The sequence below is a fragment of the Pseudomonas solani genome (genome assembly GCF_026072635.1).
Classification (GTDB): Bacteria; Pseudomonadota; Gammaproteobacteria; order Pseudomonadales; family Pseudomonadaceae; genus Metapseudomonas; species Metapseudomonas solani.
This window is the reverse complement of record NZ_AP023081.1, coordinates 3538178-3592980: the sequence shown is the minus strand read 5'-3', so window position 1 is coordinate 3592980 and position 54803 is coordinate 3538178. Positions and strand designations below refer to the sequence as shown.

Annotated in this window: 56 protein-coding genes, 1 other RNA gene and 1 pseudogene (2 of these 58 running past the window's edge); 15 read left to right on the top strand and 43 right to left on the bottom strand. The window is 64.0% G+C overall.

Annotation, left to right across the window (positions count from 1 at the left end; translation table 11 throughout):
- The 18 genes from lpxC to rsmI form a co-directional block, all read right to left on the bottom strand.
- Positions 1–492, bottom strand: partial view of a UDP-3-O-acyl-N-acetylglucosamine deacetylase gene (gene lpxC / locus PSm6_RS16355; RefSeq protein WP_021218767.1) — the 5' portion only. It extends 420 nt beyond the left edge of the window; only the first 492 of its 912 coding nucleotides appear in the window; its start codon is at positions 490–492; its stop codon lies off the left edge, out of view.
- A 112-nt stretch (positions 493–604) separates the two neighbouring features.
- Complete coding sequence (gene ftsZ / locus PSm6_RS16350) at positions 605–1792, bottom strand: cell division protein FtsZ (protein ID WP_021218768.1); 1188 nt, start codon at positions 1790–1792, stop codon at positions 605–607.
- Positions 1793–1839: 47 nt separating this feature from the next.
- Positions 1840–3090 carry a cell division protein FtsA gene (gene ftsA, locus PSm6_RS16345; protein ID WP_021218769.1) on the bottom strand — a complete coding sequence of 417 codons (1251 nt, stop codon included), beginning with the start codon at positions 3088–3090 and terminating at the stop codon, positions 1840–1842.
- 16 nt (positions 3091–3106) lie between these two features.
- Positions 3107–3970 (bottom strand): cell division protein FtsQ/DivIB, encoded by an 864-nt coding sequence (locus PSm6_RS16340; protein WP_021218770.1) that lies wholly within the window; start codon positions 3968–3970, stop codon positions 3107–3109.
- Positions 3971–3974: 4 nt separating this feature from the next.
- Positions 3975–4922, bottom strand: coding sequence for a D-alanine--D-alanine ligase (locus PSm6_RS16335; RefSeq protein WP_265167769.1), 948 nt, complete (start codon positions 4920–4922; stop codon positions 3975–3977).
- Positions 4919–6376, bottom strand: a complete 1458-nt coding sequence (gene murC / locus PSm6_RS16330) for a UDP-N-acetylmuramate--L-alanine ligase (RefSeq protein WP_265167768.1) — start codon at positions 6374–6376, stop codon at positions 4919–4921. The genes PSm6_RS16335 and murC overlap by 4 nt, the downstream gene beginning before the upstream one ends.
- Entirely contained in the window at positions 6369–7439 is a 1071-nt protein-coding gene (gene murG / locus PSm6_RS16325) for an undecaprenyldiphospho-muramoylpentapeptide beta-N-acetylglucosaminyltransferase (protein ID WP_043241417.1), read from the bottom strand. The genes murC and murG overlap by 8 nt, the downstream gene beginning before the upstream one ends.
- Positions 7436–8644: a putative lipid II flippase FtsW gene (ftsW, locus tag PSm6_RS16320; protein WP_021218774.1), complete on the bottom strand. Its 1209-nt coding sequence runs from the start codon at positions 8642–8644 to the stop codon at positions 7436–7438. Before ftsW ends, murG begins: the two co-directional genes overlap by 4 nt.
- A complete protein-coding gene (murD, locus tag PSm6_RS16315) occupies positions 8644–9990 on the bottom strand; it encodes a UDP-N-acetylmuramoyl-L-alanine--D-glutamate ligase (protein WP_265167767.1) in 1347 nt (448 codons plus the stop codon). Before murD ends, ftsW begins: the two co-directional genes overlap by 1 nt.
- Before the next feature lie 7 nt (positions 9991–9997).
- Positions 9998–11080, bottom strand: coding sequence for a phospho-N-acetylmuramoyl-pentapeptide-transferase (mraY, locus tag PSm6_RS16310; RefSeq protein WP_021218776.1), 1083 nt, complete (start codon positions 11078–11080; stop codon positions 9998–10000).
- 2 nt (positions 11081–11082) lie between these two features.
- Positions 11083–12447, bottom strand: coding sequence for a UDP-N-acetylmuramoyl-tripeptide--D-alanyl-D-alanine ligase (locus PSm6_RS16305; protein WP_265167766.1), 1365 nt, complete (start codon positions 12445–12447; stop codon positions 11083–11085).
- Positions 12440–13903 (bottom strand): UDP-N-acetylmuramoyl-L-alanyl-D-glutamate--2,6-diaminopimelate ligase, encoded by a 1464-nt coding sequence (locus tag PSm6_RS16300; RefSeq protein ID WP_265167765.1) that lies wholly within the window; start codon positions 13901–13903, stop codon positions 12440–12442. Before PSm6_RS16300 ends, PSm6_RS16305 begins: the two co-directional genes overlap by 8 nt.
- The gene (locus tag PSm6_RS16295) at positions 13903–15636 is read right to left on the bottom strand and encodes a peptidoglycan D,D-transpeptidase FtsI family protein (RefSeq protein ID WP_021218779.1); all 1734 of its coding nucleotides are present in this window, start codon (positions 15634–15636) and stop codon (positions 13903–13905) included. Before PSm6_RS16295 ends, PSm6_RS16300 begins: the two co-directional genes overlap by 1 nt.
- A complete protein-coding gene (gene ftsL, locus PSm6_RS16290) occupies positions 15633–15926 on the bottom strand; it encodes a cell division protein FtsL (protein WP_021218780.1) in 294 nt (97 codons plus the stop codon). The genes PSm6_RS16295 and ftsL overlap by 4 nt, the downstream gene beginning before the upstream one ends.
- The gene (rsmH, locus tag PSm6_RS16285) at positions 15923–16870 is read right to left on the bottom strand and encodes a 16S rRNA (cytosine(1402)-N(4))-methyltransferase RsmH (protein ID WP_021218781.1); all 948 of its coding nucleotides are present in this window, start codon (positions 16868–16870) and stop codon (positions 15923–15925) included. Before rsmH ends, ftsL begins: the two co-directional genes overlap by 4 nt.
- The gene (gene mraZ / locus PSm6_RS16280) at positions 16867–17322 is read right to left on the bottom strand and encodes a division/cell wall cluster transcriptional repressor MraZ (RefSeq protein ID WP_031287485.1); all 456 of its coding nucleotides are present in this window, start codon (positions 17320–17322) and stop codon (positions 16867–16869) included. Before mraZ ends, rsmH begins: the two co-directional genes overlap by 4 nt.
- A 338-nt stretch (positions 17323–17660) precedes the next feature.
- Positions 17661–18018, bottom strand: an RNA gene (rnpB, locus tag PSm6_RS16275) — RNase P RNA component class A.
- A 40-nt stretch (positions 18019–18058) separates the two neighbouring features.
- Positions 18059–18964, bottom strand: coding sequence for a 16S rRNA (cytidine(1402)-2'-O)-methyltransferase (gene rsmI, locus PSm6_RS16270; protein WP_265167764.1), 906 nt, complete (start codon positions 18962–18964; stop codon positions 18059–18061).
- A gap of 89 nt (positions 18965–19053) precedes the next feature.
- On the opposite strand from rsmI, the gene PSm6_RS16265 reads away from it, so the two are divergent.
- The 4 genes from PSm6_RS16265 to PSm6_RS16250 are packed head-to-tail and all read left to right on the top strand — an operon-like array spanning position 19054 to position 22379.
- The gene (locus PSm6_RS16265; protein WP_265167763.1) at positions 19054–20865 is read left to right on the top strand and encodes a penicillin-binding protein activator; all 1812 of its coding nucleotides are present in this window, start codon (positions 19054–19056) and stop codon (positions 20863–20865) included.
- Positions 20862–21230 (top strand): YraN family protein, encoded by a 369-nt coding sequence (locus PSm6_RS16260; protein WP_184488703.1) that lies wholly within the window; start codon positions 20862–20864, stop codon positions 21228–21230. The genes PSm6_RS16265 and PSm6_RS16260 overlap by 4 nt, the downstream gene beginning before the upstream one ends.
- A gap of 28 nt (positions 21231–21258) precedes the next feature.
- Entirely contained in the window at positions 21259–21852 is a 594-nt protein-coding gene (locus PSm6_RS16255) for a phosphoheptose isomerase (protein WP_021217872.1), read from the top strand.
- Positions 21849–22379, top strand: coding sequence for a BON domain-containing protein (locus PSm6_RS16250; protein WP_021217871.1), 531 nt, complete (start codon positions 21849–21851; stop codon positions 22377–22379). Before PSm6_RS16255 ends, PSm6_RS16250 begins: the two co-directional genes overlap by 4 nt.
- Before the next feature lie 48 nt (positions 22380–22427).
- On the opposite strand, the gene PSm6_RS16245 is transcribed toward PSm6_RS16250, so the two are convergent.
- The 7 genes from PSm6_RS16245 to rplM all read right to left on the bottom strand — a co-directional run bounded on the left by PSm6_RS16245 (position 22428) and on the right by rplM (position 27243).
- Entirely contained in the window at positions 22428–22850 is a 423-nt protein-coding gene (locus PSm6_RS16245) for a ClpXP protease specificity-enhancing factor (protein ID WP_265167762.1), read from the bottom strand.
- 13 nt (positions 22851–22863) lie between these two features.
- Positions 22864–23481 (bottom strand): glutathione S-transferase N-terminal domain-containing protein, encoded by a 618-nt coding sequence (locus PSm6_RS16240; protein ID WP_263400526.1) that lies wholly within the window; start codon positions 23479–23481, stop codon positions 22864–22866.
- An 88-nt stretch (positions 23482–23569) separates the two neighbouring features.
- Positions 23570–24352: a cytochrome c1 gene (locus PSm6_RS16235; RefSeq protein WP_021217868.1), complete on the bottom strand. Its 783-nt coding sequence runs from the start codon at positions 24350–24352 to the stop codon at positions 23570–23572.
- On the bottom strand, positions 24352–25563 hold the full coding sequence (locus tag PSm6_RS16230; RefSeq protein ID WP_021217867.1) for a cytochrome b: 1212 nt from the start codon (positions 25561–25563) through the stop codon (positions 24352–24354). Before PSm6_RS16230 ends, PSm6_RS16235 begins: the two co-directional genes overlap by 1 nt.
- Entirely contained in the window at positions 25563–26156 is a 594-nt protein-coding gene (gene petA, locus PSm6_RS16225) for a ubiquinol-cytochrome c reductase iron-sulfur subunit (RefSeq protein ID WP_031287170.1), read from the bottom strand. The genes PSm6_RS16230 and petA overlap by 1 nt, the downstream gene beginning before the upstream one ends.
- A 251-nt stretch (positions 26157–26407) precedes the next feature.
- Positions 26408–26800, bottom strand: coding sequence for a 30S ribosomal protein S9 (rpsI, locus tag PSm6_RS16220; protein ID WP_021217865.1), 393 nt, complete (start codon positions 26798–26800; stop codon positions 26408–26410).
- A 14-nt stretch (positions 26801–26814) separates the two neighbouring features.
- Complete coding sequence (rplM, locus tag PSm6_RS16215; RefSeq protein ID WP_021217864.1) at positions 26815–27243, bottom strand: 50S ribosomal protein L13; 429 nt, start codon at positions 27241–27243, stop codon at positions 26815–26817.
- 272 nt (positions 27244–27515) lie between these two features.
- On the opposite strand from rplM, the gene PSm6_RS16210 reads away from it, so the two are divergent.
- On the top strand, positions 27516–28553 hold the full coding sequence (locus PSm6_RS16210; protein WP_043241445.1) for an NADP(H)-dependent aldo-keto reductase: 1038 nt from the start codon (positions 27516–27518) through the stop codon (positions 28551–28553).
- 45 nt (positions 28554–28598) lie between these two features.
- Here PSm6_RS16210 and PSm6_RS16205 read toward each other — a convergent pair whose 3' ends face one another.
- Positions 28599–29735: an acyl-CoA dehydrogenase family protein gene (locus PSm6_RS16205; protein ID WP_043241448.1), complete on the bottom strand. Its 1137-nt coding sequence runs from the start codon at positions 29733–29735 to the stop codon at positions 28599–28601.
- Between the two features lie 247 nt (positions 29736–29982).
- Here PSm6_RS16205 and PSm6_RS16200 point away from each other — a divergent pair, with 247 nt between their 5' ends.
- The gene (locus tag PSm6_RS16200; protein WP_169708358.1) at positions 29983–30882 is read left to right on the top strand and encodes a GlxA family transcriptional regulator; all 900 of its coding nucleotides are present in this window, start codon (positions 29983–29985) and stop codon (positions 30880–30882) included.
- Between the two features lie 133 nt (positions 30883–31015).
- Complete coding sequence (locus PSm6_RS16195; protein WP_021217860.1) at positions 31016–31978, top strand: hypothetical protein; 963 nt, start codon at positions 31016–31018, stop codon at positions 31976–31978.
- A gap of 90 nt (positions 31979–32068) precedes the next feature.
- Here the strand turns inward: PSm6_RS16195 and zapE are convergent, their stop codons facing one another.
- The 3 genes from zapE to PSm6_RS16180 all read right to left on the bottom strand — a co-directional run bounded on the left by zapE (position 32069) and on the right by PSm6_RS16180 (position 35265).
- Positions 32069–33163, bottom strand: a complete 1095-nt coding sequence (zapE, locus tag PSm6_RS16190) for a cell division protein ZapE (protein ID WP_021217859.1) — start codon at positions 33161–33163, stop codon at positions 32069–32071.
- 95 nt (positions 33164–33258) lie between these two features.
- Positions 33259–34605 carry a tryptophan--tRNA ligase gene (locus PSm6_RS16185; RefSeq protein ID WP_021217858.1) on the bottom strand — a complete coding sequence of 449 codons (1347 nt, stop codon included), beginning with the start codon at positions 34603–34605 and terminating at the stop codon, positions 33259–33261.
- Between the two features lie 30 nt (positions 34606–34635).
- Positions 34636–35265, bottom strand: coding sequence for an alpha/beta hydrolase (locus tag PSm6_RS16180; protein ID WP_021217857.1), 630 nt, complete (start codon positions 35263–35265; stop codon positions 34636–34638).
- A 126-nt stretch (positions 35266–35391) separates the two neighbouring features.
- On the opposite strand from PSm6_RS16180, the gene PSm6_RS16175 reads away from it, so the two are divergent.
- Positions 35392–35832, top strand: a complete 441-nt coding sequence (locus tag PSm6_RS16175) for a Z-ring associated ZapG family protein (protein ID WP_021217856.1) — start codon at positions 35392–35394, stop codon at positions 35830–35832.
- Between the two features lie 135 nt (positions 35833–35967).
- On the opposite strand, the gene cysN is transcribed toward PSm6_RS16175, so the two are convergent.
- The 4 genes from cysN to PSm6_RS16155 all read right to left on the bottom strand — a co-directional run bounded on the left by cysN (position 35968) and on the right by PSm6_RS16155 (position 40149).
- Positions 35968–37866: a sulfate adenylyltransferase subunit CysN gene (gene cysN, locus PSm6_RS16170; RefSeq protein ID WP_021217855.1), complete on the bottom strand. Its 1899-nt coding sequence runs from the start codon at positions 37864–37866 to the stop codon at positions 35968–35970.
- 59 nt (positions 37867–37925) lie between these two features.
- Complete coding sequence (locus tag PSm6_RS16165) at positions 37926–38270, bottom strand: four helix bundle protein (protein WP_043241457.1); 345 nt, start codon at positions 38268–38270, stop codon at positions 37926–37928.
- A 50-nt stretch (positions 38271–38320) separates the two neighbouring features.
- Positions 38321–39238, bottom strand: a complete 918-nt coding sequence (gene cysD, locus PSm6_RS16160) for a sulfate adenylyltransferase subunit CysD (RefSeq protein WP_021217853.1) — start codon at positions 39236–39238, stop codon at positions 38321–38323.
- 152 nt (positions 39239–39390) lie between these two features.
- Positions 39391–40149, bottom strand: a complete 759-nt coding sequence (locus tag PSm6_RS16155) for a Nif3-like dinuclear metal center hexameric protein (protein ID WP_265167758.1) — start codon at positions 40147–40149, stop codon at positions 39391–39393.
- Positions 40150–40261: 112 nt separating this feature from the next.
- Here PSm6_RS16155 and algW point away from each other — a divergent pair.
- The 3 genes and pseudogenes from algW (at position 40262) to PSm6_RS16140 (ending at position 44374) form a co-directional block, all read left to right on the top strand.
- Positions 40262–41418 (top strand): annotated as a pseudogene (algW, locus tag PSm6_RS16150) (Do family serine endopeptidase AlgW).
- Between the two features lie 127 nt (positions 41419–41545).
- Positions 41546–43633 carry a TonB-dependent siderophore receptor gene (locus PSm6_RS16145; RefSeq protein WP_265167757.1) on the top strand — a complete coding sequence of 696 codons (2088 nt, stop codon included), beginning with the start codon at positions 41546–41548 and terminating at the stop codon, positions 43631–43633.
- Between the two features lie 12 nt (positions 43634–43645).
- Entirely contained in the window at positions 43646–44374 is a 729-nt protein-coding gene (locus PSm6_RS16140; RefSeq protein ID WP_265167756.1) for a DUF4198 domain-containing protein, read from the top strand.
- A 71-nt stretch (positions 44375–44445) separates the two neighbouring features.
- On the opposite strand, the gene hisC is transcribed toward PSm6_RS16140, so the two are convergent.
- From hisC to PSm6_RS16090, 10 genes are all read right to left on the bottom strand, one after another.
- On the bottom strand, positions 44446–45498 hold the full coding sequence (gene hisC / locus PSm6_RS16135; RefSeq protein WP_265167755.1) for a histidinol-phosphate transaminase: 1053 nt from the start codon (positions 45496–45498) through the stop codon (positions 44446–44448).
- A 2-nt stretch (positions 45499–45500) separates the two neighbouring features.
- Positions 45501–46814: a histidinol dehydrogenase gene (gene hisD, locus PSm6_RS16130; protein ID WP_265167754.1), complete on the bottom strand. Its 1314-nt coding sequence runs from the start codon at positions 46812–46814 to the stop codon at positions 45501–45503.
- A 119-nt stretch (positions 46815–46933) separates the two neighbouring features.
- Positions 46934–47569, bottom strand: a complete 636-nt coding sequence (gene hisG / locus PSm6_RS16125) for an ATP phosphoribosyltransferase (protein ID WP_021217846.1) — start codon at positions 47567–47569, stop codon at positions 46934–46936.
- 85 nt (positions 47570–47654) lie between these two features.
- Entirely contained in the window at positions 47655–48920 is a 1266-nt protein-coding gene (gene murA, locus PSm6_RS16120) for a UDP-N-acetylglucosamine 1-carboxyvinyltransferase (protein WP_043241471.1), read from the bottom strand.
- Between the two features lie 23 nt (positions 48921–48943).
- Positions 48944–49183, bottom strand: a complete 240-nt coding sequence (locus PSm6_RS16115; protein WP_021217844.1) for a BolA family protein — start codon at positions 49181–49183, stop codon at positions 48944–48946.
- Positions 49184–49292: 109 nt separating this feature from the next.
- Complete coding sequence (locus PSm6_RS16110) at positions 49293–49601, bottom strand: STAS domain-containing protein (protein ID WP_021217843.1); 309 nt, start codon at positions 49599–49601, stop codon at positions 49293–49295.
- On the bottom strand, positions 49594–50241 hold the full coding sequence (locus PSm6_RS16105; RefSeq protein WP_265167753.1) for an MlaC/ttg2D family ABC transporter substrate-binding protein: 648 nt from the start codon (positions 50239–50241) through the stop codon (positions 49594–49596). Before PSm6_RS16105 ends, PSm6_RS16110 begins: the two co-directional genes overlap by 8 nt.
- An 11-nt stretch (positions 50242–50252) precedes the next feature.
- Entirely contained in the window at positions 50253–50720 is a 468-nt protein-coding gene (gene mlaD, locus PSm6_RS16100; RefSeq protein ID WP_021217841.1) for an outer membrane lipid asymmetry maintenance protein MlaD, read from the bottom strand.
- Positions 50720–51517 (bottom strand): lipid asymmetry maintenance ABC transporter permease subunit MlaE, encoded by a 798-nt coding sequence (mlaE, locus tag PSm6_RS16095; RefSeq protein WP_021217840.1) that lies wholly within the window; start codon positions 51515–51517, stop codon positions 50720–50722. The genes mlaD and mlaE overlap by 1 nt, the downstream gene beginning before the upstream one ends.
- Positions 51517–52326 carry an ATP-binding cassette domain-containing protein gene (locus PSm6_RS16090; RefSeq protein WP_021217839.1) on the bottom strand — a complete coding sequence of 270 codons (810 nt, stop codon included), beginning with the start codon at positions 52324–52326 and terminating at the stop codon, positions 51517–51519. Before PSm6_RS16090 ends, mlaE begins: the two co-directional genes overlap by 1 nt.
- Positions 52327–52570: 244 nt before the next feature.
- Here PSm6_RS16090 and PSm6_RS16085 point away from each other — a divergent pair, with 244 nt between their 5' ends.
- The 4 genes in view from PSm6_RS16085 to lptA are tightly spaced (at most 8 nt apart) and all read left to right on the top strand, a layout consistent with a single transcriptional unit that may run on beyond the window.
- Positions 52571–53545 (top strand): KpsF/GutQ family sugar-phosphate isomerase, encoded by a 975-nt coding sequence (locus tag PSm6_RS16085; protein WP_265167752.1) that lies wholly within the window; start codon positions 52571–52573, stop codon positions 53543–53545.
- Positions 53546–54070: a KdsC family phosphatase gene (locus tag PSm6_RS16080; protein ID WP_043241476.1), complete on the top strand. Its 525-nt coding sequence runs from the start codon at positions 53546–53548 to the stop codon at positions 54068–54070.
- Between the two features lie 8 nt (positions 54071–54078).
- On the top strand, positions 54079–54651 hold the full coding sequence (gene lptC, locus PSm6_RS16075; protein WP_043241479.1) for an LPS export ABC transporter periplasmic protein LptC: 573 nt from the start codon (positions 54079–54081) through the stop codon (positions 54649–54651).
- Positions 54638–54803 carry the beginning of a lipopolysaccharide transport periplasmic protein LptA gene (gene lptA / locus PSm6_RS16070; RefSeq protein ID WP_021217835.1) on the top strand. It continues 380 nt past the right edge of the window, so the window shows 166 of its 546 coding nt (coding positions 1–166); the start codon lies at positions 54638–54640; the stop codon falls past the right edge of the window. Before lptC ends, lptA begins: the two co-directional genes overlap by 14 nt.

Sequence of the window (54803 nt, the reverse complement as noted above, 5' to 3'; positions counted from 1 at the left end):
CACCGGGTGGTCGAAGTCGATCTCGAAAGTGACCTTGAAACCATCGAACGGTACGAAGGTAGCGCGCTTGTCGCCATCCTGCACGCTCACTTCACGTTTGATGCGAATGAAGCGCTTGGCTGCGTCCTGTTCCTCGAGGCCAGCGGACTGGATGAGGAATACGAACGGACCGGCGCTGCCATCCATGATCGGTACTTCGGCTGCGGACAGCTCGACATAGGCGTTGTCGATGCCCAGGCCAGCCATGGCCGAGAGCAGGTGCTCGACCGTGCCGACCTTGACGTCGCCATTGAAAAGGTTGGTGGACATGGTGGTCTCACCGACGTTTTCGGCATAGGCGGCGATCTGGACGACGGGGTCCAGGTCGGTACGGCAGAACACGATGCCGGTATCCACAGGGGCGGGCTTGAGGGTCAGGTAGACCTTTTCCCCGGAATGCAGCCCTACGCCTGTGGCTCGGATGACGTTCTTTAAAGTGCGTTGTTTGATCATGGCAGTGGCCGCTTTCGCGCTAGTTGCGAACAGTTTTCAACAATGGCCGGGGATGATAGCAGAACCGGCCTTTGCTGAACACCAATCACAGACATAGCGTCGATAAACTTCATCAATCGGCCTGACGACGCAGGAAGGCCGGAATGTCCAGGTAATCCAGGTCATCCTGGGGGTTCATCTTGGCGGCGGTTGCGGCGCTGCCATGAGCCTGGTTGCGCATGACGGTCGGACGGTCCAGGTCACGGTAGTTGACCGACGGCTGTTCAGCGCGCTGCTGTGCCGGGGCGGCCACGGCGGCGGTGGACTGAACGGTGTTGTCGACGACCTTGACCGGTTTTTCCAGGCGCGCGCCCAGACCGGTGGCGACCACGGTGACGTGCAGCTCGTCGCGCATGTCCGGATCGATCACGGTGCCCACCTTGACGGTGGCGTGCTCGGAAGCGAACTGCTCGATGATGTTGCCGACATCGGAGTACTCACCCAGGGACAGGTCAGGACCGGCGGTGATGTTGACCAGGATGCCGCGGGCGCCCTGCAGGTTGACGTCATCCAGCAACGGGTTGCGGATGGCTTCCTCGGTGGCTTCACGGGCGCGATTCGGACCGCTGGCGCAGCCGGTACCCATCATCGCCATGCCCATTTCGCTCATCACGGTCTTCACGTCGGCGAAGTCGACGTTGATCATGCCGGGACGCTTGATGATGTCGGAGATACCGCGAACGGCACCGGCCAGCACGTCATCCGCCTTGGAGAACGCGGACAGCAGGCTCGCGTCCTTGCCGAGGATGGTCAGCAGCTTCTCGTTGGGGATGGTGATCAGCGAGTCGACGCTTTCCGACAGCGCGCGGATGCCCTCATCGGCGATCTGCATGCGCTTGCGGCCTTCGAACGGGAACGGACGGGTCACCACCGCAACGGTGAGGATGCCCATGTCCTTGGCCACTTCAGCGATGATCGGCGCCGCACCGGTACCGGTACCGCCACCCATGCCGGTGGTGATGAAGACCATGTCGGTGCCTTGCAGCACTTCGGCGATGCGCTCGCGGTCTTCCAGGGCGGCCTGGCGGCCGATTTCCGGATTGGCACCTGCGCCCAGACCCTTGGTAACGCCTGGGCCGAGTTGCAGGACGGTGCGCGCACCGACGTTCTTCAGAGCCTGGGCATCGGTGTTGGCGCAGATGAACTCGACGCCTTCGATGTTGCTCTTGGCCATGTGATTGACCGCGTTACCGCCGCCACCACCTACGCCGATTACCTTGATCACCGCGGTTTGCGGGACGTTATCTACGAGTTCGAACATTTCCCCTCTCCTTCCTTTTCTAGTTGTATCGCCTACTGCAAAACTCTTTAGAAGTTGCCCTGGACCCAGCGCTTGAGCCGTTCCAGAACAGGTGTCTTGGGTTCGTCACTGAAGCTGCCCAGGCCGCCGGACATCGAAATGCCGTCGGACTGCTTCTGCAGGCCGTACATGAGCAGGCCAACGCCGGTCGAGTAGATCGGGTTGCGCACCACGTCGCTCAGCCCCTTGACGCTATGCGGCACGCCCAGGCGCACCGGCATGTGGAAAATCTCTTCGGCGAGCTCGACCGCGCCCTCCATCTTCGCGGTGCCGCCGGTCAGGACGATGCCCGCCGGGATCAGGTCCTCGTAGCCGCTGCGACGCAGCTCGGCCTGGATCAGGGTGAAGAGCTCGTCGTAACGTGGCTCGACCACTTCGGCCAGTGCCTGGCGCGAGAGTTCCCGCGGCGGGCGGTCACCGACGCTCGGCACCTTGATGGTTTCGCCGGCACCGGCCAGTTTGGCCAGGGCACAGGCGTAGCGGATCTTGATCTCTTCGGCGTACTGGGTGGGCGTACGCAGGGCCATGGCGATGTCGTTGGTCACCTGGTCGCCGGCGATCGGGATCACCGCGGTATGACGGATCGCCCCCTCGGTGAAGATGGCGATGTCGGTGGTGCCGCCGCCGATGTCGACCAGGCACACGCCCAGCTCCTTCTCGTCGTCGGTGAGCACCGAGTAGGCCGAGGCCAGCTGCTCGAGGATGATGTCGTCCACCTCCAGGCCGCAGCGGCGCACGCACTTCTCGATGTTCTGCGCCGCGTTCACCGCGCAGGTCACCACATGGACCTTGGCCTCCAGGCGCACGCCGGACATGCCCAGGGGCTCGCGCACCCCTTCCTGGTTATCGATCACGTAGTCCTGGGCCAGGGTGTGCAGCACCCGCTGGTCAGCCGGGATGGCGACGGCCTGAGCGGCGTCGAGCACGCGCTCGATGTCCGCCGGGCTCACCTCGCGATCACGGATCGCCACGATGCCGTGGGAATTCAGGCTGCGGATGTGATTACCGGCTACGCCGACGAAGGCCGAGTGGATGCGGCAGCCCGCCATCATCTGCGCCTCTTCCACCGCGCGCTGGATGGACTGCACGGTGGACTCGATGTTCACCACCACGCCCTTCTTCAGGCCGCGGGAAGGATGGGTGCCGATCCCGACGATCTCCAACTGGCCGTCGGCCGCGATCTCGCCCACCAGCGCCACCACCTTGGAGGTGCCGATATCCAGGCCGACGATCATCTTGCCGCTCTGCACGCTTGCCATGGTTCTAACCTTCTCCTCAATTCGCACGGCTGGCTACGGCCGCCGCGGGTGCCTCTACCGGGGTTCGCCACGCTACCGCCAAGCCGTTGGGGTAACGCAGGTCGACGCGCTCGATGTTGGCGATCTGTTCTTTGAGCGTCTTCTCGTAGATCGAGATGAAGCGACGCATCTTTTCCACCAGATGATCCCTACCCAGGAGGATCTCCACGCCCTGTCCGGTGGACAGGAACCAGCTGCCGCGCTCGCGCAGCTCCAGTCGGGTGATGGAGAACCCGAGCGGGCGCAACATCTGGCTGAGCATCTGGTACTGCTGCATCACCTGTTCCTGAGCGCGCTGGGGCCCCCACAGCTGCGGCAGTTGTTCGTAATGGGCCAGTTCACGCGGGGTGAAGGCCTGGCCCTGGTTGTTCAGCAGTGCCTCGTCGCCCCAGCGGGCGATCGGCAGTTGTTCTTCAAGGCGGATCATCACCTGGTCCGGCCATACCCGGCGCACCTCGGCGTGGGCGATCCAGGGCATCTGCTCCAGCTCGCTGCGCATGCCGGCCAGGTCGATGCTGAAGAAGCTCGCCGCGATGTACGGGGCGATGCGCTGCTGCACCGCCTGCTGGCTGATGTAGCTCAGGTCGCCCTGCACGTTGATCTTGGCGATGGGGCGATCCGCATAGGGCAGCAACCGCTGCGCCGCTTCATAGGCACCGAACCCCAGCACCACCAGCACCACCGGCCAGACCAGGCGTTTGAACACGCTGAAATTCGGCTTGGGCAGGCGGGTGCTGAGCGGCTCCTTGGCCACCATCCGGCTGGCACCACGCGGCACCGGCTTGCGCTGGGGAGCGCGGCCGATGGCGGGTTGCGGATGACGGATCGCGGCGCCACGCATGTGCTTAACCTCGTGCCTCGACGCTGTCGGCCAGGATCGCCAGCACCAGCTGCTGGTAATCCAGGCCCGCAGCGCGAGCGGCCATCGGGACCAGGCTGTGGTCGGTCATGCCTGGAACGGTATTCACTTCCAACAGCCAGAAGCGGCCGTCGGCGTCCTGCATCACGTCGGCACGCGCCCAGCCCTGGGTGCCCACCGCCTCGCAAGCGCGCGCGGTCAGGTCCTTGAGCTCCTGTTCCTTGGCCGCATCCAGCCCACAGGGAATCTGGTACTGGGTATCGCTGGCCAGGTACTTGGCGTCGTAGTCGTAGAAGGTGTGCGGCGTACCCAGGCGAATGGGCGGCAGCACCTGCCCGCGCAGCATCGCGATGGTGTACTCCGGCCCGTGGATCCACTGTTCCACCAGCACCTGGGAGTCGTAACGGCTGGCGCCTTTCCAGGCCTCCACCAGCGCGTCGACATCCGCCACCTTGGCCATGCCGATGCTCGACCCTTCGTGGGCCGGCTTGACGATCAGCGGGAAGCCCAGTGATTCGGCTGCCGCGCGGCAATCCACCTCGCTGGCCAGCACCGCGTGACGCGGCGTGGACAGGCCGAGGCTCTGCCACACCTGCTTGGTACGCAGCTTGTCCATCGCCAGGGCGGACGCCAGTACACCGCTGCCGGTGTAGGGGATGCCCAGGCACTCCAGCAGGCCCTGCATGCTGCCGTCTTCGCCGCCACGGCCGTGGAGGACGATGAAGGCGCGGTCGATCTTCTCGGCGGCCAGGCGCTGCAGCAGGTCATCGCCAACGTCGATGCCGAAGGCGTCGACGCCTGCGCCCTGGAGCGCTTCCAGAACCATGCTGCCGGACTTCAGCGACACTTCACGCTCGGCACTGCGACCGCCGTAGAGCACGGCGACACGACCGAACGCCTTGGGATCGAGCGTGGACTTCAGGTTCGCACTCATGACTCTTTCCTCGCGGCGGCATCAGCGGCGCCACCGAACATCGGGTTCTGGATCAGTTGCGGGGCCAGGCCACCGATATCGCCGGCGCCCTGGCAAAGCAGGATGTCGCCAGCGCGCAGCAGCGGCTTGACCAGCGGCGCCAGGTCGACGCCGCGCTCGATGTAGATCGGGTCCAGCTGGCCGCGCTGGCGGATGCTGTGGCACAGCTGGCGGCTGTCCGCACCGGGGATGGGCTCTTCGCCCGCCGGGTAGACCTCCATCAGCAGCAGCACGTTGGACTCGCCCAGCACCTGCACGAAGTCGTCGTACAGATCACGGGTGCGGCTGTAGCGGTGCGGCTGGTAGACCATCACCAGGCGACGCTCCGGCCAGCCACCCCGTACGGCCTTGATCACCGCCGCGACTTCGCGCGGGTGGTGGCCGTAGTCGTCGACCAGCATCACGCTGCCGCCTTCGACCTGCAGCTCGCCGTAGACCTGGAAGCGGCGGCCCACGCCCTGGAAGCCCGACAGGCCACGGACGATGGCCTCGTCGTCGATGCCTTCATCGGTGGCGATGGCGATGGTCGCCAGCGCGTTCAATACGTTGTGGTTGCCCGGCATGTTCACCGAGACGTCCAGCGGCGCACGGTCCTTGCGCAGCACGGTGAAGAAGGTCTGCATGCCCTGCTGGCGCACGTTGATCGCGCGCAGGTCGGCGTCCTCGGCGAAGCCGTAGGTCACGGTCGGGCGCGCCACTTGCGGGAGGATCTCACGCACCACCGGGTCGTCCACGCAGAGCACTGCCAGGCCATAGAACGGCAGGTTGTGGAGGAACTCGACGAAGGTCTTCTTCAGCTTGTTGAAGTCGCCGCCATAGGTGCTCATGTGGTCGGCGTCGATGTTGGTGACCACGGCGACCATCGGCTGCAGGTGCAGGAAGCTGGCATCGCTTTCATCGGCTTCGGCCACCAGGTAGCGGCTGGTGCCCAGTTGCGCGTTGGTGCCGGCGGCGTTCAGGCGGCCGCCGATGACGAAGGTCGGGTCCAGGCCACCGGCGGCGAATACCGAGGCGATCAGGCTGGTGGTGGTGGTCTTGCCATGGGTACCGGCAACGGCGATGCCGTGGCGGTAGCGCATCAGTTCGGCCAGCATCTCGGCGCGCGGCACCACGGGGATGCGACGCTCCAGGGCGACGGCGACTTCCGGGTTGGCCTTGTTCACTGCACTGGAAACCACCAGCACATCGGCGTTCTCGGCGTTCTCGGCGCGGTGGCCGATGAAGATCTGCGCGCCGAAGCTCTCCAGCCGCGCGGTCACGGCCGACGCCTTGAGGTCGGAGCCGGAGACGTTGTAACCGAGGTTCAGCAACACCTCGGCGATCCCGCACATGCCCACGCCGCCGATGCCGACGAAGTGGATGCGGCGGATACGGCGCATTTCCGGTTGCGGCATGGCTTTTTGGTTCTCAACCATGGGCCACCTCCAGGCAGATATCGACCACGCTGCGGGTGGCATCGGGCTTGGCCAGACTGCGGGCGATAGCGCCCATGGCCTTGAGTCGTTCGGGTTGCATCAGTACCTCGGTCAACCGCGCGGCGAGTGTGGCCGCGTCGGTGGCATGTTGCGGGAGAAGGAAGGCCGCGCCCTCCTTCGCCAGGTAATCGGCATTGCGCGACTGGTGATCGTCGATCGCATGGGGCAGCGGCACCAGGAAGGACGGCAACCCGGCGGCGGCGAGCTCGCTGACGGTCAGCGCGCCGGAGCGGCAGATGACCAGATCGGCCCAGGCATAGGCCCGCGCCATATCCTTGATGAAGGGTGCGACCTCCGCTTCGACACCGGCTTCGCGATAACGCTCCGCGGTGACCCCATCGTGATTCTTGCCGGCCTGGTGGAACACCTGCGGGCGCAGCTCGGCGGGCAGCAAGGCGACGGCTGCCGGCAGCAATTTGTTCAACGGCTCGGCACCCAGGCTGCCGCCCAGCACCAGCAGGCGCGGCGTGCGGCCGGCCAGGGCGTCGCGCGGGGTTTCCAGGAACAGCTCTTCGCGCACCGGGTTGCCGGTGGTACGGCGCTTGTCGCTGGTCCCGAAGGTATCTGGGAAGGCTTCGCACACGCGACTGGCGAAGGGCGCCAGGCTGCGGTTGGCGGTGCCGGCGACGGCGTTCTGCTCGTGGATCACCAGCGGTACGCCGGCCAGGCGCGCGGCCAGGCCGCCGGGGCCGGTCACGTAGCCGCCCATGCCCAGTACGCAAACGGGCTTCAGCTCGCTTACCACACGGCGCGCCTGGAACAGCGAGCGCACCAGGGCGAAGGGCGCCTTGAGCAGGGATTTCACCCCCTTGCCACGCAGGCCGGTGACCTGGATCAGGTGCAGCGGCAGGCCGGCCTGGGGCACCAGGTCATTCTCGATGCCGCGCGGGGTACCCAGCCAGTGCACGCTGTAGCCGCGGGACTGGAACTCACGGGCGCAGGCCAGGGCGGGGAACACATGCCCACCGGTGCCGCCTGCCATGATCAATACGTTGCCACTCATGGGCGCACCTCTTCTTCGAGGAAGTCGCTCTCGACGAACTCGATGTCTTCATTGCCCAGATGGGTCCGGCTCTCCCATTCGATCCGCAGCAGCAGCGCGAGGCAGACGCAGCAGATCACCAGGGAGCTGCCGCCGTAGCTGAGGAACGGCAGGGTCAGGCCCTTGGTCGGCAGCAGGCCGACGTTCACGCCGATGTTGATCAGCACCTGGCCGATCCACTGGAAGGCCAGGCCATAGGCCACATAGGCCGAGAAATACTGGCGCGCGCGCTCGGCGCACAGGCCGATGTGCAGCGCGCGCACGCTGACGAACACGAACAGGCCGACCGTCGCCAGTGCGCCGACCATGCCCAGCTCCTCCGCCAACACGGCAAAGACGAAGTCGGTGTGCGCCTCGGGCAGGTAGAACTGCTTCTGGATGCTGTTGCCCAGGCCGACGCCGAACCATTCGCCACGGCCGAAGGCGATCAGCGCCTGGCTCAACTGGTAGCCGGCGCCGTACTGGTCGGCCCAGGGGTCGATGAAGTTGGTCAGACGCTGCATCCGGTAACTCTGGCTGGTCATCACCAGTATCCCGGCCCCCAGTACCGCACCGACCAGCGGTACGAAGCGCACCAGGTTGATGCCGCCGAGGAACAGCATGGCGATGCACGAGCCCACCAGCACGACGGTGGCCCCGAAGTCCGGCTCCGCCAGCAGCAGCACGGCGATGGGGCCGAGCACCAGCATGGGCTTGATGAAACCGGTGAGCTTCTCGCGCACTTCATCCTGGCGACGCACCAGGTAGCCTGCGATGAACATCACGGTGAACAGCTTGGCCAGTTCGGACGGCTGCAGGTTGAACAGGCCGAAGCCGATCCAGCGCTTGGCACCGTTGACCTCGCGACCGATGCCCGGCAGCAGCACCAGGATCAGCAGCACGAAGGCGAGCAGCATCAGGCGCGCGCCATGGCGCTGCCAGAAGCTCATGGGCACCTGCAGGGTAATGATGCAGGCGACCCCGCCGATGGCCAGGTAGATCAGATGGCGGATGGAGTGATAAAGCGGATTGCCGGACAGCGCTGCCGCCACCTCGGACGACGCCGAGGTGATCATCACCAGGCCCAGGCCGAGCAGCGCCAGGCAACCCGCGAGCAGCGGGAAGTCCAGGTCGATGCCACGGCGACTGCGCAGTGGCGACTGCAGGGCGAACAGGCGGGCCAGCATCAGGCAAGACCCTCCGCAGCCTGGGCGAACAGGCGCCCGCGTTCTTCGAAGTTCTTGAACATGTCGAGACTGGCACAGGCGGGCGACAGCAGCACGGCGTCCCCTTCCTGGGCGAGTTCGGCGCAACGGCTCACGGCCTCATCCAGGGTGCGCACCCGCACCAGCGGCAATGCATCGCCCAGGACAGAGGCGATCTGTTCGGCATCGCGCCCCAGCAGGACCACGGCGCGGCAGAAACGCGCAACGGGCTCGCGCATGCTGGAGAAGTCGGCCCCCTTGCCATCACCACCGGCGATCAGCACCAGCTTGCCGTCGATATCGGCACCCAGGCCCTCGATCGCCGCCAGGGCGGCGCCGACATTGGTGGCCTTGGAGTCGTCGTAATAGGCAACGCCGTTGCGCTCGCGCACCCACTGGCAGCGATGGGCCAGGCCGGTGAAGGTCTTCAGGGTTTCCAGCATCGGCGCCATGGGCAGCCCCACGGCATGGCCGAGGGCCAGGGCCGCCAGGGCATTGGCCTGGTTATGGGCACCCCGGATTTTCAGTTCACGCACAGGCAGCAGCTTGTCGAACTGGAAGGCCAGGTACTTCTCGCCATCCTCCTCGACCAGGCCGAAGCCCTTGAAATCGGGTTTGCTCAGGCCGAAGGTCCAGCACGGCAACTGATCGGCCACCAGCGGACGGGACAACGCATCGCCACGATTGACCACCACCTGCCGGGCGCCGCGGAAGATGCGGTGCTTGGCCAGGTGATAGGCCTGCATGTCGGCGTAGCGATCCATATGGTCTTCGCTGACGTTGAGCACCGTGGCCACCTCGGCATTGAGCCGATCGGTGGTTTCCAGCTGGAAGCTGGACAGCTCCATGACATACAGGTCGATGTCGTCGGCCAGCAGATCCAGCGCCGGAGTGCCCAGGTTGCCGCCAACGGCGACCTTGCGCCCGGCCGCCAGCGCCATCTCGCCCACCAGGGTGGTGACGGTGCTCTTGGCATTGGAACCGCTGATGGCGACGATCGGCGCCTTGGCGTAGCGGGCGAACAGTTCGATATCACCAGACAGCTTGACGCCGCGCTTGGCCGCTTCCTGCAGCGCCGGGGTGGCCAGGGCCAGGCCCGGGCTCACGTAGAGCTCGCTGGCACGGCTGAGGAAGTCCACGTCCAGTTCGCCGCAACGCACTTCCACGCCCGGGTACTGGGCACGCAGGGTGGCCAGCTCGGGCGGATTCTCGCGCGTGTCGGCCACGGCGAAACGCACGCCCTGGCGCGCCAGGAAGCGCACCAGGGACATGCCGCTCTTGCCGAGGCCGACAACGATGCGGAACTGGTCGGAAGCGATCAGGCTCATGGTCTCCTCAACGCAGCTTCAGGGTGGCGAGGCCGATCAGCACGAGGATCACGGTAATGATCCAGAAGCGCACGATCACGCGGGGCTCGGGCCAGCCTTTCAGTTCGAAGTGGTGGTGGATAGGGGCCATGCGGAATACACGACGGCCGGTCAGCTTGAACGAGGCGACCTGGATCATCACGGACAGGGTCTCCATGACGAACACGCCGCCCATGATGAACAGCACCACTTCCTGGCGCACGATCACGGCGATGGTGCCCAGGGCGGCGCCCAGCGCCAGGGCGCCGACGTCACCCATGAAGACCTGGGCCGGATAGGTGTTGAACCAGAGGAAGCCGAGGCCGGCACCGACCAGGGCGGCGCAGAACACGATCAGCTCGCCCGCACCCGGCACGTAGGGGATGAACAGGTATTCGGCGAACTTGATGTTGCCCGACAGGTAGCAGAAGATCCCCAGCGCGCCGCCGACCATCACGGTCGGCATGATCGCCAGGCCGTCCAGGCCGTCGGTCAGGTTCACCGCGTTGCTCGAGCCGACGATCACGAAGTAGGTCAGCACGATGAAGCCCGCGCCCAGCGGGATGCCCACATCCTTGATCAGCGGCAGGATCAGGGTGGTCTCCACCGGGCTGGTGGCGGTCATATAAAGGAAGACCGCCGCACCGATGCCGAACACCGATTGCCAGAAGTACTTCCAGCGGCTCGGCAGGCCACGGGAGTTCTTCTCGATCACCTTGCGGTAGTCATCCACCCAGCCGATGGCGCCGAACAGCAGGGTCACACCGAGGACCACCCAGACGTAGCGGTTGGACAAGTCGGCCCAGAGCAGCGTGCTGATGCCGATGGCGGTGAGGATCAACGCACCGCCCATGGTTGGGGTGCCGGACTTGGAGAGGTGCGATTGCGGCCCGTCGTTGCGCACGGACTGGCCGATCTGGCGCACCTGCAGGGTGCGGATCATCCAGGGTCCGAGGCACAGCGACAGCGACAGCGCCGTGAGGACTCCGAGAATCCCGCGCAGGGTCAGGTACTGGAACACCCCGAACCCCTTGTAGAACTGTTGCAGGTACTCAGCGAGCAGCAGCAGCATGATTAGTGAGCCTCCCCCGTTCCGCAGATGGCCGCGACGATCTTCTCCATCGCCGCGCTGCGAGAACCTTTGATCAGAATTGTTGTGTTGGCGTCCTGCTCGTCGACCAGGGCCTGGATAAGGCTGGACTGATCAGCGAAATGGCGCCCATCGTCGCCGAACGCGGCGACGGCGTGCGCCATCTGAGGACCGACTGCATAGAGCGCGCTGACCTTGCCCCGCGCGTGGAGACCCACGTCGCGATGACCCTGTTCGGCCCATTCCCCCAGCTCGCCCATGTCCCCGAGCACCAGAACGGTACGCCCAGGAAAACCGGCGAGTATATCAACGGCCGCGATCATCGAAGCCGGGTTGGCGTTGTAGCTGTCATCGATCACGCGCATACCGCTGGGCGCCAACTGCGCTACGGTGCGGCCCTTGACCGGTTGCAGGTTCTGCAGCCCCTCGCGGATACCGACCAGCGGTACGCCCAGGGCATGGGCAGCGGCAGCAGCGGCCAGGGCATTGGCGACGTTGTGCAGGCCCAGCAGGTTGAGCTGGATGCTCGCTTCGCCAGCCACGCCCTTGAGCGTGAAGGCCATGCAGCCACGGGCATCGCGGACGATGGATTCGGCACGCAGGTCGGCATCCTCGGCCTTGAGGCCAAAGTTCAGCACCTGGCGAGCGCCATTGCGCTGGCGCCAGGTTTCGAAGGCCTTGTCATCGCGGTTGAGCACGGCAACGCCATCGGCAGCCAGGCCCTCGAGGATCTCGCCCTTGGCCAGGACGATTTTCTCAGGGCCGCCGAACTCGCCGACATGGGCGGTACCGGCGTTGTTGATGATGGCCACCTGGGGCCGGGTCAGGCCGACGGTGTAGGCGATTTCGCCGACTCGCGAGGCACCCAGTTCGATCACGGCGCTACGATGTTCCGGCGCCAGTTCGAGCAGGGTGAGCGGAGCGCCCAGGTCGTTGTTCAGGTTGCCACGGGTCGCCAGAACCGGACCCTGGGTACGCAGGATGCTGGCGAGCATCTCCTTGACCGTGGTCTTGCCACTGGAACCGGTCACCGCCGCCACCTTGCCGGTGAACGCGTCACGGTTGAGCGCACCGAGCTGGCCGAGCGCCACTCGGGTATCGCCGACCAGCAGTTGCGGCAGGGGCGCACCCGGAATCTCTCGCTGAACGAGCGCCGCGACAGCGCCCTTTCTGGTCACGTCCGCCAGGTAGTCGTGCCCATCGAAATTCGGACCGACCAGCGCAATGAACAACTGGCCGGGCTCGACGCGCCGGCTGTCGGTGGTCACTGCCGAGAATGCAGCATCAGCACCGATCAGCCGGGCGTGCAAAGGCGTCTGCAGAGCGGAGAGGTGCATGGGCTCAAGCATGGCTCGCCCCCCAGGCGCCCAGGGCGGCCTCGGCTTCCTGCAGATCGGAGAACGGCAGGCGTTCGCCGTTGATTTCCTGGTAGTCCTCATGGCCTTTGCCCGCCAGCAGCACGACGTCGTCGCGCCCCGCATTGGCGATCAAACGGGCAATGGCGGCACCGCGTCCGTGCACGAACTCGGCCTTGGCGGCGTCAGCAAAACCAGGGCGGATGTCGTCGAAGATCTGCGCGGGGTCTTCGCTGCGCGGGTTGTCGTCGGTGACCAGCACATGGTCAGCCAGGCGTTCGGCCAGGCCCGCCATCAGCGGGCGCTTGCCGCGATCGCGATCACCACCGCAGCCGAACAGGCACAGCAGGCGGCCACGGGCATGGGGGCGCAAGGCTTCGAGGACTTTTTCCAGCGCATCGGGCGTGTGTGCGTAATCCACCACCACCAGCGGCTTGTCGCCGCCACCCAGGCGCTGCATGCGGCCGACGGGCCCTTGCAGGCCAGGCAGCGCACGGAGGATTTCATCCAGCGGGTAGCCCATGCCCAACAGGGCACCGACAACCGCCAGCAGGTTGCTCAGGTTGAAGCGGCCCAGCAACGGACTGCGCAGCAAGCCTTCGCCCTGGGGCGTCACAAGGCTGGCACGCACACCGTCATCATCGAAGTGGGCTTCACGGCAATAGATGAAGGCCGACGCATCTTCCTGGCTGTAGCCGATGAGACGCGACTCATGCTCGTGCGACGCCAGTTCGCGGCCGAACGCATCGTCGAGGTTGATCACCCGGCAGCGCAGTTGCGGCCAGTCGAACAGCCGGGCCTTGGCGGCGCCATAGGCCTCCATCGAGCCGTGGTAGTCGAGATGGTCACGGGACAGGTTGGTGAACACGGCGATATCGAAGGCGAGCGCGGCGACACGACCCTGCTCCAGTCCATGGGACGATACTTCCATTGCCACCGCGCGGGCACCGGCCTGCTTGAGGTTGGCCAGGGTCGCCTGCACCGCCAGGGGATCGGGTGTGGTGTGGCGGCCGCTTTCCAGTTCGCCATGGAAGCCGGTACCCAGGGTGCCGACGATGCCGCAGCGCTCGCCGAGCAGGTCGAGGGCCTGGGCGATCAGCTGGCTGACGCTGGTCTTGCCGTTGGTACCGGTAACGCCGACCAGGTTCAGACCACGGCTGGGCTCACCATAGAAGCGCCCGGCAATGGCCGAGAGCTGGCCGGCCAGGCCTTTGATGGCAACCAGCTCGGCGCCGCTGGCGTCGATGGCTGCTGCCCCTTCTGATTCATAGGCGACGGCAGTGGCGCCACGTGCGACGGCGTCGGCAATGTGGGCACGACCGTCCTGCTGGATGCCCGGTACCGCCAGGAACAGATCGCCCGGACGCACCTTGCGGCTGTCCAGGGTCAGTTCACGGATGAGGGTGGCGCTTTCGGCCTGGGGCAACAATTGATTCAGTGGCATGGGCATCAGATACGCCCTCCTTTGCCGGTAGCCGCTGCTGCGGTCTGTTGTTCCTCGGTGGGCAGGTTGTCCGGGGCGATGTTCATCAGGCGCAGTGCGCCCGCCATGACCCTGCCGAATACGGGTGCGGAGACCAGGCCACCGAAGTAGCCGGCCTTGCTGGGCTCGTCGATCACCACCACCATCGCCAGACGCGGGTTGGTGGACGGAGCGAAGCCCGCGAACAGCGAGCGATAGGCGTTCTGGGTATAGCCCTTGGCGCCGACCGTAGCCTTGCGCGCCGTGCCGCTCTTGCCTGAAACGTGGTAGCCGGGCACCTGGGCCCGGAATACGCCGCGCGGCGCCTCGACCACTTGCTGGAGCATGCCCTGCATGGTCTTGGCGACCTCGTCGGGAATGACCTGGGCGCCGACCGGGACGGTATCGACCCGGGTCATGGACAGCGGAACCGCCTGCCCATGATTGGCCAGGGTGGCGTAGGCATGGACCATCTGGATCGCCGTGACCGAGAGGCCATAGCCATAGGACAGGGTCGCGGTCTCGGCCTTGCGCCACTCGCGGTGGTTGGGCAGGTTGCCGACGCGCTCGCCGGGGAAGCCAAGGCCAGTGTCCTGGCCGAGGCCGAGCTGGCGCATGGTCTCGTAGATGGTCTCGCCGCCGATATCGAAGGCAATCTTGCTCATGCCGACGTTGCTGGAGTTGATCAGGATGCCCGTCAGATCGAGGATCGGGCCCTCGGTCTTGGAAACGTCCTTGATGGTGTAGCGACCGATCTGCAACGAGCCGGGGTAGACCTCGACCTTGTCTTCCGGCTTCCAGCGACCGCTCTGCAATGCCGCGGACATGGAGAACGGCTTCACGGTGGAGCCGGGCTCGAACACGTCGATCATGGCGCGGTTGCGCATGGCAGCCGGCTGCAGGTTGCGGCGGTTGTTCGGGTTGTAGGTGGGCTGGTTGGCCATCGCCAGCACTTCACCGGTCTTGACGTCGACGATCACCAGGCTGCCCGCCTTGGCGCCGTTTTCCACCAGAGCGTTACGCAGCTCGCGGTGGGCGAGGTACTGCAGGCGCAGGTCGATGGACAGGGCCAGAGTCTTGCCCGGCTTGGCGTTCTTGCTGACCTGCACGTCCTTGATCAGCCGGCCACGACGGTCCTTGAGCACCTGGCGCTTGCCGGGCACACCCGCCAGCCACTGGTCGAAGGACAGCTCGACGCCCTCACGGCCACGGTCATCCACGTCGGTGAAGCCAACCACATGGGCAGTCACTTCGCCGGCCGGGTAGAAGCGGCGGAACTCTTCGATGGCGTACACACCCGGCAGCTTGCGGGCGAGGATGGCTTGCCCCTGCTCCGGAGTCAGGCCGCGAGCGAGGTAAAGGAATTCACGATTGGCGTTCTGATCGATGCGCTCGGCGAAGATCTTCGGATCCTGCCCCAGGGTCGCGGCGATCACCGGCCACTGGTCGCGCACGGGCATCAGGTCCTTGGGGTTGGTCCAGAGAGTGGTGACCGGGGTACTGACGGCCAGGGGCTCGCCGTTGCGATCGGTGATCAGGCCACGGTGCGCAGGAATCGGGATGTGCCGCACGCTGCGCGCGTCACCCTGCCCCTTGAGGAAGTCGCGGTCGATGACATGCAGGTCGACGATGCGCCAGGAAATGGCCGCCACCATCAACGCGAGTAATGCCAGGACGACCCGGAAGCGCCAGGGATAGAGCGCCCCCTCGAGTTTGATCATGGCGCCACCATGCGGATTTCCGCAGGCTCGGGGATGCGCATCTTCAGTTGCTCGCTGGCCAGCGACTCGATGCGGTTGTGCGCCGTCCAGGTGCTCTGCTCGAGCACCAGGCGCCCCCACTCGGCCTGCGCCTTGTCGCGCACGCTGAGCTCGGTATAAAGCTTGTTCAGCAACTGCCTGTTCCAATGCGCGCTATAGGACACGCCAATCGCGGAAACCAGTACCGCGATGAACAACAGCAGCATCAGGAAACTGCCGCCTGGCAGAGGCTTGGCATAGAGGCGGCTCATCTGAGCTTCTCCGCCACGCGCATGACCGCGCTGCGCGAGCGCGGGTTGGCCTTCAATTCTGCATCGGAAGCGAACTGCGGCTTGCCCAGCAACTTCAAGCGCGGGTCAAAGGCCGGAGGACGGATCGGCAAGTTGCGCGGCAGCTTGTCCGCTTCGCCCTTGGCATGCTTGCGCATGAACAGCTTGACGATGCGGTCTTCCAGGGAATGGAAGCTGATCACGACCAGGCGACCACCAATGGCGAGGTTCTCCAGGGCAGCTTCAAGGCCGCGCTCCAGATCGCCCAGTTCGTTGTTCACATGGATGCGGATGCCCTGGAAAGCACGAGTAGCCGGGTTCTTGCCCTTCTCCCAGGCGGGGTTGGCGACGGTCAGGACCGCAGCCAGATCAGAGGTGCGCTCGAAGGGCTTCTCGACGCGACGCTGTACGACGGCACGCGCCATGCGCTTGGCAAAACGCTCTTCGCCGTACTCCTTGAGTACACGGGCGATCTCGTCCTCGGGCGCGGTGGCGATCCACTGCGCCGCACTGACACCGCGCGTGGGGTCCATGCGCATGTCGAGGGGGCCGTCGTTGAGGAAGCTGAAACCGCGCTCGGCATCATCCAACTGCGGGGAGGACACCCCGAGGTCGAGCAGCACGCCGTCCACCTTGCCCGACAGGCTGCGCTCGGCCAGCTCGCCAGCCATCTCGGCAAAACTGCGCTGCACAATGACAAAGCGGCCGTCTTCGGCCGCCAGCGCTTGCCCTGTAGCTATGGCTTGGGGGTCTTTATCGAAACCGAGTAGCCGCCCCTCCTCGCCAAGATGCTGGAGGATGAGCCGGCTGTGCCCTCCGCGACCGAAGGTGCCGTCCAGGTAACAGCCGTCCGCACGCACGGCGAGACTCTCTACGGCCTCGTCGAGCAGGACGGTGATGTGGCGGAAGCTGCTTTCGGTACTCACAGGATAAGGTCACGCAGTTCGTCCGGCAGGCCGCCGGGTTGTTTGATTGCCATGAGGTCCGCGTCGGAAATCGCGTTCCAGGCGTCTTCGTCCCATATCTGGAACTTGTTCAACTGGCCAACCAGCATTGCCTTCTTGTCCAGGCCCGCGTACTCGCGCAAGCGCGGCGGGACGAGGAAACGACCGTTACCGTCTAACTCGAGGTCGACGGCGTTACCGATCAGGAGGCGTTGCAACCGGCGGGTTTCTTCACGCAGGGACGGCAGCTCACGAAGCTTGGCTTCGATGAGCTCCCACTCGGGCAGCGGATAAAGGGTCAAGCAGCGGTCCACGGCGTCGATCGTGACGATCAACTGCCCATCACAACGCGAAAAAAGCTCATCCCGATACCGACTCGGCATCGCGATGCGCCCTTTGGCGTCGAGACTGATGGCATTTGCTCCGCGAAACACGGCTGCGCTTCCCCTTTTTTAGGCTTCCCGTACCAATTGATCCCACTTCGTCCCACTTTGCACCACTTCCGCACACTATAGAAATGCGCGCGCCCCACCGTCAAGGCAGGCAAAGACGGAAAATTCCTTACAGGACGGAGATTTAGCGAGCTTTGGGGAGGGGCAAGAAGAGATATTGCAGAGGATTTCAGGCACAAAAATGAAGCACACCAGAACGCTGGAGCGCGAACTTAAAGTAATTTCTCAAGAGTAAGATTTTTTCGGTATTTCAGACGTGGTGCAAATTCGGTATTTCGGACGCGGGGCAAAGAAGGGGAATGAAGCGGAAGTGGGAAAAAGTGGAGAGTCGATCTGTAAGCCGGGTTCTGTCGTGGACAGTCATTCATCTACGGCTGCCATCACTGACAGCCTTTAGCAACCTACCCGAATCCGACGCGGGCCGCGCCAAGGATTCCTATTTGGTCTTGCTCCGAGTGGGGTTTACCTAGCCACGAACTGTTGCCAGTCGTGCGGTGCGCTCTTACCGCACCTTTTCACCCTTACCGGCGCTTGCGCGCTTAGGCGGTTATTTTCTGTGGCACTTTCCGTAGGCTTTCGCCTCCCAGGCGTTACCTGGCACTCTGCCCTATGGAGCCCGGACTTTCCTCCCTCTCAAAATCGCGAACGAAATGAGACAGCGACTGTCCGATCGACTCTCCGCCGCCAAGGGTAGCGGCAGGCCAGCATAAGAACAAGCTCAAGAATCGCTTTGACGCTCCAGGGCGGCCTGGTAAAGCAGGTTCTTGCGCACCCCGGTGATCTCCGCAGCCAACGCCGCAGCTCGCTTCAAGGGAAGTTCGCCCAGCAGCAGATCGAGCACACGCAGCGCCTCGCCACTGATCGCACCCTCCCCCTCCGGCTCCTGCCAACCGGCCACCAGCAGCACACATTCACCGCGCTGCTGATTGGAATCGGCAGCCACCCAGTCACGCAACGCCGAGAGCGGGGAGCCCTTGAGCGTTTCGAAGGTCTTGGTCAGCTCCCTCGCCAAAACCGCCGGGCGCTCCTCACCGAAGACCGTGACCATATCCTCCAGACACTCGAGCAGACGATGGGGCGCCTCGTAGAAGATCAAGGTACGCGGCTCTTCCTTCACCCGCTCCAGACGGGAGCGACGTCCCACTGCCTTGGCAGGAAGAAAGCCTTCGAAGATGAAGCGATCGGATGGCAGCCCCGCCGCCGATAGCGCGGCAATGAGCGCACTGGGACCGGGCACCGGGACAACCGTGATACCTGCGGCCTGCACCTGGCGCACCAGGTGATAGCCGGGGTCGGAAATCAACGGGGTGCCCGCATCGGAGATCAGCGCCACATCTTCGCCCGCCTGCAGGCGCGCCAGGAAACGCCCGCCCTCCTCTCGCTCGTTGTGATCGTGGCAAGCCGCCAGAGGCGTATTGATACCGAAATGCTGCAGCAGACGAACGGAATGACGGGTGTCTTCGGCAGCGATAAGCGCCACATCGCGCAGCACCCGCAGGGCACGGGTACTGATGTCGTCGAGGTTGCCGATCGGCGTAGCCACCACATAGAGCTTGCCCAAGGTGACAGCAGAGCCTGGGGAAACGGTCACAAGACACCTCGGAATTGACTTAAAGGCGCGCATTGTAGCCCGTTTCTGACCTCCAACATCGCACCCCGGGCGGGCCTTGGGTACAATCCCCCGCTTCTTTGATCGAGTACCGGGATCGTTAAATGATCGCTTGCCTGCGCCCGCTTTCCGCACTCTGCCTCGCCGGCCTGCTGGCCGCCTGCGGCAGTTCGCCCACCTCCAGCCTCGGCGAACTGCCCCGCACGCCTCAGGCCAGCATCGAGCAGATGCTTCAGCAAGCGAACGACAGCAAGCCCGAGCAAGCGGCCTCGCTGCGCCTCTCCGCTGCCGACCTGGCATACAAGCAGCAAGATATCGGCCGCTCGGCACGCATTCTTGAGCAGGTCCAGCTCGACGGCCTCAAGCCCGCCCAGCAGGTATTCGCCAGCACGCTTGCCGCCGAACTGGCCATGGCACGCAACCAGCCGAAAAGCGCACTCAAGGCCCTGAGCCACCCCAGCCTCGAGCGCCTGGGTGAACTGCCGGTCGAACAGCAGACCCGCACCCAACTGGTTCGCGCCCGCGCCCTGGAGGCCGATGGCCAGAACCTCGCGGCAGCCCGTGAGCGCGTATTCATCGCCCCGCTGCTCAATGGCGAAGCCGAGAAGACCAACCATGAAGCCATCTGGACGCTGGTCTCCAACCTGCCGGCCGATCAGCTCCAGGCGGGCGGCGACGCCGACCTCGCGGGCTGGATGGAACTGGCCCGTGTAACCAAAGGCGCCGGCACCCTGGAACAACAGCAGGCCGCCATCGAGTCCTGGCGCACCCAGCACCCCCAGCACCCGGCCGCCGAAGCACTGCCGGCACCGCTGGCCAAACTGAAGGAACTGGCCAATCAGCCCTTGACCAAGATCGCCCTCCTCCTGCCCCAGGAAGGCCCTCTCGCCTCCGTCGCCCGCGCCCTGCGCGACGGTTTCCTCGCCGCCCACTATCAAGCCCAGCAGGCCGGCCAGAACCCTCCGGCCATCCAGCTGTATGACAGCTCGCACCTCAGCTCCCTGGACGACTTCTATCGCCAGGCCCAAGCAGATGGCGTGCAACTGGTGGTTGGCCCGCTGGAGAAGCCCCTGGTCAAGCAGATGAGCGACCGCGAGCAGTTGCCCATCACCACCCTGGCCCTGAACTACAGCGACGCCGGCCAAGAAGGCCCCGCCCAACTGTTCCAGTTCGGTCTCGCCGCCGAGGATGAAGCCCGCGAAGTGGCACGCCGCGCCTGGGGTGACGGCATGCGCCGCGCCGTGGCCCTGGTGCCTCGCGGCGAATGGGGTGACCGCGTACTCAACGCCTTCCGCCAGAGCTGGGAACAGTCCGGTGGCAGCCTGATCGCCGCCGAACATGTCGACCAACCGGTCGAACTCGCCCAGCAGATCGCCGACCTGTTCCAGCTGCGCCAGAGCGAATCGCGTGCCAAGCGCCTGCAAGGCACGCTGGGCACGCAGGTTGCCGCCCAACCCTCCCGCCGCCAGGACGTCGACTTCATCTTCCTCGCCGCCACCCCGCAGCAGGCCCAGCAGATCAAGCCGACCCTGGCCTTCCAATACGCGGGGGATGTGCCGGTGTATGCGACCTCCCACCTGTTCACCGGCAGCAACAACCAGGCTCAGTACCTGGACCTGAACGGCATCCGTTTCTGCGAAACCCCCTGGCTGCTGAACAGCAACGACCCGCTGCGTCAGGAGGTCGATCGCCAGTGGCCGCAAGCAGGTGGCAGCCTGGGCCGCCTTTACGCAATGGGCGTGGACGCCTATCGACTGGCTCCTCGCCTGAACCAGCTCAAGGCGCTTCCGGAAAGCCGCGTTGACGGCCTCTCCGGCAGCCTCAGCCTCAACCCCGCGCAACGTGTCGAGCGTCAACTGCCCTGGGCCGAATTCCGTGACGGCCAGGTCCAGCGACTTCCCGACAGCGATTCTTGAACCAGCGGCAATCCAGCGGGCAAGCAGCGGAAGCACTTGCTCGCTCCCACCTCGAACAACACGGCTTGCGCCTGCTCGCCAGCAATTGGCGATGCCCACGGGGCGAGCTCGATCTGGTCATGCTGGACGGCGATACAGTAGTATTCGTCGAAGTGCGCTACCGGCGGCATGCCGCCTGGGGCGGAGCGCTGGAAAGCGTCGATGCGCGCAAGCGCGCCAAGCTGATTACCGCGGCCCAGCACTTCCTCCTCAAGGAGTCCCGCTGGGCCAGATACCCGTGCCGATTTGACGTGGTCGCCATCAACTCGATGGATGGCGACTCACCCCCGCGACTGACATGGCTGCAAAACGCCTTTGATACCTGAGCAGTCGCTCCCACTTAAGGTCAACCCGATGGACATGCAACCCCGAATCCGCCAGCTCTTCCAGGCCAGCATCGACACCAAGCTGCTGGCCATGGAAATGCTCGCACCGCACATCGAGCACGCGAGCATGGTGATGGTCAACGCACTGCTCAACGAGGGCAAGATCCTGGCATGCGGCAACGGCGGCTCCGCCGGCGACGCCCAGCACTTCTCATCCGAGCTGCTCAACCGCTTCGAGCGCGAGCGCCCGAGCCTGCCCGCACTGGCATTGACCACCGACAGCTCGACCATCACCTCGATCGCCAACGACTACAGCTACAACGAGATCTTCTCCAAGCAGATCCGCGCCCTGGGCCAACCCGGCGACATCCTGCTGGCGATCTCCACCAGCGGTAACTCGGCGAACATCATTCAGGCCATCCAGGCCGCACATGATCGCGAAATGATTGTCGTAGCTCTGACCGGCCGTGATGGTGGCGGCATGGCCTCCCTGCTGCTGCCGGAAGATGTCGAGATACGCGTGCCCGCCAAGTCCACGGCGCGCATCCAGGAAGTCCACCTGCTAGCCATCCATTGCCTCTGTGACCTGATCGATCGTCAATTGTTTGGGAGTGAAGAATGACGCGTTCCCCCCTGATCCTCGCCTGTCTCGCCATCACCCTGGCTCTGGGTGGCTGTGGCGGCCGCACCATCGGCAAGACCATCGACGACCAGTCCACGCCGTCCAAGGTGCGGGCCAAGATCGACGCTGCGAATCCCGACCTCAAGACCAACTCGCACATCGTGGTCACCAGCTACAACGGCGTAGTGCTGCTGGCTGGCCAGACCCCCAACGACAACCTCAAGTCCCAAGCCGAACAGGCCGCGCGCAGCGCGCAGGGCGTCAAGAAGGTGCACAACGAGCTGCACGTCGGCCAGAACTCCTCCACCCTGGCGCGGATGAACGACAGCACCATCACCACCAAGATCACCACACAGCTGCTGGCCGACAGCCAGATCCCCAGCTCGCAGATCAAGGTCGTGACCGAGAACGGCATCGTCTATCTGCTTGGCCTGGTGACCCGCCAGGAAGCCGCCAAAGCCACCAGCGTCGTGCAGGGCGTCTCTGGCGTGCAACGCATCGTGAAGCTGTTCGAATACACCAACTGACCGAACAGCACGTACAAAAAAGGCGATCCAACCGGATCGCCTTTTTTATTACTTCACCACCTTGAGGCTGGGACGCCCACTGGGTCGCGGAGAACCACTCGACGGGTCGCTGCCGGACGGGCCGTCATCTTCCGGCCCCTGATCGTCCTCATCCACCACCGGAGGCTCCAGGTCGAAGACCATGCCCTGGCCGTTCTCCCGGGCATAGATGGCCATGATCGCCGCTGCCGGAATGTAGAGGTTGTGGGCAACACCACCGAAACGCCCCTCGAAACTCACCGCGTCGTTATCCATGTGCAGGTGACGCACCGCACTGGGAGAGACATTGAGCACGATCTGGCCATCGTTGGCGTAGCCGGCCGGCACCTTGACGCCGGCGAACTCGGCACTCACCAGCAGATGGGGCGTGCAGTTGTTGTCGACGATCCACTCATAGAGCGCACGGACCAGATAGGGACGACTGGAGTTCATCAAGGGCTCCTTATCAGCGCATGTCGCGCTCGACTGCCGACAGGCTGGCCTGGAAGCCATCGCGTGCGAATAGGCGCTCCATGTAATCCAGCAATGGCTTGGCAGGACGAGGCAATTCGATTCCCAGGACCGGCAGGCGCCAGAGAATCGGCAACAGGCAGCAGTCTACAAGACTGAGGTCTTCGCTGAGGAAAAAGGGTTTGTCGGCGAACAGCGGCGATACACCGGTGAGACTCTCACGCAGCTCCTTGCGAGCGACCGCCTTGACGGCCTCCTTCACCCGCGGATCGAGAATCTGATCCACCAGGCTGCACCAATCACGCTGCACACGGTGCATCAGCAGCCGCGTATTACCCCTTGCTACCGGGTAGACCGGCATCAGCGGCGGGTGAGGGTAGCGCTCTTCGAGGTACTCCATCACCACAGTCGGCTCATAGAGTGCGAGGTCACGATCGACCAGGGTCGGCACGCTGCCGTATGGATTGACCTCGGCGAGCTTGGGCGGGCAACGGCCCGGCTCGACATCGATTATGTCCGCAGCGACACCCTTCTCGGCGAGCACGATGCGTACACGATGGGAGTAGTGGTCTGCGGGGTCGGAGTAACAGGCCAACCTGTTGGTTACGGCCATGGTGCCCTCCTCGCTTGAAGTTATGCAGTAGTAGAAAAACGCGCGCGCCCATTAAGGGCGCGCGAGTATACAACGGTGACGCGGGGTATCAGTGCACGTCTTTCCAGTATTCACGCTTCAGCAGATAGGCGAATACGAAGAAGAAGGCCAGATACAGCAGAACGTAGGTGCCGATACGCTGCATGTGCAGCTTGTTCGGGTCCGCAGAGTAAGCCAGGAAGGTCACCAGGTTCTGAACCTTCACATCGAACTCGGCTTCGCTCAGCTTGCCGGTCTTCGGCACGATGGTCAGCTGATCACAGGCTTCGTGGGTGATGGGGGCCCCAGTCAGCGGGTCATACTGCTTCTTGCCGCCTTCGACAGCCTGGACCTGCTTGCAACCTACGACCTGGCGACCTTGCAGGCCGACCAGCACGTTAGGCATGCCGACGTTCGGGAAGATCTTGTTGTTCACGCCCCAGGGACGCGCCGGATCTTCATAGAAGTTGCGCAGGTAGCTGTACAGCCAATCGGTACCACGAACACGAGCGACCAGGGTCAGGTCCGGCGGCGCGGCGCCGAACCAGGTCTTGGCATCGCTCGGCTTCATGCCGATCTGCATGTGGTCGCCAATCTTGGCGCCAGTCAGAACCAGGTTCTGCATCATCAACTCTTCAGGAATGCCCAGGTCCTTGGCCACGCGCTCATAGCGCTGGAACTTGGCACTGTGGCAGCCCATGCAGTAGTTGGCGAAGGTACGAGCACCGTCTTGCAGTGCAGCCTTGTCGGTCAGGTCGATATCGACATGATCCAGCTCTACATCATGGCCACCGGCGGCGAAGGTCAAGGCCGGCAGCGCAGCGATAACAAATGCAGCAAATAGCTTTTTCATCAGCCTGTCACCCTTTCCGGAACCGGTTTGGTTTTTTCCATCCTGGTGTAGAAGGGCATCAGGATGAAGTACGCGAAGTACAGGATGGTGCACACCTGCGACAGCAGCGTACGGCCCGGGGTCGGCGCGAGAACACCCAGCACGCCGAGGATGACGAAGGACACGCAGAAGATCAGCAGCCAGACCTTGCTCAGCCAGCCTTTGTAGCGCATCGATTTGACGGGGCTGCGATCCAGCCACGGCAGCACGAAGAGCACGGCGATGGCGGCGCCCATGGCGATAACGCCCATCAGCTTGTCCGGAACGGCACGGAGAATCGCGTAGAACGGGGTGAAGTACCACACCGGTGCGATGTGCTCAGGCGTCTTGAACGGGTTGGCCTGTTCGAAGTTCGGCTTCTCGAGGAAGTAACCGCCCATCTCCGGGAAGAAGAACACCACGAAGCAGAACACGAAGAGGAACACCACCACACCGACGATGTCTTTCACGCTGTAGTAGGGGTGGAAGGCGATGCCGTCGAGCGGAATGCCGTTCTCATCCTTCAGCTTCTTGATGTCCACGCCGTCGGGGTTGTTCGAACCCACTTCGTGCAGGGCCAGGATGTGCAGCACGACCAGACCGAGGATCACAATCGGCAGCGCAATCACATGCAGCGCGAAGAAGCGGTTCAGGGTGATGCCGGAGATTAGGTAGTCACCACGGATCCACTGGGTCAGGTCGCCGCCGATCACCGGAATGGCGCCGAACAGCGAGATGATCACCTGGGCACCCCAGTAGGACATCTGGCCCCAGGGCAGCAGGTAGCCCATGAAGGCCTCAGCCATCAGGGCGAGGTAGATCAGCATGCCGAAGATCCACACCAGCTCGCGCGGCTTCTGGTAGGAGCCGTAGAGCAGACCGCGGAACATGTGCATGTAGACCACGATGAAGAACGCCGAGGCGCCGGTGGAGTGCAGGTAGCGAATGATCGCCCCGTACTCGACGTCGCGCATGATGTACTCGACGGACGCGAAGGCCTCTTCAGCGGACGGGGTGAAGCTCATGGTCAGCCAGATACCGGTGAGGATCTGGTTCACCAGGACCAGCAGGGCCAGGGAGCCGAAGAAATAGAAGAAGTTGAAGTTCTTCGGAGCGTAGTACTTGCTCAGATGGTCTTCCCACATCTTGGTCGCGGGGAAGCGCGCATCGATCCATTCCATGAATTTGCTCATTAGGCCTTCTCCTGGTCCACACCGATGACGATGACATCATCCGACTCGTAGGAGTGGGGCGGCACCGGCAGGTTCAAGGGAGCAGGCTGCGCCTTGTAGACGCGGCCGGCGAGGTCGTAGCGAGAACCGTGGCAGGGGCAGAAGTAACCGCCCACCCACTCGGCGCCCAGGTCGGCCGGCGCGACTTCCGGACGGAAGGAGGGCGAGCAGCCGAGGTGGGTGCAGAGGCCGACCAGCACCAGGATTTCCGGCTTGATCGCGCGGTTGTGCGGATCGACGTAAGTCGGCTGCACGGACGCTTCGGACTTGGGATCAGCCATGCGCTCATCGATCTTGCCCAGGTTGCCGAGAATCTCCTCGGTACGGCGAACGATGAACACCGGCTGGCCGCGCCACTCAGCAATCATCTGCTGACCCGCTTCGACCTTGCTGATATTCACCTTCACCGGTGCCCCTGCGGCCTTGGCCTTCGCACTGGGCTGCCATGACCCCACAAACGGGATCGCAGCGCCCACCGCTCCTGCAGCACCCACCACGGATGTGGCTGCTACGAGGAAGCGACGCCGGCCTGCATTCACGCCGTCATTGCTCATTCAGTCGTCTCCCATCAGCTTTTGTGGCCTGTTGTTCAGGCCTCTACTAAGTAAAAATCGAGCCGCGCAAAAAATTCGCCAAATGGTAAAGAAAACCCCCTCTCCTGACAAGGTAATAGCCAGATACAAAACGGCTGAAAGCCTTGAGAGATAAGGGTTACGCGCATGCGACAAGCTGTCGCAGGGCATTTTCGCGGGCATAAAAAAACGCCCAGATCCACAAGGGCCTGGGCGTTTTTCGAAGCGTTGTATTAACGCTTGGAGTACTGCGGACGCTTACGCGCTTTACGCAGACCGACCTTCTTACGCTCGACTTCGCGGGCATCGCGAGTCACGTAGCCGGCTTTACGCAGCGGGCTGCGCAGGGCTTCGTCGTAGTTGATCAGGGCACGGGTGATACCGTGACGGATCGCACCAGCCTGACCGCTGACACCACCACCGAGAACGGTGACGTAGATGTCGAACTTCTCGACGGTCTCGGTCAGCTCCAGCGGCTGACGCACGACCATGCGAGCGGTCTCACGGCCAAAGAACTGATCCAGGCTGCGGTTGTTGATGGAAATCTTGCCAGTACCCGGACGCAGGAAAACGCGTGCGGTTGCAGTCTTACGACGGCCAGTGCCGTAGTTTTGAGTCGCCGACATAATGAACTATCCCGTTAAATCTTCAGTTCTTGGGGCTGCTGAGCGGTGTGCGGGTGAGCAGAACCCTTGTACACCTTCAGCTTGCGATACATGTCGCGACCCAGCGGGTTCTTCGGCAGCATGCCTTTGACCGCGGTCTCGATCACGCGCTCAGGGGCCTTGGCAATCAGCTTCTCGAAGTTGATTTCCTTGATGCCGCCCGGGAAGCCGGAGTGCGAGTAGTACATCTTGTCGGTAGTCTTGGCACCGGTCACACGTACCTGCTCGGCGTTGATAACGACGATGTAGTCGCCGGTATCAACGTGCGGGGTGTATTCCGGCTTGTGCTTGCCGCGCAGACGGCTAGCAATTTCGGTGGCCAGACGACCCAGGGTCTGACCGGCAGCGTCGACGACATACCAGTCGCGCTTAACAGTTTCCGGTTTTGCAGTAAAAGTCTTCATTCGCTATAGCCTCAGGGGCCGCCCTGAAAATAAGACGGCGGATCTTACTGAATAGTGCTCGCCCTGGCAACACAGGGCAGCCGGAAACAGACGCTATCGGGGGCTCGGGTCAGCGCGTCCGCACACGGCAAGGGGTTTCGGCGGGCTAGGCATCCCCACCTTCTTTCTTCGCGAGCTAGGCATCCCCGCAAAGAAAGCCGCGGAATTATGCCGATTGCACAGAAAATTTCAACCTGATTTGATAGCAATCTTTGCCAATAGAGGAACGTTGCATGGAATTCCGCCAGCTCGGCAACACCGATATCAAGGTCAGCAGCCTGTGCCTGGGCACCATGACCTGGGGCGAACAGAACAGCGAAGCCGAAGCGTTCGCCCAGATCGAACGAGCCAAAGCATTCGGCATCAACTTCATGGATACCGCCGAGATGTACCCGGTCCCGCCCCGTGCCGAGACCTATGCCGCAACCGAAACCATCATCGGCAACTGGTTCGCCAAGCACGGTGATCGTGCCGACTGGGTGCTCGCTAGCAAGGTGGCGGGCCCCGGCAACGGCATCACCCACATCCGCGGCGGCAATCTCAAGCACAACCGCCAGCACATCACCGCCGCCCTGGATTCCAGCCTCAAGCGCCTGCAGACCGACTGGATCGACCTGTACCAGCTGCATTGGCCCGAACGCAGCACCAACTTCTTCGGCCAGTTGGGCTACCAGCACCGCGAGGAGGACTCCACCCCGCTGCAGGAAACCCTGGAAGTGCTAGGCGAACAGGTGAAGGCCGGCAAGATCCGCCAGATCGGCCTGTCCAACGAAACCCCATGGGGCACGATGAAATTCCTGCAGTTGGCCGATCAGCTGGGGCTCCCTCGCGCCGCGTCCATCCAGAACCCCTACAACCTGCTCAACCGCAGCTTCGAGGTGGGCCTGGCGGAAGTGGCGATCCGTGAGCGTTGCGGCCTCCTGGCCTACTCACCCCTGGCATTCGGCATGCTGTCCGGCAAGTACGAGAACGGTGCGCGCCCAGCCAACGCCCGGATCAGCCTGTTCAGCCGCTTCGCCCGCTATACAAACCCGCAAGCCCAGGCGGCCTGTTCACGCTATGTGGCGCTGGCCCGCGAGCACGGCCTGGACCCGGCACAAATGGCGCTGGCCTTCGTCACCGCCCAGCCCTTCGTCACCAGCAACATCATCGGCGCGACCAACCTGGAACAGTTGGAAAGCAACCTGGCCAGCAGCGCCCTGACCCTTTCCGACGCCGTTCTGGAAGGCATCGCCGAAATCCATCGGGCCCAGCCGAACCCCGCCCCGTAAATGGAAAAGCCCGGCACTCGCCGGGCTTCCCTTCACCGCATCCGCTTACAGCGAGCGGGCAATGATCTCTTTCATGATTTCGTTGGTGCCGGCGTAGATGCGCTGCACACGGGCGTCCGCCCAGGCGCGCGCCACTGGGTATTCCCACATGAAGCCGTAGCCACCGTGCAGCTGCACGCACTCGTCGAGCACCTTGCACTGCAGGTCGGTGCCCCAGTACTTGAGCATCGCCGCAGTGGGTACATCCAGCTTGCGCTGCAGGTGCAACTCCAGGCAGCGGTCGACGAAGACCCGGCCGATCTGGATCTCGGTGGCCATCTCGGCCAACTTGAAGCGGGTGTTCTGGAACTCGGCGATGGCTTTGCCGAAGGCCTTGCGATCGCGGGTGTAGTCGAGGGTCCACTTCAGCGCCGCCTCGGCCGACGCCAGCGCGCCGATCCCGACGGTCAGGCGTTCCTGAGGCAGCTCCTGCATCAGGTAGGCGAAGCCCATGCCGGCCTGGCCCAGCAGGTTTTCCTTGGGCACCCGCACATCCTGGAAGAACAGCTCGGAGGTGTCCTGGGCCTTCATGCCCACCTTCTCCAGGCGCTTGCCCTTGGAGAAGCCCGGCGTGCCAGCCTCCACCAGGAACAGGCTGGTGCCCTTGGCGCCGGCCTTGGGGTCGGTCTTGGCGACCACGATCACCAGGTCAGCCAGGTAGCCGTTGGTGATGAAGGTCTTCGAGCCATTGATGACGTATTCATCACCGTCCAGCACCGCGGTGGTCTTCACGCCCTGCAGGTCGGAGCCAGCGCCCGGCTCGGTCATGGCAATGGCGGTCACCAGCTCGCCGGTCACCATGCGCGGCAGGTATTTCTGCTTCAGCTCTTCGGAGCCGTAATGGAGCACATAGGGCGCGACGATGTCCGAATGCAGCGAGAAGCCGATGCCGGTCAGCCCCAGGCGACCGATCTCCTCGATCACCACGGTGCTGTAGAGGAAGTCGGCGCCCATGCCGCCGTACTCCTCGGGGATGTGCGAGCAGAGCATGCCGGCCTCCCCTGCCTTGCTCCACAGGGCGCGATCGATGTAGCCGTCCTTCTCCCATTGATGATGGAAAGGCACCGCCTCCTGTTCGAGGAACTTGCGCACGCTGTCGCGGAAGAGTTCGTGATCGGAGCTGAACAGGGTTCTGGGGATCATGCGGTCACCTTGATGGATGCGTCTGGGGTCGGGGTTCGAAGGCCACAGACTGTAGGACAGTCGTACCAGACGCACACTGGACAGTTGCGACAAAAAATAAGACGATCCAGCCGGCTAATGACCGCTTTCCCCTAATAAGAACAAGACCATGACCAACCAGCAGTCCCCCACCCTAAGACGGGTGAGTATCCTCGCCACCGAAGGTGTCTTCGCTTCCACCCTGATGCAGGCCAAGGATTTCTTCCATATGGCCAGCCTCCGCTACAGCAAGCTTCAGGGCCTCGGCCTCAAGCCCGCATTCGAAATCCACCTGGTCAGCCCGGATGGCCTGCCGGTGCGCAGCTTCAGCGATGTGATCATGCCGGTCGACGGCGCGCTGGACGAAGCCGACATCATCATCCTGCCGGCCTTCTGGGATGACTTCGACGCCCTTTGCGAGCGCCACCCCCAGGTCCTGCAATGGCTGCGCGAGCGTCACGCCGCCGGCAGCTCCATCTGCGGCGAGGCCACCGGGGTGTTCTGGATGGCCCAGGCCGGGCTGCTGGATGGCAAGGAAGCAACCACCTACTGGCGCTTCTTCCGCGAGTTCGGCGAGCGCTTCCCCAAGGTGCTGCTGAACCAGGAAAAGCACCTCTCGGACGCCGACAATCTCTACTGCGCCGGCGGCGTCACCTCTGCCTGCGACCTGTACATCTACCTGATCGAACGCTTCTGCGGCGCCAGCATCGCTCAGGCAGTCTCCCGGGACATCCTCTATGAAGTGCAACGCAGCTACGCCCCGGGGCGCATCGGGTTCGGCGGGCAGAAGCTGCACCAGGACGTAACCATCCTGCAGATCCAGCACTGGCTCGAAGAGCACTTCGCCGACAAGTTCCGCTTCGAGGACGTCGCCCGCGACCACGGCATGAGCATCCGCAACTTCATGCGCCGCTTCCAGGCCGCCACCGGTGACAAGCCGCTGCACTACCTGCAACGGTTACGCATCGAAACAGCCAAGGGCCTCCTGTCGGCTACCCGCAAGAGCATCAAGACCATCAGCTACGAAGTGGGTTACGACGACGCCAGCTTCTTCGCCCGACTGTTTCGCCAGCACACCAATCTTTCCCCCAACCAGTACCGCAGGCAGTTCCAGCACAAAGGCGAGTAAAGCCGCCATCCCAAGGATGGGTTGGCCGGCAGCGACAGCGACTTATGATCCGGGCATGGTCCCCATTGGGGTGTCCGAACCTTTTCCGTCAGCGGTACGGCGGATGAAGAACAACAATAAAAGGTACTCAACCATGCGCCGTTACCTGCTTGCCCTGCTGGCTGCCGCCAGCTTCACAGCCGTCGCAGACGACTGGAAACCCTTCCCCTACGACCAGGCCGCCTACGACTACTCCGGTGACAAGCTGCGCCAGGCCTGGCCCCAGCTGACCCGCGGCTTCGGCCCCGACTATCCCTTCCCCGATGCCGACTGGGTGGTGACCATGGCCACCCAGAACCCCAAGGCGCTGGAGATGACCGTTACCGGCAACACCGGCTTCACCGGCAAGCCCGAAGAAGCCGAAGCCTATGCAGCCCGGCTGCAAGACGTGTGGCGCCTGATGTTCAAGGGGGATTTCGCCGAGGCCAAGAAGCAGGGCCTGGCCCTGGGCGTCGGCGGCCAGGTGCCGGCGATGTTCGCCCAGGTGATCTACGCGATGTTCCTCGCCCCCAACCAAGAGGAGAAACACCGCCTGCTGGAGGAAGTGATCAAGTACACCGACGAGGCCGGCGAGTTGGTCCAGGCCGACACCGTGGCCCAGTTCGGCCGCGTGTACGCCAAGGCGCGCCTCGGCGAGGAGCTGTCGGTACCGGTGGTACTCAAGCGCGGCTACACCAGCCAGATTCCCGAGGAACTGGACGCCCTGCTGCAGAAGCAACCGCGCCAGCCCTTCGCCCTCGCCCTCTACGGCGGCTACGAAGCCGGCGTGATCCGCAAGGTCGGCAAACTGGTGGGCAAAATGACCTACGGGGTCAGCTCGGACAAGATGGAGCAGTACTTCACCCGCTCCTTCAGCGCCAAGGACGACCTGCCCATCGGCCACTACGAGTACGCCAACGCCCTGGTCTACGTCTACGGCGAGGATGAAGAGCAGAAGGTCCTGGACCACCTGAAAAAGGCCGTGGCGATCAAGCCGATCAACGCCATGGAAGCGCTGGAAGTCGCCCACGCCCAGGCGTTGCTGAAGCAGTATGAGAAGGAAGTGGCGCAGCGCTAAAGCTGGAAGCCAAGATAGCGTGCGGGCCGACGAACTCGGCCCGCATTGCTTTTTCTTCAGGCTAAAAGCTTCAGGCTTCCAGCTTTTTCATTAGGGCTTATGCGGCCGCGAGAGGAATTCGTGGGACTGCATCTCCAGCAGGCGGCTGAGGGTGCGCTGGAACTCGAAGGTCAGGCGACCGCCGGTGTACAGGTCCTTCAGCTCCACCTCGGCAGAGATGATGAGCTTGACGTTGCGGTCGTAGAACTCGTCCACCAGGTTGATGAAGCGTCGCGCCATGTCGTCCTTCGCCACGCCCATCTGCTCGACGTTGGCCAGGATCACCGCGTGGAAGATCTTGCCCAGCTCGATGTAGTCGTTCTGGCTACGCGGGCCGTCGCAGAGTTCGCGGAACTCGAACCAGGCAACGTCCTCGCATACGCGGACCGCGCGGATCTCGCGATTCTCGATCATCAGCGCTTCGTTTTCCTGGGCCTGGGTGCAATCCGGCAGCAGGCTCTTGAAGCTGGTCTTCAGGCTGGCCTCGGCCTCGTCGCCCAGGGGCCAGTGGAACAGTTCGGCCTGCTCCAGGGCGCGTAGACGGTAGTCCACGCCACTGTCGACGTTGACGACATCGGTGTACTGCTTGACCAGGGCGATGGCCGGCAGGAAGCGCGCACGCTGCAAGCCGTCCTTGTAGAGGCCGTCCGGCACGATGTTGGACGTCGCCACCAGGCTCACACCGTTCTTGAACAGCTCGTCCAGCAGGGTGGCGAGGATCATCGCGTCGGTGATGTCGGAGACGAAGAACTCGTCGAAGCAGATCACCCGCGCCTCGTCGGCGAAACGCTTGCCGATGATGGTCAGCGGGTTCTTCTCACCCTTGAGGGTTTTCATCTCCTCATGCACGCGCTTCATGAAGCGGTGGAAGTGGGTGCGCATCTTCTCCTTGAACGGCAAGGCGTCGAAGAAGGTGTCGACCAGGTAGGTCTTGCCACGACCGACGCCGCCCCAGAAATACAGGCCCTTGACCGGCCCCTGGCGCTTCTTGGCGAACAGGCCGCCGAACAAGCCGGTTTTGCTCTGGCCATCGGCGATCAGATCGTCGTACAGGCGCTGCAGATGGCGGACGGCAGTTTCCTGCGCGGCGTCGTGGAAGAAGTCCGGCCGCTTGAGATCGGCCTGGTAACGCTCGAGGGGGGTCATGATCGGTAGCAAGGCAACGAAAAACGGGGTCGTCACTTTAGCGACGCCCCCGTTTCTTGGCAATCGGCCAGCAGCGCCGGCCGTAAGAAAGCGCCTCAGTCCTGGGGCGCAAGTGCCTCACGCAGACGCTGAACGGCAGCATCACGGGCATCGGCATCGGTGAACTCACCGCCCTGCCCCACGGCCTCGCCATCGAGCCACAGGCCATAGCTGGAGCCGTCGCTGCGGATATCCAGGGCGCTGCCATCCTGCAGGCGCTTGGTCACCAGGCCCGAGGACTTGCCATCCGCGAACGAACGGGACAGCAGCAGTTGCTCGCCATCAGCAGCCAGCAGGCGGAAGCGGAAGCTGCCGTCCTCTTCGCGGAAGCTGACGAAGCGCGCACTCTTGGCCGCCTTCTTCTTGCCGGCATCGGCGCTCTGCACATTGCTGCGGAAGGACCGCAGGCCGACCGCCTCACGCAGCTCGTTGAGGAAAGGCGTCGCGGTCTTGCGTGCCTTGGCGGCACCGGAGAGGAGGATGTCTTCCAGATCGGCCGGGCGCTCGATCAGCGCGTGATAACGCTCGCGGGCTTCGCCCAGCTCGTTGTCCAGCAGCTGGAACAGGCGCTGCTTGGCTTCGCCCCAGGCCAGGCCGTCGAGCAGCTCGGCCCGGAAGGCCGCCAGCTGCGCCGGCGTGGAGAAGGCCTGGTAGAGGGTGTAGAGGTGGGAACTGTCCGGGTCCTTCGGCTCGCCGGGCGCGCGCGAGTCGGTGACGATGCGGGCGATGGCGTCCTTCAGCTGCTTGGCGCTGCCGAACAGCGGAATGGTGTTGTCGTAGCTCTTGGACATCTTGCGACCGTCCAGGCCGGGAAGCGTCGCCACTTCCTCTTCGATCACCGCCTCCGGCAGGGTGAACAGCTCGCGACCGGCACCGAACAGGTGGTTGAAGCGCTGGCCGATGTCACGGGCCATCTCCACGTGCTGGATCTGGTCACGGCCCACCGGGACCTTGTGGGCGTTGAACATCAGGATGTCCGCGGCCATCAGTACCGGGTAACTGAACAGCCCCATGGTGACGCCGGCATCCGGGTCTTCACCGTTCTCGACGTTCTTGTCCACCGAAGCCTTGTAGGCATGGGCGCGGTTGAGCAGGCCCTTGCCGGCGACACAGGTCAGCAGCCAGGTCAGCTCGGGGATCTCGGGGATATCCGACTGGCGATAGAAGGTCGCCTTGTCCACATCCAGGCCGCAGGCCAGCCAGGTGGCGGCGATCTCGAGGCGCGAGCGCTGGATGCGTGCCGGGTCGTCGCACTTGATCAGCGCGTGATAGTCCGCGAGGAAGTAGAAGGAATCGACGTCGGCGTCACGGCTGGCAACGATGGCGGGACGGATGGCGCCAGCGTAGTTGCCGAGGTGCGGAGTGCCGGTGGTGGTGATGCCGGTGAGAATGCGAGTGGTCATGGATAATCGCTTGTCGGACTGCAGTCGGGGTCAGAGGCGCGGCAGGACCAGATCCTTGAGATCGGTCAGCTTGCCGTGAAAGAAGTGCCCGCATTCTGCCACTTTCAGCAGCTCATGGGGGCGTTGCAGGGAGGCAGACCAGCCATACACGGCCTGAGGCTCGACCACCTCGTCGGTGTCGGGCTGGATCACCGTCATCTCGCCGCGCTCAGGCAGCGGAGTGGCGTCGGTCAGGCGCATGACCGCCGGCGCCACCATGAACAGGCGAGGCACTTCGATGGCCTGGTGCTCCAGACGGCCCGCCAGGCTTGCCGCAACGAAACCACCGAAGGAGAAACCGAACAGGGTCAGCGCCAGTTCCGGACGCTGGGAGCGGAACCAGTGGGCAGCGGCTTCGGCATCATCCACCTCGCCGGTGTTCATATCATGGCTGCCGGCACTGGCGCCGACACCGCGGTAATTGAAGCGCAGGGTGCTGTATCCGGCATCGCGAGCGGTGCGCTGCAGGGTAGAGACCACCTTGTTGAGCATGGTGCCGCCCTGGATCGGGTTCGGATGGCAGATCAGCGCCAGCCCCTTGGCATCGGGCAGGTCGAGGTGAAGTGCTTCCAGCTGGCCACTTGGCCCCTGGAGCAGAATGGGATTTTCACGATTGGACAACGGGAACTCCGTGACCCCGGACCGGGTCGACTCGTCTTGGTTAAGCACCACAGGGCTTGCGTCGCGGTATACAGCGCGGATTCGAGCCGTTAACGTAATGCAAAGCTGCTTATAGAGGAAGGACTCGTGGAACAGTCGCTCACGGCCTGGTTGTTGCCAGCACTCGCCCTGCTCGCCGGTATCGGCATCGGTTTTCTGGTCGCCCGACTGCTGCCCGGCACCGCGCCGAATCGCACGCAGCGTCAACTGGATGACCTGCAGGCACGCTTCGATACCTATCAAAGTGAAGTGGTCACCCATTTCAACACCACTGCCAACCTGGTGAAGAAGCTCACCCAGAGCTACCAGGACGTGCAGGAACACCTGTCCGACGGCGCCAGCCGGCTAGCCTTGGACGAACTGACCCGCCAGCGCCTGCTCGCCGCCTTGCACACGGACGACGCCCCCGGCCCGCGCGAGCGCCTGACCCCGCCGCGCAGCCACGAGGCGCCGAAGGACTATGCACCCAAGTCCACCGACGGCCCGGGCACCCTGGACGAAAACTTCGGGCTCAAGGGCAAGTACTGAGCACTGGATGAGTCAACGAAGAGCCCCGCCTAGGCGGGGCTTTTTCATGCCGGGAAACGTCCCGGGTCCACGTCAGGCCCAACGCCGGGCCAAAAAAAGCCCCGCATCAGCGGGGCTTTTTCATCAGCGATGCGATCAGATCGCGCCGCGGCTGCGCAGCAGGTCGAGCACGGCCTTGACGCCCTCTTCCACCGACTGGCTCTGGGTGTCGATCACCAGATCGGCATTCAGCGGCACGTCGTAGGGGAAGGATTCACCGGGGATGTTGTCCTGGTCGGCCGCGTACAGCCCTTGCGGGTCACGCTCGCGGCAGATCTGCGGGGACGCCTGGACGTATACGGTGATCAGGCGATCGTTGCCGATCAGCACCTTGGCCTGCTCGCGGCCTTCCGCATCCGGCGCCACGAAGGCCGCCAGGGTCAGCAGGCCGGCTTCGTTGAACTGACGCGCCACGTGGGCGGCACGGCGCCAGTTCTCGGTGCGCCCGGCGCGGTCCTGCGGCAGGCCCTTGTTCAGATCATGACGCAGGTTCTGGCCATCGAGGACGTAGACCGCACGGCCCATGTCGAACAGCTTGCGCTCCACGGCATAGGCCAGGGTGCTCTTGCCGGCACCGGAGAGGCCGCTGAACAGCACGGTGGCCGGCTTCTGGCCAAAGCGTGCAGCACGCTCCTCGGTGGAAACGTGGGCGGACTCACCATGCACGCCCTGGCCGCCAGCGGCAACCGGTGCGGCGATGATCATGCCGGCGCCGACGGTGCCGTTAGTGAGGCGGTCGATAACGATGAAGGCACCGGTGGTGCGGTTGCTTTCATAGCCGTCGAGGGCGATGGGTGCGTCCAGGCTGATCTTGACCTTGGCGATCTCGTTCAATTGCAGGTCGCTGCCGGCCCCCTCTTCGAGGGTGTTCACGTCCACCTTGTGGGCGATGCTGGCGATGGAGCCCGGCACGTAGCTGGTGGCGCGCTTGATGTCGTATTTCTTGCCCGGCAGCATCGGCTCCTCGGACATCCACACCAGCATGGCGTCGAAGCCGTCGGTGACCTGCGGGCGGTTGTCGGCATGCACCAGCATGTCGCCGCGGGAAACGTCGATTTCATCTTCCAGGGTCAGGGTGATGGCCTGGCCGGGGCCGGCCTGCTCCAGCTCGCCCTCGAAGGTGACGATGGACTTGACCTTGCTGCCCTTGCCCGACGGCAGCACGACGACTTCATCGCCCTTGTGCACGACGCCGCTGGCGAGGGTGCCGGCGAAGCCACGGAAGTTCAGGTTGGGGCGGTTGACGTACTGCACCGGGAAGCGCATGTCGGCGAAATTGCGGTCGCCGGCGACCTCGACGGTCTCGAGGATCTCCATCAGCGACTGGCCGGTGTACCAGGGCGAACGCTCGCTCTTGTTCACCACGTTGTCGCCCTTCAGCGCCGACATCGGCACGAAGTGGATGGATGTCGGGTTGAGCTTGATGCGCTCGGCGAACTGCAGGTAGTCGGCCTTGATCGACTCGAACACGCCTTGGTCGAAGTCCTTCAGGTCCATCTTGTTAATGGCGACGACGATGTGCTTGATGCCCAGCAGGGAAGCGATGTAGCTGTGGCGGCGGGTCTGGGTCTGCACGCCGTAGCGGGCGTCGACCAGGATGATCGCCAGGTCGCAGGTGGAGGCACCAGTGGCCATGTTGCGCGTGTACTGCTCATGGCCAGGGGTGTCGGCGATGATGAATTTGCGCTTGGCGGTGGAGAAGTAGCGGTAGGCGACATCGATGGTGATGCCCTGCTCGCGCTCGGCCTGCAGGCCATCCACCAGCAGCGCCAGGTCCACTTCGTCACCGGTGGTGCCGACCTTCTTGGAATCGCGGGTGATGGCTTCCAGATGGTCTTCGTAGATCATCTTGGAGTCGTGCAGCAGGCGCCCGATCAGGGTGCTCTTGCCGTCGTCGACGTTGCCACAGGTGAGGAAGCGCAGGAGTTCCTTGCGCTCGTGCTGGGCCAGGTAAGCGAGGATGTCCTGGCTGATCAGATCGGATTGATGGCTCATTGCGTTCTCCGAGCTGGAAGCTTGAAGCCAGAAGCTTGAAGCCTACAGCGAGCGAATAATCAGTCTTGGCGTATAACGCGAATCAGGCTGGACAACATGGCTGCGATCTCCTGGGTTTCCCGTATAGAGGCTCTTGCGAACATCTTCGGCACGAAGCCGACTTCCTGGCCTATATACAGCTGAGTCCTCAGCTCCGCGCAGGAGCCTTTGGCAATCAGCAGGAACCTGACTCTCTCGCGACTACCTTCCCGGCTCATGCCCTCGGCAATATTGCTCGGTATCGAAAGCCCCGCACGAGTGATCTGGTCCCGGAATCCCCAGTCCTCCAGATTGCGCAACTGTCGGTAGAGCTCTACCGAGAGTCGCGCAGCCCTTTTCCATACATCCAGCTTCTCGAAATTCATGCAGCACTCCCTGCTGCTACAGCTTCAAGCTTCCGGCTCTCAGCTTTCGGCTAGAAGTACCCCTGCCGCTTTTTCTCTTCCATCGAACCGGCGCCGTCATGGTCGATGACGCGGCCCTGGCGTTCGGACGTTCGGGTCAGGAGCATTTCCTGGATGATGTCGGTGAGGCTGGTGGCCTCCGACTCGACCGCGCCGGTCAGCGGGTAGCAACCGAGGGTGCGGAAACGCACCATGCGCTTCTCGATGCGGGCCTTCTCTTCGTCCGAGAGGTGCTCGAGGATGCGGTCGTCGTCGATCATGATCAGCGTGCCGTTTTTCTCGATGACTTCGCGCTCGGCGGCGAAGTACAGCGGGACGATCGGGATCTGCTCCAGATAGATGTATTGCCAGATGTCCAGCTCGGTCCAGTTGGACAGCGGGAAGACGCGGATCGACTCGCCCTTCTTCACCTTGCCGTTGTAGACGTTCCACAGTTCGGGGCGCTGGTTCTTCGGGTCCCAGCGATGCTTGCTGTCGCGGAAGGAGTAGACGCGCTCCTTGGCGCGGGACTTCTCTTCGTCGCGGCGGGCACCACCGAAGGCAGCATCGAAGCCGTACTTGTCCAGGGCCTGCTTGAGCCCCTCGGTCTTCATGATGTCGGTGTGCTTGGCACTGCCGTGGGTGAAGGGGTTGATGCCCTGGGCCTTGCCCTCGGGGTTCACGTGGGTGATCAGCTCGAGGCCCAGATCGGCGACCATCTTGTCGCGGAACCGGTACATCTCCTGGAACTTCCACTGAGTGTCGACATGCATCACCGGGAACGGCAGCTTGCCCGGGAAGAAGGCCTTGCGCGCCAGGTGCAGCATGACGGCGGAGTCTTTGCCGATGGAATACAGCATCACCGGGTTATCGAATTCGGCGGCCACCTCACGAATGATGTGGATACTTTCCGCCTCCAGCTGTTTCAGGTGCGTCAGTTTGTCGAGCATGGCTACTCACGGATTTCTTATCTGATACAACGGCCTTCGGGCCGTGGACGAGCGCGCACTCTAGCACAGCGCATTCTTCTATTCAGGGGCGCACTTAGAACGAAACGATCTAGCTTTATACCTGCTGGAACGGGCCTTCCAGCGCCCCTTTCCTAGATGGGATTGGGGCAGTCGATGAACAGGTGTTCGATGGCGAAACGCCGCGCCAGGTAATCACCCAGGGCCTGCACGCCGTAGCGTTCAGTGGCGTGGTGGCCGGCAGCGATGAAGCTGATGCCGTTCTCGCGAGCGCTGTGGAAGGTCTGCTCGGACGCCTCGCCGGTGAGGTAGAGGTCGACGTCGGCGGCGATGGCCGTATCGATGTAGCCCTGACCACCGCCGGTGCACCAGCCGATGCGACGGATCATCCCGGAGCCTTCCACCAGCAGGGGCTCGCGGCCCAGTACGTCCTGTACGCGGCGAGCGAAATCGCGCGGAGTGAGCGGTTCGGCCAGGGAGCCGATCAGGCCGACGGTGCGCGGGTTGTCCGGCTCCAGCGGGCCTTCGACGGTGATGTCCAGTTGGCGGGCGAGCTGCACGTTGTTGCCCACTTCCGGGTGCACGTCCAGGGGCAGGTGATAGGCCAGCAGGCTGATGTCATTGGTCAACAGAGTCTTCAGGCGGCGCTGCTTGATACCGACCACGCAGGGATTCTCGCCCTTCCAGAAATAGCCGTGGTGGACCAGCACCACATCGGCCTCGGCTTCCACCGCGGCATCGAGCAATGCCTGGCTGGCGGTGACCCCGCTGACGATGCGCCGAACCTGTGGCCGCCCCTCGACCTGGAGGCCGTTCGGGCAGTAATCCGAGATACGCGAAGCCCCGAGAAAGCGCTCCACCTCCTCCACCAGGGTGGTCAGTGCAATGGCCATCTGCCTCTCCTCATAAGCTGCTGAGAGCGGCTATTTTATTGGCGGCCGCCCCGTATAATGGCGCCACCTTAAGGGGCACCCTCGCCCCTCGCAACCCTCAGGATTCCCCTCGATGCTCAAGGCCCTGCGTTTCTTCGGCTGGCCCCTGCTTGTCGGCGTACTCGTAGCACTGCTGATCATCCAGCAATACCCCGAACTGGTCGGCCTGCCCCGCCAGGAAGTGCACCTCCAGGAAGCCCCCGTTACAGCCTCTCGCGCCCGGGCCCGGAGTCCTATGCGGAAGCGGTGAACAGCGCCTCCCCCGCCGTGGTCAACCTCTACACCACCAAGGTGGTGAGCAAGCCGGCGCATCCGTTGTTCGAAGACCCGCAGTTCCGCCGCTTCTTCGGTGACAACCTGCCGCGCCAGCGGCGCATGGAGTCCAGCCTTGGCTCGGCGGTGATCATGAGCCCCGAGGGCTACCTGCTGACCAACAACCACGTCACTGCGGGCGCCGACCAGATAGTCGTGGCCCTCAAGGATGGCCGCGAAACCCTGGCACGCCTGGTGGGCGGTGACCCGGAGACCGACCTTGCGGTGCTCAAGATCGACCTGGACAACCTGCCCGCCATCACCCTCGGCCGCTCCGACAACATCCGTATCGGCGACGTCGCCCTGGCCATCGGCAACCCCTTCGGTTTCGGCCAGACCGTGACCATGGGCATCATCAGCGCCACTGGCCGCAACCAGCTGGGTCTCAATACCTACGAAGACTTCATCCAGACCGACGCGGCGATCAACCCGGGCAACTCCGGTGGCGCCCTGGTGGATGCCAACGGCAACCTGATCGGTATCAACACCGCGATCTTCTCCAAGTCCGGCGGCTCCCAGGGCATCGGCTTCGCCATCCCCACCAAACTGGCCCTGGAAGTCATGAAGGCGATCATCGAGCACGGCCAGGTCATCCGTGGCTGGCTGGGCATCGAGGTGCAGCCGCTCACCCCCGAGCTGGCCGAGTCCTTCGGCCTCGAAGGGCGCCCGGGCATCGTCGTCGCCGGCATCTACCGCGACAGCCCGGCGCAACGCGCCAACCTGCAGCCCGGCGACATCATCCTCAGCATCGACGGCGAACCCGCCGGCGACGGCCGCCGCTCGATGAACCAGGTGGCCCGTACCAAGCCCGGCGAGAAAGTCAGCGTCAAAGTCATGCGCAACGGCAAGGAGATCGACCTCTCCGCCGAAGTCGGCCTCAGGCCGCCACAGCAAACCGTTCCCGCGGACAACAACTGACCCGAACGGCGCCTGATGGCGCCGTTCTTCATTTCACCCCCGCCCCATGAAATCGAAGCTGGCAGGTGAAAGATGAAAAAATAAAATGTTATGTTATTACATCTTTAAGCCCTGAGACCCACCGACAATGAAGTCCCGCACCCTCGCCTCGGCCGCCGGCCTGGCGCTCGGCCTGGCCAGCAGCAACTCCCTCGCCGCACCACTGGAACTCGAAGAGATCACCATCGAATCCCGCCACGAGCGCGCCGACGGCCCCGTCACCGGCTACCGCGCCACCCGCTCGGCGAGCGCCACCCGCACCGACTCCGACCTGCGCGACATCCCCCAATCCGTGGCCGTGGTGCCCGCCCGGGTACTGGAAGACCTCAACACCACCCGCATCGACCGCGCCTTGGACTTCGCCGGCGGCGTGTCCCGGCAGAACAACTTCGGTGGCCTGACCTTCCTCAACTACAGCGTGCGCGGCTTCACCACCGGCGAGCTGTACAAGAACGGCTTCGCCATCAACCGTGGCAGCTACAGCTCGCCGGACGCCTCCACCATCGAGCGCATCGAAGTACTCAAGGGCCCGGCGGCCAGCCTCTACGGACGTGGGGACCCGGGCGGCCTGGTCAATATCGTCACCAAGAAGCCCGAAGAGGAAGCCTTCGCCCGCTTCAGCGCCAGCGCGGGCAGCTGGGACCGCTACCGCAGCAGCCTCGACGTCAACACGCCGCTGGACGACGCCGGCACCCTGCTGTCGCGCATCAACCTGGCGGTGGAGGACAACCAAAGCTTCCGCGATCACGTCGGCAGCGAGCGCGTGGTGGTCAGCCCCTCCCTCAGTTGGCAGCTCAGCCCGGATACGCGCCTGCTGATCGAGAGCGAGTTCGTGCGCCACGAGTCGGTGTTCGATCGCGGCATTCCCGCCCCGGGCAACCAGCTCGGCTCGGTCAAGCGCTCCACCTTCCTCGGCGAACCCAACGACGGCGAAATCCGCAACCGCAACCAGATGCTGCAGGTCAGCCTCGAGCACTACCTGAACGAGGACTGGAAGCTGCGCCTGGCCAACCACTACGCCCAGGGCCACCTGGCCGGCGACTCCTCGGAAACCTCGCGCCTGTCCGGCGACATCGTCAGCCGCTTCTATCGCCAGCGCGATTTCGAATGGAACAACAGCATCACCCAGGCCGAACTGCACGGCACCTTCGCCACCGGCACCTGGCAGCACCAGACACTGATCGGCCTGGAGTACGAGAACTACCGCAACAGCCAGAAGTATCCCCAGAGCGACACCCTGTTCAGCTACGGCCTGGACATCCACAACCCCGCATACGGCCAGGCCAAGCCCGCGCTCACCCGCAAGAACGACTTCTTCGAGCGGGTGGAAAGCCATTCGCTGAACCTGCAGGACCAGATCGCCTTCACCGATCGGCTGCGCGGGCTGGTGGGCGTGCGCATCGAGCGCCTCGAGCAAGCAGCCCTGGACCGCTCCACGCGCATCCACAACGCCCAGCACAAGGATGTGGTCACGCCGCGCCTGGGCCTGCTCTACCAGCTCACCCCGGAAGTCGGGGTGTTCGCCAACGCCTCCACCTCGGTGAAACCCAACGCCATCAGCAGCCGCGGCACCGTGTTCAAGCCGGAGAAGGGCGTCGGCTATGAGAGCGGGGTCAAGCTCGACCTGTTCGAGGGCCGGCTGGGCGCCACAGCCGCGCTCTTCCATATCGAGAAGGAAAACGTGCTCACCGCCGACCCGAACGACCCCAGCCAGAACATCGCCGCCGGCAAGGCCCGCAGCCAGGGCCTGGACGTGCAGGTCGCCGGCCAGCTCAGCGACGCCTTCCGCCTGATCGGCGCCTACGCCTATATCGATGCCGAGGTGACCGAGGACAACACCCTGCCCGAAGGCAGCCGCCTGCTCGGCATCGCCAAGCACAGCGGCAGCCTGATGGGCGTCTACGAGTTCCAGGACGGCTGGCTGCGCGGCTCGGATGTCGGCGCGGCGGCCAACTACGTAGGCGACCGCTCCGGCCAGGCCGGCAGCCAGTTCGAACTGCCCGCCTACAGCACCCTCGACCTGCTCGCCCACTACAAGGCCAGCGATGACCTGAGCATCGGCCTGAACCTCAACAACGTCTTCGACCGCAAGTACTACGAGCGCTCCTACAACAACGTCTGGGTGCTGCCGGGCGACCCGCGCAACCTCACCCTCAGCCTGACCCTCAACCTCTGACAAGGACTCCCCATGCGACTCCACAGCAAACTGCTGCTCACCGCCGCCCTCGGCGCCCTCCTCGCCGGCCAGGCCCAGGCCCACGGGCTCTGGACCGAACAGCGCCGCGGCAACATCGAAGTCATCTACGGACACGGCGCCGAGGATGATGCCTTCAAGGCCGAAAAGGTCAGCGGCGCCTGGGCCTACGACAAGGCAGGCCGGATGATCCCGGTCACCGTTCAGCGCCTCGACGACCACGCCCGCCTGCAACCCCTCAAGCCGCCGGCCAGCCTGGCCGTGGCGCTGGACAACGGCGCCTGGTCACAGACTGCCGACAAGCAGTGGATCAACAAGGGCCGCGATCAGGTGAAGGGCGCTATCGCCTCCATCCATACCTGGAAGTACAGCCTGGCGGTCTACCAGGAAGGCGCCAAGCTGCCGGCACTGGAGCGCGTGCGCCTGGTCATCGTGCCGCAGGTCGATCCGCTCGGCGTCGGCCCCGGCAAGCCGCTGCCGGTGCAGGTGCTGCTGGACGGCAAGCCCGCAGCCGGCATCGAGCTGTACGGCGACTACCGCAGCGACCCGCATACCGTCAGCGCCACCACCGACGCCCAGGGCAAGGCCAAGGTGCTGGTACGCAACGCCGGCCTCAACGTGATCGCCGCACAGGCGACGCTGAAGACCGACAAGGACCCGGAAGCCAAGGAGCACGGCTTCTTCACCTCGCTGACCTTCGTTGGCGAAGCCCATCACGAATGATCGGCAACCCTTGAGCCATGAAAAAGCCGAGGCGGTTTCCCGTCTCGGCTTTTTCGTTCATGGCAGCGGAATCAGCCAGCGTCGAGCGCATCCAGCAGCGCCTGGTTCTGCTCCGGCGTGCCGATGGTAATGCGCAGGAACTGGGCGATGCGTTCCTGCTTGAAGTGACGCACGATCACGCCCTTCTCGCGCAGGCCGGCAGCAATGCCCGCCGCATCCTTGCCCGGGTGACGGGCAAAGATGAAGTTGGCCGCCGAAGGCAACACCTCGAAGCCACGCTTTTCCAGTTCGCTCACCACCCGCTCGCGGCTGTCGATGACCTTGGCACAGGTCTGCTCGAACCATTCGCGGTCCTCGAACGCCGCAGCGGCGCCGACTATGGCCATGCGGTCCAGCGGGTAGGAGTTGAAGCTGTTCTTGATGCGCTCCAGGGCCTCGATCAGGTCCGGGTGCCCCACCGCCAGGCCCACACGCAGGCCGGCGAGGGAGCGGGACTTGGACAGCGTCTGGGTGACCAGCAGGTTCGGGTAACGGTCCACCAGGGCAATGGCGCTCTGCCCGCCGAAGTCGATGTAGGCCTCGTCGACCACCACCACCGTATCCGGGCTGCCCTGCAGCAGCTTCTCCACCGCCTCCAGCGCCAGCAGGCAGCCGGTGGGGGCGTTCGGGTTGGGGAAGATGATGCCGGCGTTGGGGCGCGCGTAGTCTTCGACGCGGATCTGGAACTGCTCATCCAGCGGCAACGCTTCGAAAGGGATGCCGTAGAGGCCGCAATAGACCGGGTAGAAGCTGTAGCTCACGTCAGGGAACAGCAGCGGGCGGCCGTGCTGGAACAGGCCGTGGAAGATGTGCGCCAGCACCTCGTCCGAACCGTTGCCGACGAACACCTGGGCGGTTGTCACGCCGTAGTACTCTGCGACGGCCTGCTTGAGGCGGTCGCTGTTCGGGTCCGGGTACAGGCGCAGGCTGTCACCCAGTTCCGCCTGCATGGCGGCGATGGCCTTCGGCGACGGCCCGTAGGGGTTTTCGTTGGTGTTCAGCTTCACCAGGTTGGCGATCTTCGGCTGCTCGCCCGGAACGTAGGGCACCAGTTCCTTGACGAAGGGACTCCAGAATTTGCTCATCGTCATTCTCCCTTGATCCGGTATTCGGCGCTGCGGGCGTGGGCGGTCAGCGACTCGCCACGGGCCAGCACGGACGCGGTCTTGCCCAGCTCGGAGGCACCCTCTGCAGAGCAGAAGATGATCGACGAGCGCTTCTGGAAGTCATACACACCCAGCGGCGAGGAGAAACGCGCGGTGCCGGAGGTGGGCAGCACGTGGTTCGGGCCGGCGCAGTAGTCGCCCAGCGCCTCGGCGGTGTAGCGGCCCATGAAGATGGCGCCGGCGTGGCGGATCTGCGGCAGCCAGGCCTGCGGGTCGGCGACCGACAGCTCCAGGTGCTCGGGGGCGATGCGGTTGGCGACGGTGATCGCCTGTTGCATGTCGGCGACCTGGATCAGCGCGCCACGGCCGGAGAGGGAGGTGCGGATGATTTCGGCACGCTCCATGGTCGGCAGCAGCTTCTCGATGCTGGCGGCCACCTTGTCGAGGAACTCGGCATCGGGGCTGACCAGGATGGATTGGGCGTCTTCGTCGTGCTCGGCCTGGGAGAACAGGTCCATGGCGATCCAGTCCGGATCGGTCTGGCCATCGCAGACGACGAGGATCTCGGAGGGGCCGGCGATCATGTCGATGCCGACCTGGCCGAAGACGTGGCGCTTGGCCGTGGCGACATAGATGTTGCCGGGGCCGACGATCTTGTCCACCTGGGGCACGCTCTCGGTGCCATAGGCCAGCGCGGCGACCGCCTGGGCCCCGCCGATGGTGAAGACGCGGTCGACGCCGGCCACGCAGGCGGCGGCGAGGACGATCTCGTTGATCTCGCCGCGGGGGGTCGGCACCACCATCACCACTTCGGCGACGCCGGCGACCTTGGCCGGGATGGCGTTCATCAGCACGGAAGACGGGTAGGACGCCTTGCCGCCGGGCACGTACAGGCCGGCGCGGTCCAGCGGGGTGACCTGCTGGCCCAGCACGGTGCCGTCGGCCTCGGTGTAGGTCCAGGAATCCTGCTTCTGCTTCTCGTGGTAGAGGCGCACACGCTCGGCGGCGGTCTCCAGGGCCTTGCGCTGCTCGGCGGTGATGCGGGTCAGGGCCAGCTCCAGACGCTCGCGCGGCAGGATCAGGTCGGCCATGGAGTCCACGCTCAGACCGTCGAAACGCTGGGTGAACTCGACCAGGGCGGCATCGCCACGCTCACGCACGGCCTTGATGATGTCGAGTACGCGCTGGTTGACCGATTCGTCGGATACGCTTTCCCAGCTCAGCAGATGATCCAGATGACGGGCGAAGTCCGGATCAGCGGCATTGAGTCGGCGAACAGCGGTTTGAACGGTCATAGCGGGCCTCATTATTGGCAAATGCTCGGGCGCCGCTAGAGTAGCAAGCCCACCGTGCGGGCACCCGAGATTATTGGCTATGACACGGATAGGCGGGTGCGGCCGGAGCCGCACGGGTGTCAGTCGTGGTGTCGCGACTCGACGGCCTGGCGCAGGGTGTCGATCAGCGCCTGGATACGGGCGTGCTGCATCTTCATCGAGGCCTTGTTGACCACCAGGCGGGAGCTGATGGTGGCGATCATTTCCTGGGGCTCCAGGCCATTGGCACGGAGGGTATTGCCGGTGTCGACCACGTCGATGATCTTGTCGGCCAGGCCGACCAGCGGAGCCAGCTCCATCGAACCGTAAAGCTTGATCACTTCGACCTGACGGCCCTGCTCGGCGTAATAGCGCTTGGCGACGTTGACGAACTTGGTGGCCACGCGCAGACGGCCCTTGGGCTCGGGCACACCGATCGCGCCAGCGGTCATCAGCTTGCAGCGGGCAATGCGCAGGTCCAGGGGCTCGTACAGGCCCTGGCCACCGTACTCCATCAGCACATCCTTGCCGGCCACGCCGAGGTCTGCCGCGCCATGCTCGACATAGGTCGGCACGTCGGTGGCACGGACGATCAGCAGGCGCACGTCATCCTGGGTGGTGGGGATGATCAGCTTGCGGCTCTTGTCCGGATTCTCGGTGGGGACGATGCCCGCTTCCGCCAGCAGCGGCAGGGTGTCGTCGAGGATGCGGCCCTTGGATAACGCGATGGTGAGCATGGAACTGGATGTCCTTGGCTTCGGCCCTCTGCGGGCCCTTGAGGGAGCGTGCGGGCCGACCGCTAGCGGTCGGCCCGAGCGTCACCTAACCCGGCACGCGGCGGATCTTGGCGCCGAGCAGCTGCAGTTTTTCCTCGATGCACTCGTAACCACGGTCGATGTGGTAGATGCGGTCGATCAGGGTGTCGCCCTCGGCAACCAGGCCAGCGATGACCAGGCTGGCCGAAGCCCGCAGGTCAGTCGCCATGACCGGAGCGCCCTTGAGCTGCGGAACGCCGGTGACGATGGCGGTGTTGCCCTCGACCAGGATCTGCGCGCCCATGCGGTTCATTTCGTAGACGTGCATGAAGCGGTTCTCGAACACGGTCTCGATGACCGCACCGGTGCCTTCGGCCACGGCGTTCATGGAAATGAACTGGGCCTGCATGTCGGTGGGGAACGCCGGGTACGGTGCGGTGCGCACGTTGACCGCTTTCGGGCGGTTGCCCTTCATGTCCAGCTCGATCCAGTTGTTGCCGGTGCTGATGTGGGCACCCGCTTCTTCCAGCTTCAGCAGCACGGATTCGAGGATGGTCGGATCGGTGTCCTTGAGCTTGACGCGGCCGCCGGTGGAGGCTGCGGCAACCAGGTAGGTGCCGGTCTCGATACGGTCGGGCATCACGCTGTAACGCGCACCACCGAGGCGCTTCACGCCGTCGATGATGATGGTGTCGGTGCCGGCACCCTGGATCTGCGCGCCCATGGCGATCAGGCAGTTGGCCAGGTCGACCACTTCCGGTTCACGTGCGGCGTTTTCCAGCACGGTACGGCCGTTGGCCAGGGTAGCGGCCATCATGATGTTCTCGGTACCGGTCACGCTGACGGTATCGAAGAAGAAGTGCGCGCCACGCAGGCCGCCGGCCGGAGCGCGGGCCTTGATGTAGCCGCCGTCGACGTCGATCAGCGCACCCATGGCTTCGAGGCCACGGATGTGCAGGTCGACCGGGCGGGAACCGATGGCGCAGCCGCCGGGCAGGGCCACTTCGGCTTCACCGAAGCGCGCAACCATGGGGCCGAGCACCAGGATCGAAGCGCGCATGGTCTTCACCAGCTCGTAGGGCGCGACCAGGGTCTTGATGGTGCTGGCGTCGACTTCGACGCTGAGCTTCTCGTCGATAACCGGCTGCACGCCCATGCGACCGAAGAGTTCGATCATGGTGGTGATGTCGTGCAGGTGCGGCAGGTTGCACACGGTGACCGGGGTATCGGCCAGCAGGGTGGCAGCGAGGATCGGCAGGGCCGAGTTCTTGGCGCCCGAAATGCGGATTTCGCCATCGAGGCGTTGGCCGCCGGTAATAATCAGTTTATCCATTTGGAATCTCGTCGCCCGTAGGCTCAGGAACGCTCGGCCCAGCCAGCGAGGCTGAAGAATTTCATGGTGACCGCGTGGATGCTGCCATTGGCGATCCAGGCGTTCAGATGGGCATAAACCTGCTGCTGGCGCTTGACCGGGCTCATGCCAGCCAGCTCGTCGCTGATCAGGTTCAACTGGAAATTGCAGCCTTCGCCTTCAACTTCCACCTGGGCTCCGGGCAGCTTAGCCTCCAGGAGGTTCTTCACTTCTACGGCCTGCATGCTCAACCTCAATCGGCGCCCTACGCGCGCGGGTCGACCATGATACAAAAAAGCCCCCCGCCTGCGAACCCCGCGCGCGCAAGGTCAGACGGAGGGCTTTCGACTGTCTTCACACTTCCAGCGGCAGCAACTCGTCGAGCCCGGAGACGCCGGCGATCTGCCGCATGTCCTCGGGCAGCGCGCGGATGGTCAGCGTCTTGCCGGCCTTTCGCGCATCGCGCATGAAGGCCAGCAACAGGGAAAGACCGACGCTGCTGGACTTCAACACGCCCGAACAATCGAGCACCAGGTCTGCCATGCCGTGTTCGCGAATCATCTTCGCACCCGTCTCACGCAGCTCCGGCCCGCTACGGAAATCCAGCACGCCGGAGAGTTTCAGCTCCCCGGCGGTACCGGCTGTCAGTGCAGCTTCACTCATGACCGGCGGCCTTCTGGCCTTCCTCGGTCTGCTTGGCCTTGGCCACCACTTCGGCCCAGCCGTTGATGGTCTTGTCCAGGTCGTTGCCGTTCTTCTGCATGGTGTCGGCGAACTGGTCGCGGAACAGCTTGCCGATGTTGATGCCGTTGATGATGACGTTCCGCAGCATCCACTGGCCATCGATGTTGACCATGGTGTACGACACCGGATAGACGGTGCCCTTGCTGTCCTTCACTTCCATGCCGACGCTGGTGCGCTCCGGGTCTTCCTGCTTGCCGGGCAGCACGCGGATGTCCTGGTTGTCGTATTCCAGCAGGGCATTGCCATAGAACTGCATCAGGCTGCGCTTGAAGTTCTCCTGGAAGCGGGTCATCTGCTCCGGGGTGGCCTTGCGCGAGTACTTGACCGTCATGATGCTGCGGGAAATGCCGTCGGCATCCACCACCGGGCCGAGGATGTTGTTCAGCGATTCGTAGAACGCACCAGGGTTGCTGCGGTACTGCTGCTTGTTGGCCTTGAGGTCGGCCAGCAGCTTGTCGGTGGTCTGCTGCACCACGTCGCGCGCGCTGGGCGCCGCGTTGGCCAGCAGGGGCAGCGCGGCGAGCAGAACCAGCAGGCCGTTACGCATTGCTTTGATCATGTCGAAGGTCCTCACTTGCTTTCCTTATTGACCGTATTGAGCAGGAACTTGCCGATCAGGTCTTCGAGCACCAGCGCGGACTGGGTGTCGCGGATGGTGCCGCCGTCCTTCAACAGCTGGTCGTCGCCGCCAACGCTGATACCGATGTACTTCTCGCCCAGCAGGCCGGCAGTGAGGATGGAGGCCGTGGAATCGGTCGGCAGGTTGTCGACGCGCTTTTCCAGCTCCATGGTGACCCTGCCGGTGTAGCTTTCGCGATCCAGGTCGATGGCGGTGACCTTGCCGATGGTCACACCGGCCATGGTCACTTTTGCTCTGACAGTCAAACCGGCGATATTGTCGAAGTGGGCGTAAACTTTATAGGTTTCGCTGGCGCCGCCGACCGACAGGCCGCTCACCCGCAAAGCCAGCAGCAGCAGGGCGAGCAACCCGGCCAGCAGGAACAGGCCGACACCAATTTCCAGGGTGCGGATTTGCATCAGAAATCTCCAAACATCAAGGCGGTCAGGATGAAGTCGAGCCCCAGCACGGCCAGCGAGGCATAGACCACGGTTTTAGTCGTTGCGCGGCTGATCCCTTCGGAGGTCGGCTCGCAGTCGTAACCCTGGAACACGGCGATCCAGGTCACCACGAAGGCGAAGACCATGCTTTTCAGCACGCCGTTCAGCACGTCTTCGGTGAATTCGACACTGTTCTGCATATTGGCCCAGAAAGAGCCATCGTAAACACCCAGCCAATCGACGGCGACCATCGCGCCGCCCCAGATGCCCACCACACTGAAGATCATCGCCAGCAGCGGCATGGAAATGAACCCGGCCCAGAGCCGCGGGGCGATGATGTACTTGAGCGGATCGACGCCGATCATCTCCAGGCTGGAGAGTTGCTCGGTGGACTTCATGTTGCCGATCTCGGCCGCCAGGGCGGAGCCTGCACGACCGGCGAACAGCAGCGCGGTGACCACCGGGCCGAGCTCACGCAGCAAGGTCAGGGCGACCATCTGCCCGACCGCCTGCTCGGAGCCGTATTCCACCAGGATGTTGTAACCCTGCAGGGCCAGCACCATGCCGATGAAGACACCGGATACGACGATGATCGGCAGCGACAGCACGCCGACGAAATACAGTTGTTTGATCAGCAGCTGGAATCCAGCCCCGGTGCCGGTGCGCCCGAACATGGCACGCAACAGGAACAGGGTGGAGCGGCCCAGCGCTTCGACCACGTCCAGGCCGGCGCGCCCGAGCAGGCGGATGCGCTCGAGCGGAGACTTCTTGCGCATCAACGCTCTCCCAGCAAATCGTTGCGGTAATCGGGTGCCGGGAAGTGGAAGGGGACCGGCCCGTCGGGAATGCCTTTCATGAACTGGCGGATCCTCGGGTTATCCGACTCCATCAACTCTTTGGGGGTGCCCTGCCCCAGCACCTGGGCATCGCCGACCACATAAAGATAGTCAGCGATGCTGGCGGTCTCCGCCAGGTCGTGGGAGACCACGATGCTGGTGATGCCCAGGGCATCGTTGAGCAGGCGAATCAAACGCACCAGCACGCCCATGGCAATGGGGTCCTGGCCGACGAAAGGCTCGTCGTACATGAGGATCTGCGGGTCGAGGGCAATGGCCCGGGCCAAGGCCACGCGACGCTTCATACCGCCGGAGAGTTCATCCGGCATCAGCTCGATGGCGCCACGCAGGCCAACCGCCTGCAGCTTCATCAGGACAATGTCACGAATCATTTCCTCGGGCAGTTTGGTGTGCACCCGCAGGGGAAAGGCGACGTTCTCGAACACATCGAGGTCAGTGAACAGCGCGCCGCTCTGGAACAGCACACCGAACTGCTTGCGCATGTCGAAGAGGTCGGCCCGGGAAAGCTTCGGCAGGTTCTGGCCATTGACCCAGACTTCGCCGGCCGCAGGCTTGAGCTGAGCGGCGATGAGGCGCAACAGGGTGGTCTTGCCGCAGCCGGACGGCCCCATGATCCCGGTGACCTTGCCGCGCGGGATGCGGATATCGACATTCTGAAAAATACTGCGTGTGCCGCGCTTGAAGGTGACGCCCTTCAACTCCACGGCGTAAGCGTTATCAGCGCTCATCTGTACTCCTTGCGATGCGGCCATCCCTGCAGAAGACGTCGTCTCCAGCGGCCGGGACACGATGCCTGAGGGGTGGCCGAACAGGCGGCGAACTATAGCATCGCAGCACTATGCCACCCAAGGCCGCGCCAGCCATTGTTCAGGGCTGCGACAGGTTTCTCCTCGGCGGGATGCGATGGAGGGTGAGCGAACGACTCTTTGCCGGTATAATCCCCGCCTTTTCCTCGGCAACTGCACTCTCCACATGAGCCAGTCCAGCGATCTGATCCAATCCGCACACCGCACCATCCGCCTGGAACGTGAAGCCATCGACACCCTGCTCGGCAGGATCGACGACGACTTCGTCCGCGCCTGCGAGCTGATCCTCGCCTGCAAGGGCCGCGTCGTGGTGGTGGGCATGGGCAAGTCCGGCCATATCGGCAAGAAAGTCGCCGCCACCCTGGCCAGCACCGGTACGCCTGCGTTCTTCGTCCACCCGGCCGAAGCCAGCCATGGCGACATGGGCATGATCACGCCCGACGACGTCGTGCTGGCCCTGTCGAACTCCGGCTCCACCGCCGAGATCGTCACCCTGCTGCCGCTGATCAAGCGCCTGGGCATCACCCTGATCAGCATGACCGGCAATCCGCAGTCGCCGCTGGCCAAGGCCGCCGAGGCCAACCTCGACGCCCGCGTCGAGCATGAGGCGTGCCCGCTGAACCTGGCGCCGACCTCCTCCACCACCGCATCGCTGGTCCTGGGCGACGCCCTGGCCATCGCGCTACTGGAAGCCCGCGGCTTCACCGCCGAGGACTTCGCCTTCTCCCATCCCGGTGGCGCCTTGGGCCGTCGCCTGCTGCTGAAGGTGGAAAACATCATGCACGGCGGCGACAGGCTGCCCCGCGTCGAACGCGGCACCTCCCTGCGCGACGCCCTGCTGGAGATGACCCGCAAGGGCCTCGGCATGACCGCGGTACTGGAGAGCGACGGCAAGCTGGCCGGGATCTTCACCGACGGCGACCTGCGCCGCACCCTGGACAAGGGCGTGGACGTCCGCCAGGCCAGCATCGACGAAGTCATGACGGTTCACGGCAAGACCGTGCGCCCCGACATGCTCGCCGCCGAGGCGCTGAAGATCATGGACGACCACAAGATCAACGTGCTGGTGGTGGTGGACGACAGCGACACCCCCATCGGTGCCCTGCATATCCACGACCTGACCCGTGCCGGAGTGGTCTGAATGAGCGACGACCTGCTGCAGCGCGCCAAGGCCATCCGCCTGGCGGTCTTCGACGTCGACGGCGTTCTCACCGACGGCAAGCTTTACTTCCTGGTCGACGGCAGCGAATTCAAGACCTTCAATACCCTGGACGGCCACGGCATCAAGATGCTGATCAACTCCGGGGTACGCACCGCGATCATCTCCGGGCGCAGCACTCCCGTGGTCGAGCGACGCGCCCGCAACCTGGGCATCCAGCACCTCTATCAGGGCCGCGAGGACAAGATGGTGGTACTCGATGAACTGCTGGCGGAGCTGGGCCTCGAATACGCACAGGTGGCCTACCTCGGCGACGACCTGCCCGACCTGCCGGTGATCCGCCGGGTCGGCCTGGGCATGGCGGTGGCGAGCGCTGACGGCTTCGTCCGCCAGCACGCCCATGGCGTCACCCAGGCACGTGGCGGCGAAGGTGCCGCCCGCGAGTTCTGCGAACTGATCATGCGAGCCCAGGGCAGCCTCGACGCTGCACAGGCCGCCTACCTCTAGGTCCGCCCATGTCGAAGAACTTCCGCCTCGCCCTGATCCTGATTCCGGTCGCCGCCCTGCTGATCGCCCTGGGCTACTGGAACATTCGCCCGGAAAGCTTCATGGAGCGCCAGACAACTGCCCCCGCAGACGAGAACGCCATCGACTTCTATGTGGTCAATGCCACCAGCGTGCAATATCAGGAAGACGGCAAGCGTCACTACGAGATGACCGCTGCCAAGCTCGAACACGTCAAATCGAGCGACACCACCCTGCTGACCAATCCCGACCTGCAGCTCTACCGCGGCACCGAGTTCCCGTGGCACGTACAGAGCGAGCGCGGCGAAGTCGGCCCAGAAGGTGAACAGGTGGAGCTGATCGACAAGGTCCGCGTGGAGCGCACCGACGCCAAGGGCCGACCAACCATTCTCACCACCAGCCGCCTGACCGTGTTCCCGGACAGGGAATATGCGGAAACCCAGCAAGCCGTTAGAATCGACGCCGCCAACGGGGTTACCACGGCACAAGGAATGAAAGCGTACTTGAATGACAGCAGGATGATCCTGCAGTCCAACGTAAGAGGCCAGCATGAGGTTCGTTAAAACCCTCCCCCTACTGCTCAGCCTGGGTGCCGCACTCGGAAGTGCCAGCGCCTGGGCGCTGCCCAGCGACCGCGATCAGCCGATCCGCGTCCAGGCGGACAGCGCCGAACTCGATGACAAGCAGGGCGTGGCGGTCTATCGCGGCGACGTGG

What these genes read in the sequence shown, in the direction of transcription:
- PSm6_RS16240 (WP_263400526.1), bottom strand. Translation starts at nt 23,481, where the DNA reads ATGGCCGTAACCAACAGGTTGGCCTGTTACTCCGACCCCGCAGACCAC.
- PSm6_RS16085 (WP_265167752.1), top strand. Translation starts at nt 52,571, where the DNA reads ATGAGCCAGTCCAGCGATCTGATCCAATCCGCACACCGCACCATCCGC.
- ftsZ (WP_021218768.1), bottom strand. Translation starts at nt 1,792, where the DNA reads ATGTTCGAACTCGTAGATAACGTCCCGCAAACCGCGGTGATCAAGGTA.
- ftsL (WP_021218780.1), bottom strand. Translation starts at nt 15,926, where the DNA reads ATGAGCCGCCTCTATGCCAAGCCTCTGCCAGGCGGCAGTTTCCTGATG.
- PSm6_RS16140 (WP_265167756.1), top strand. Translation starts at nt 43,646, where the DNA reads ATGCGACTCCACAGCAAACTGCTGCTCACCGCCGCCCTCGGCGCCCTC.
- petA (WP_031287170.1), bottom strand. Translation starts at nt 26,156, where the DNA reads ATGAGCAATGACGGCGTGAATGCAGGCCGGCGTCGCTTCCTCGTAGCA.
- PSm6_RS16145 (WP_265167757.1), top strand. Translation starts at nt 41,546, where the DNA reads ATGAAGTCCCGCACCCTCGCCTCGGCCGCCGGCCTGGCGCTCGGCCTG.
- ftsA (WP_021218769.1), bottom strand. Translation starts at nt 3,090, where the DNA reads ATGGCAAGCGTGCAGAGCGGCAAGATGATCGTCGGCCTGGATATCGGC.
- PSm6_RS16155 (WP_265167758.1), bottom strand. Translation starts at nt 40,149, where the DNA reads ATGGCCATTGCACTGACCACCCTGGTGGAGGAGGTGGAGCGCTTTCTC.
- PSm6_RS16335 (WP_265167769.1), bottom strand. Translation starts at nt 4,922, where the DNA reads ATGAGTGCGAACCTGAAGTCCACGCTCGATCCCAAGGCGTTCGGTCGT.
- murG (WP_043241417.1), bottom strand. Translation starts at nt 7,439, where the DNA reads ATGAGTGGCAACGTATTGATCATGGCAGGCGGCACCGGTGGGCATGTG.
- PSm6_RS16295 (WP_021218779.1), bottom strand. Translation starts at nt 15,636, where the DNA reads ATGATCAAACTCGAGGGGGCGCTCTATCCCTGGCGCTTCCGGGTCGTC.
- PSm6_RS16205 (WP_043241448.1), bottom strand. Translation starts at nt 29,735, where the DNA reads ATGATCCCCAGAACCCTGTTCAGCTCCGATCACGAACTCTTCCGCGAC.
- hisC (WP_265167755.1), bottom strand. Translation starts at nt 45,498, where the DNA reads ATGAGCAAATTCTGGAGTCCCTTCGTCAAGGAACTGGTGCCCTACGTT.
- cysD (WP_021217853.1), bottom strand. Translation starts at nt 39,238, where the DNA reads ATGCTCGACAAACTGACGCACCTGAAACAGCTGGAGGCGGAAAGTATC.
- hisD (WP_265167754.1), bottom strand. Translation starts at nt 46,814, where the DNA reads ATGACCGTTCAAACCGCTGTTCGCCGACTCAATGCCGCTGATCCGGAC.
- PSm6_RS16165 (WP_043241457.1), bottom strand. Translation starts at nt 38,270, where the DNA reads ATGAATTTCGAGAAGCTGGATGTATGGAAAAGGGCTGCGCGACTCTCG.
- mlaE (WP_021217840.1), bottom strand. Translation starts at nt 51,517, where the DNA reads ATGCGCAAGAAGTCTCCGCTCGAGCGCATCCGCCTGCTCGGGCGCGCC.
- PSm6_RS16265 (WP_265167763.1), top strand. Translation starts at nt 19,054, where the DNA reads ATGATCGCTTGCCTGCGCCCGCTTTCCGCACTCTGCCTCGCCGGCCTG.
- rplM (WP_021217864.1), bottom strand. Translation starts at nt 27,243, where the DNA reads ATGAAGACTTTTACTGCAAAACCGGAAACTGTTAAGCGCGACTGGTAT.
- PSm6_RS16115 (WP_021217844.1), bottom strand. Translation starts at nt 49,183, where the DNA reads ATGCAGGCCGTAGAAGTGAAGAACCTCCTGGAGGCTAAGCTGCCCGGA.
- PSm6_RS16110 (WP_021217843.1), bottom strand. Translation starts at nt 49,601, where the DNA reads ATGAGTGAAGCTGCACTGACAGCCGGTACCGCCGGGGAGCTGAAACTC.
- murD (WP_265167767.1), bottom strand. Translation starts at nt 9,990, where the DNA reads ATGAGCCTGATCGCTTCCGACCAGTTCCGCATCGTTGTCGGCCTCGGC.
- rsmI (WP_265167764.1), bottom strand. Translation starts at nt 18,964, where the DNA reads ATGCGCGCCTTTAAGTCAATTCCGAGGTGTCTTGTGACCGTTTCCCCA.
- PSm6_RS16195 (WP_021217860.1), top strand. Translation starts at nt 31,016, where the DNA reads ATGCGCCGTTACCTGCTTGCCCTGCTGGCTGCCGCCAGCTTCACAGCC.
- PSm6_RS16210 (WP_043241445.1), top strand. Translation starts at nt 27,516, where the DNA reads ATGGAATTCCGCCAGCTCGGCAACACCGATATCAAGGTCAGCAGCCTG.
- zapE (WP_021217859.1), bottom strand. Translation starts at nt 33,163, where the DNA reads ATGACCCCCCTCGAGCGTTACCAGGCCGATCTCAAGCGGCCGGACTTC.
- PSm6_RS16250 (WP_021217871.1), top strand. Translation starts at nt 21,849, where the DNA reads ATGACGCGTTCCCCCCTGATCCTCGCCTGTCTCGCCATCACCCTGGCT.
- PSm6_RS16230 (WP_021217867.1), bottom strand. Translation starts at nt 25,563, where the DNA reads ATGAGCAAATTCATGGAATGGATCGATGCGCGCTTCCCCGCGACCAAG.
- PSm6_RS16185 (WP_021217858.1), bottom strand. Translation starts at nt 34,605, where the DNA reads ATGACCACTCGCATTCTCACCGGCATCACCACCACCGGCACTCCGCAC.
- PSm6_RS16245 (WP_265167762.1), bottom strand. Translation starts at nt 22,850, where the DNA reads ATGAACTCCAGTCGTCCCTATCTGGTCCGTGCGCTCTATGAGTGGATC.
- ftsW (WP_021218774.1), bottom strand. Translation starts at nt 8,644, where the DNA reads ATGCTGGCCCGCCTGTTCGCCCTGCAGTCGCCACTGCGCAGTCGCCGT.
- PSm6_RS16080 (WP_043241476.1), top strand. Translation starts at nt 53,546, where the DNA reads ATGAGCGACGACCTGCTGCAGCGCGCCAAGGCCATCCGCCTGGCGGTC.
- hisG (WP_021217846.1), bottom strand. Translation starts at nt 47,569, where the DNA reads ATGCTCACCATCGCGTTATCCAAGGGCCGCATCCTCGACGACACCCTG.
- murC (WP_265167768.1), bottom strand. Translation starts at nt 6,376, where the DNA reads ATGGTTGAGAACCAAAAAGCCATGCCGCAACCGGAAATGCGCCGTATC.
- PSm6_RS16105 (WP_265167753.1), bottom strand. Translation starts at nt 50,241, where the DNA reads ATGATCAAAGCAATGCGTAACGGCCTGCTGGTTCTGCTCGCCGCGCTG.
- PSm6_RS16305 (WP_265167766.1), bottom strand. Translation starts at nt 12,447, where the DNA reads ATGCTTGAGCCCATGCACCTCTCCGCTCTGCAGACGCCTTTGCACGCC.
- PSm6_RS16340 (WP_021218770.1), bottom strand. Translation starts at nt 3,970, where the DNA reads ATGCGTGGCGCCGCGATCCGTCATCCGCAACCCGCCATCGGCCGCGCT.
- PSm6_RS16200 (WP_169708358.1), top strand. Translation starts at nt 29,983, where the DNA reads ATGGCCAGCCTCCGCTACAGCAAGCTTCAGGGCCTCGGCCTCAAGCCC.
- mraY (WP_021218776.1), bottom strand. Translation starts at nt 11,080, where the DNA reads ATGCTGCTGCTGCTCGCTGAGTACCTGCAACAGTTCTACAAGGGGTTC.
- rpsI (WP_021217865.1), bottom strand. Translation starts at nt 26,800, where the DNA reads ATGTCGGCGACTCAAAACTACGGCACTGGCCGTCGTAAGACTGCAACC.
- cysN (WP_021217855.1), bottom strand. Translation starts at nt 37,866, where the DNA reads ATGAGCCATCAATCCGATCTGATCAGCCAGGACATCCTCGCTTACCTG.
- PSm6_RS16255 (WP_021217872.1), top strand. Translation starts at nt 21,259, where the DNA reads ATGGACATGCAACCCCGAATCCGCCAGCTCTTCCAGGCCAGCATCGAC.
- PSm6_RS16235 (WP_021217868.1), bottom strand. Translation starts at nt 24,352, where the DNA reads ATGAAAAAGCTATTTGCTGCATTTGTTATCGCTGCGCTGCCGGCCTTG.
- PSm6_RS16300 (WP_265167765.1), bottom strand. Translation starts at nt 13,903, where the DNA reads ATGCCCATGCCACTGAATCAATTGTTGCCCCAGGCCGAAAGCGCCACC.
- murA (WP_043241471.1), bottom strand. Translation starts at nt 48,920, where the DNA reads ATGGATAAACTGATTATTACCGGCGGCCAACGCCTCGATGGCGAAATC.
- lptC (WP_043241479.1), top strand. Translation starts at nt 54,079, where the DNA reads ATGTCGAAGAACTTCCGCCTCGCCCTGATCCTGATTCCGGTCGCCGCC.
- PSm6_RS16090 (WP_021217839.1), bottom strand. Translation starts at nt 52,326, where the DNA reads ATGAGCGCTGATAACGCTTACGCCGTGGAGTTGAAGGGCGTCACCTTC.
- mlaD (WP_021217841.1), bottom strand. Translation starts at nt 50,720, where the DNA reads ATGCAAATCCGCACCCTGGAAATTGGTGTCGGCCTGTTCCTGCTGGCC.